This window comes from Acinetobacter sp. A1 (assembly GCF_012371315.1).
Classification (GTDB): Bacteria; Pseudomonadota; Gammaproteobacteria; order Pseudomonadales; family Moraxellaceae; genus Acinetobacter.
Genome location: NZ_JAAZQY010000001.1, coordinates 48,493 through 106,163 on the forward strand (window position 1 = coordinate 48,493; position 57,671 = coordinate 106,163).

The 57,671-nt window shown below is 42.2% G+C and carries 51 protein-coding genes and 1 tRNA gene (1 of these 52 running past the window's edge); 21 read left to right on the plus strand and 31 right to left on the minus strand.

Annotated features, from left to right (window positions below):
• Positions 1-283: 283 nt before the first annotated feature.
• Positions 284-360, plus strand: a tRNA-Arg gene (locus HHA41_RS00300).
• 91 nt (positions 361-451) lie between these two features.
• On the opposite strand, the gene HHA41_RS00305 is transcribed toward HHA41_RS00300, so the two are convergent.
• A complete protein-coding gene (locus HHA41_RS00305; protein WP_168418760.1) occupies positions 452-1,750 on the minus strand; it encodes an SRPBCC family protein in 1,299 nt (432 codons plus the stop codon).
• Positions 1,751-1,907: 157 nt separating this feature from the next.
• On the opposite strand from HHA41_RS00305, the gene HHA41_RS00310 reads away from it, so the two are divergent.
• A complete protein-coding gene (locus tag HHA41_RS00310) occupies positions 1,908-2,405 on the plus strand; it encodes a YcxB family protein (RefSeq protein WP_168418759.1) in 498 nt (165 codons plus the stop codon).
• A 39-nt stretch (positions 2,406-2,444) separates the two neighbouring features.
• The gene (locus HHA41_RS00315) at positions 2,445-3,083 is read left to right on the plus strand and encodes a fumarylacetoacetate hydrolase family protein (RefSeq protein ID WP_168459982.1); all 639 of its coding nucleotides are present in this window, start codon (positions 2,445-2,447) and stop codon (positions 3,081-3,083) included.
• 71 nt (positions 3,084-3,154) lie between these two features.
• Here HHA41_RS00315 and msrA read toward each other — a convergent pair whose 3' ends face one another.
• From msrA to lgt, 7 genes are all read right to left on the minus strand, one after another.
• The gene (gene msrA / locus HHA41_RS00320; RefSeq protein WP_168459983.1) at positions 3,155-3,676 is read right to left on the minus strand and encodes a peptide-methionine (S)-S-oxide reductase MsrA; all 522 of its coding nucleotides are present in this window, start codon (positions 3,674-3,676) and stop codon (positions 3,155-3,157) included.
• A 66-nt stretch (positions 3,677-3,742) separates the two neighbouring features.
• Positions 3,743-4,207, minus strand: coding sequence for an META domain-containing protein (locus tag HHA41_RS00325; RefSeq protein WP_168459984.1), 465 nt, complete (start codon positions 4,205-4,207; stop codon positions 3,743-3,745).
• A 154-nt stretch (positions 4,208-4,361) separates the two neighbouring features.
• Positions 4,362-5,417, minus strand: a complete 1,056-nt coding sequence (locus HHA41_RS00330) for a DUF4105 domain-containing protein (RefSeq protein ID WP_168459985.1) — start codon at positions 5,415-5,417, stop codon at positions 4,362-4,364.
• A gap of 69 nt (positions 5,418-5,486) precedes the next feature.
• Complete coding sequence (locus HHA41_RS00335) at positions 5,487-5,999, minus strand: dihydrofolate reductase (protein ID WP_168418754.1); 513 nt, start codon at positions 5,997-5,999, stop codon at positions 5,487-5,489.
• An 84-nt stretch (positions 6,000-6,083) separates the two neighbouring features.
• Complete coding sequence (gene thyA / locus HHA41_RS00340) at positions 6,084-6,926, minus strand: thymidylate synthase (RefSeq protein ID WP_168459986.1); 843 nt, start codon at positions 6,924-6,926, stop codon at positions 6,084-6,086.
• A gap of 100 nt (positions 6,927-7,026) precedes the next feature.
• Complete coding sequence (locus HHA41_RS00345) at positions 7,027-7,410, minus strand: AzlD domain-containing protein (RefSeq protein ID WP_168417882.1); 384 nt, start codon at positions 7,408-7,410, stop codon at positions 7,027-7,029.
• A gap of 108 nt (positions 7,411-7,518) precedes the next feature.
• Positions 7,519-8,328, minus strand: coding sequence for a prolipoprotein diacylglyceryl transferase (gene lgt / locus HHA41_RS00350; RefSeq protein ID WP_168459987.1), 810 nt, complete (start codon positions 8,326-8,328; stop codon positions 7,519-7,521).
• 94 nt (positions 8,329-8,422) lie between these two features.
• Here lgt and HHA41_RS00355 point away from each other — a divergent pair, with 94 nt between their 5' ends.
• Complete coding sequence (locus HHA41_RS00355) at positions 8,423-9,205, plus strand: NRDE family protein (protein WP_168460045.1); 783 nt, start codon at positions 8,423-8,425, stop codon at positions 9,203-9,205.
• A 41-nt stretch (positions 9,206-9,246) separates the two neighbouring features.
• Here the strand turns inward: HHA41_RS00355 and HHA41_RS00360 are convergent, their stop codons facing one another.
• From HHA41_RS00360 to rdgB, 5 genes are all read right to left on the minus strand, one after another.
• Entirely contained in the window at positions 9,247-11,574 is a 2,328-nt protein-coding gene (locus HHA41_RS00360; RefSeq protein ID WP_016658553.1) for a PhoX family phosphatase, read from the minus strand.
• A 171-nt stretch (positions 11,575-11,745) separates the two neighbouring features.
• Positions 11,746-12,531 carry a twin-arginine translocase subunit TatC gene (tatC, locus tag HHA41_RS00365; RefSeq protein WP_168459988.1) on the minus strand — a complete coding sequence of 262 codons (786 nt, stop codon included), beginning with the start codon at positions 12,529-12,531 and terminating at the stop codon, positions 11,746-11,748.
• Entirely contained in the window at positions 12,528-12,992 is a 465-nt protein-coding gene (tatB, locus tag HHA41_RS00370) for a Sec-independent protein translocase protein TatB (protein ID WP_168459989.1), read from the minus strand. The genes tatC and tatB overlap by 4 nt, the downstream gene beginning before the upstream one ends.
• Before the next feature lie 18 nt (positions 12,993-13,010).
• Positions 13,011-13,235 carry a Sec-independent protein translocase subunit TatA gene (gene tatA / locus HHA41_RS00375; protein WP_104852566.1) on the minus strand — a complete coding sequence of 75 codons (225 nt, stop codon included), beginning with the start codon at positions 13,233-13,235 and terminating at the stop codon, positions 13,011-13,013.
• Positions 13,236-13,411: 176 nt separating this feature from the next.
• Positions 13,412-14,047, minus strand: a complete 636-nt coding sequence (rdgB, locus tag HHA41_RS00380; RefSeq protein ID WP_168459990.1) for an RdgB/HAM1 family non-canonical purine NTP pyrophosphatase — start codon at positions 14,045-14,047, stop codon at positions 13,412-13,414.
• Positions 14,048-14,173: 126 nt separating this feature from the next.
• Between rdgB and HHA41_RS00385 the strand changes: the two genes are divergently transcribed.
• Positions 14,174-14,422 (plus strand): cytoplasmic protein, encoded by a 249-nt coding sequence (locus tag HHA41_RS00385; protein ID WP_168459991.1) that lies wholly within the window; start codon positions 14,174-14,176, stop codon positions 14,420-14,422.
• A gap of 49 nt (positions 14,423-14,471) precedes the next feature.
• Here the strand turns inward: HHA41_RS00385 and HHA41_RS00390 are convergent, their stop codons facing one another.
• The 8 genes from HHA41_RS00390 to HHA41_RS00425 all read right to left on the minus strand — a co-directional run bounded on the left by HHA41_RS00390 (position 14,472) and on the right by HHA41_RS00425 (position 25,567).
• A complete protein-coding gene (locus tag HHA41_RS00390; protein ID WP_104852563.1) occupies positions 14,472-15,059 on the minus strand; it encodes a tetratricopeptide repeat protein in 588 nt (195 codons plus the stop codon).
• On the minus strand, positions 15,056-15,649 hold the full coding sequence (gene metW / locus HHA41_RS00395) for a methionine biosynthesis protein MetW (protein ID WP_104852562.1): 594 nt from the start codon (positions 15,647-15,649) through the stop codon (positions 15,056-15,058). The genes HHA41_RS00390 and metW overlap by 4 nt, the downstream gene beginning before the upstream one ends.
• A complete protein-coding gene (locus HHA41_RS00400) occupies positions 15,649-16,809 on the minus strand; it encodes a homoserine O-acetyltransferase (RefSeq protein WP_168417888.1) in 1,161 nt (386 codons plus the stop codon). The genes metW and HHA41_RS00400 overlap by 1 nt, the downstream gene beginning before the upstream one ends.
• Positions 16,810-16,902: 93 nt before the next feature.
• On the minus strand, positions 16,903-18,600 hold the full coding sequence (gene leuA, locus HHA41_RS00405) for a 2-isopropylmalate synthase (protein WP_104852560.1): 1,698 nt from the start codon (positions 18,598-18,600) through the stop codon (positions 16,903-16,905).
• A 235-nt stretch (positions 18,601-18,835) separates the two neighbouring features.
• Positions 18,836-19,936: an alpha-hydroxy acid oxidase gene (locus HHA41_RS00410; protein WP_168459992.1), complete on the minus strand. Its 1,101-nt coding sequence runs from the start codon at positions 19,934-19,936 to the stop codon at positions 18,836-18,838.
• On the minus strand, positions 19,933-20,616 hold the full coding sequence (locus HHA41_RS00415) for a Fe2+-dependent dioxygenase (protein WP_168459993.1): 684 nt from the start codon (positions 20,614-20,616) through the stop codon (positions 19,933-19,935). Before HHA41_RS00415 ends, HHA41_RS00410 begins: the two co-directional genes overlap by 4 nt.
• Before the next feature lie 159 nt (positions 20,617-20,775).
• Positions 20,776-23,010, minus strand: a complete 2,235-nt coding sequence (locus HHA41_RS00420; RefSeq protein WP_168459994.1) for a catecholate siderophore receptor Fiu — start codon at positions 23,008-23,010, stop codon at positions 20,776-20,778.
• Between the two features lie 292 nt (positions 23,011-23,302).
• Entirely contained in the window at positions 23,303-25,567 is a 2,265-nt protein-coding gene (locus HHA41_RS00425; RefSeq protein ID WP_168459995.1) for a TonB-dependent receptor, read from the minus strand.
• Positions 25,568-25,832: 265 nt separating this feature from the next.
• Here HHA41_RS00425 and tig point away from each other — a divergent pair, with 265 nt between their 5' ends.
• From tig to HHA41_RS00445, 4 genes are all read left to right on the plus strand, one after another.
• On the plus strand, positions 25,833-27,164 hold the full coding sequence (gene tig / locus HHA41_RS00430; protein ID WP_168417894.1) for a trigger factor: 1,332 nt from the start codon (positions 25,833-25,835) through the stop codon (positions 27,162-27,164).
• A 189-nt stretch (positions 27,165-27,353) separates the two neighbouring features.
• On the plus strand, positions 27,354-27,959 hold the full coding sequence (gene clpP / locus HHA41_RS00435; protein WP_004974855.1) for an ATP-dependent Clp endopeptidase proteolytic subunit ClpP: 606 nt from the start codon (positions 27,354-27,356) through the stop codon (positions 27,957-27,959).
• A gap of 29 nt (positions 27,960-27,988) precedes the next feature.
• On the plus strand, positions 27,989-29,299 hold the full coding sequence (gene clpX, locus HHA41_RS00440; RefSeq protein ID WP_168459996.1) for an ATP-dependent protease ATP-binding subunit ClpX: 1,311 nt from the start codon (positions 27,989-27,991) through the stop codon (positions 29,297-29,299).
• A 193-nt stretch (positions 29,300-29,492) separates the two neighbouring features.
• A complete protein-coding gene (locus tag HHA41_RS00445) occupies positions 29,493-30,209 on the plus strand; it encodes a DUF2846 domain-containing protein (RefSeq protein ID WP_136144672.1) in 717 nt (238 codons plus the stop codon).
• A gap of 101 nt (positions 30,210-30,310) precedes the next feature.
• Here HHA41_RS00445 and HHA41_RS00450 read toward each other — a convergent pair whose 3' ends face one another.
• Positions 30,311-31,837, minus strand: coding sequence for a fumarate hydratase (locus tag HHA41_RS00450; protein WP_168417897.1), 1,527 nt, complete (start codon positions 31,835-31,837; stop codon positions 30,311-30,313).
• A 236-nt stretch (positions 31,838-32,073) separates the two neighbouring features.
• Between HHA41_RS00450 and HHA41_RS00455 the strand changes: the two genes are divergently transcribed.
• Positions 32,074-32,685 carry a class I SAM-dependent methyltransferase gene (locus HHA41_RS00455; protein ID WP_168417898.1) on the plus strand — a complete coding sequence of 204 codons (612 nt, stop codon included), beginning with the start codon at positions 32,074-32,076 and terminating at the stop codon, positions 32,683-32,685.
• A 121-nt stretch (positions 32,686-32,806) separates the two neighbouring features.
• Here the strand turns inward: HHA41_RS00455 and pta are convergent, their stop codons facing one another.
• The 4 genes from pta to HHA41_RS00475 form a co-directional block, all read right to left on the minus strand.
• A complete protein-coding gene (pta, locus tag HHA41_RS00460; protein WP_168459997.1) occupies positions 32,807-34,948 on the minus strand; it encodes a phosphate acetyltransferase in 2,142 nt (713 codons plus the stop codon).
• A gap of 56 nt (positions 34,949-35,004) precedes the next feature.
• Positions 35,005-36,219: an acetate kinase gene (locus HHA41_RS00465; RefSeq protein ID WP_168417900.1), complete on the minus strand. Its 1,215-nt coding sequence runs from the start codon at positions 36,217-36,219 to the stop codon at positions 35,005-35,007.
• A gap of 338 nt (positions 36,220-36,557) precedes the next feature.
• Positions 36,558-36,968, minus strand: a complete 411-nt coding sequence (locus tag HHA41_RS00470; protein WP_168417901.1) for a hypothetical protein — start codon at positions 36,966-36,968, stop codon at positions 36,558-36,560.
• 172 nt (positions 36,969-37,140) lie between these two features.
• Positions 37,141-38,406, minus strand: coding sequence for a glutamate-5-semialdehyde dehydrogenase (locus HHA41_RS00475; RefSeq protein ID WP_168459999.1), 1,266 nt, complete (start codon positions 38,404-38,406; stop codon positions 37,141-37,143).
• A 304-nt stretch (positions 38,407-38,710) separates the two neighbouring features.
• Here HHA41_RS00475 and HHA41_RS00480 point away from each other — a divergent pair, with 304 nt between their 5' ends.
• On the plus strand, positions 38,711-40,045 hold the full coding sequence (locus HHA41_RS00480; RefSeq protein WP_168460000.1) for an alpha/beta hydrolase: 1,335 nt from the start codon (positions 38,711-38,713) through the stop codon (positions 40,043-40,045).
• Between the two features lie 59 nt (positions 40,046-40,104).
• On the opposite strand, the gene HHA41_RS00485 is transcribed toward HHA41_RS00480, so the two are convergent.
• Together HHA41_RS00485 and nagZ are read right to left on the minus strand one after the other, a co-directional pair.
• Positions 40,105-41,019: a class I SAM-dependent methyltransferase gene (locus tag HHA41_RS00485; RefSeq protein ID WP_168460001.1), complete on the minus strand. Its 915-nt coding sequence runs from the start codon at positions 41,017-41,019 to the stop codon at positions 40,105-40,107.
• A gap of 227 nt (positions 41,020-41,246) precedes the next feature.
• Positions 41,247-42,326 (minus strand): beta-N-acetylhexosaminidase, encoded by a 1,080-nt coding sequence (gene nagZ / locus HHA41_RS00490; protein WP_168460003.1) that lies wholly within the window; start codon positions 42,324-42,326, stop codon positions 41,247-41,249.
• Between the two features lie 194 nt (positions 42,327-42,520).
• Between nagZ and HHA41_RS00495 the strand changes: the two genes are divergently transcribed.
• The 9 genes from HHA41_RS00495 (at position 42,521) to HHA41_RS00535 (ending at position 53,936) form a co-directional block, all read left to right on the plus strand.
• Positions 42,521-44,719, plus strand: coding sequence for a carboxy terminal-processing peptidase (locus tag HHA41_RS00495; RefSeq protein ID WP_168460004.1), 2,199 nt, complete (start codon positions 42,521-42,523; stop codon positions 44,717-44,719).
• Positions 44,720-45,056: 337 nt separating this feature from the next.
• On the plus strand, positions 45,057-47,123 hold the full coding sequence (locus HHA41_RS00500; RefSeq protein WP_168460005.1) for an EAL domain-containing protein: 2,067 nt from the start codon (positions 45,057-45,059) through the stop codon (positions 47,121-47,123).
• A 198-nt stretch (positions 47,124-47,321) separates the two neighbouring features.
• Entirely contained in the window at positions 47,322-47,711 is a 390-nt protein-coding gene (locus HHA41_RS00505; RefSeq protein ID WP_168460006.1) for a hypothetical protein, read from the plus strand.
• Between the two features lie 40 nt (positions 47,712-47,751).
• Entirely contained in the window at positions 47,752-48,495 is a 744-nt protein-coding gene (locus tag HHA41_RS00510) for a hypothetical protein (RefSeq protein WP_168417909.1), read from the plus strand.
• A gap of 199 nt (positions 48,496-48,694) precedes the next feature.
• Positions 48,695-50,287 (plus strand): peptide chain release factor 3, encoded by a 1,593-nt coding sequence (locus HHA41_RS00515; protein ID WP_168417910.1) that lies wholly within the window; start codon positions 48,695-48,697, stop codon positions 50,285-50,287.
• Positions 50,288-50,376: 89 nt separating this feature from the next.
• Positions 50,377-51,192 (plus strand): hypothetical protein, encoded by an 816-nt coding sequence (locus HHA41_RS00520; RefSeq protein ID WP_168417911.1) that lies wholly within the window; start codon positions 50,377-50,379, stop codon positions 51,190-51,192.
• A gap of 85 nt (positions 51,193-51,277) precedes the next feature.
• Positions 51,278-52,282, plus strand: a complete 1,005-nt coding sequence (locus HHA41_RS00525) for an RsiV family protein (RefSeq protein ID WP_168460007.1) — start codon at positions 51,278-51,280, stop codon at positions 52,280-52,282.
• Position 52,283: 1 nt separating this feature from the next.
• A complete protein-coding gene (locus HHA41_RS00530) occupies positions 52,284-53,120 on the plus strand; it encodes a TatD family hydrolase (RefSeq protein ID WP_168460008.1) in 837 nt (278 codons plus the stop codon).
• A 45-nt stretch (positions 53,121-53,165) separates the two neighbouring features.
• Positions 53,166-53,936 (plus strand): tRNA threonylcarbamoyladenosine dehydratase, encoded by a 771-nt coding sequence (locus HHA41_RS00535; protein ID WP_168460009.1) that lies wholly within the window; start codon positions 53,166-53,168, stop codon positions 53,934-53,936.
• A 76-nt stretch (positions 53,937-54,012) separates the two neighbouring features.
• Here the strand turns inward: HHA41_RS00535 and dusA are convergent, their stop codons facing one another.
• Positions 54,013-55,032, minus strand: coding sequence for a tRNA dihydrouridine(20/20a) synthase DusA (gene dusA, locus HHA41_RS00540; RefSeq protein WP_168460010.1), 1,020 nt, complete (start codon positions 55,030-55,032; stop codon positions 54,013-54,015).
• Between the two features lie 226 nt (positions 55,033-55,258).
• Here dusA and HHA41_RS00545 point away from each other — a divergent pair, with 226 nt between their 5' ends.
• The gene (locus tag HHA41_RS00545; protein ID WP_168460011.1) at positions 55,259-55,912 is read left to right on the plus strand and encodes a hypothetical protein; all 654 of its coding nucleotides are present in this window, start codon (positions 55,259-55,261) and stop codon (positions 55,910-55,912) included.
• Between the two features lie 24 nt (positions 55,913-55,936).
• Here the strand turns inward: HHA41_RS00545 and HHA41_RS00550 are convergent, their stop codons facing one another.
• Both HHA41_RS00550 and HHA41_RS00555 read right to left on the minus strand, forming a co-directional pair.
• Positions 55,937-57,127: an MFS transporter gene (locus HHA41_RS00550; protein WP_168419155.1), complete on the minus strand. Its 1,191-nt coding sequence runs from the start codon at positions 57,125-57,127 to the stop codon at positions 55,937-55,939.
• A gap of 113 nt (positions 57,128-57,240) precedes the next feature.
• Positions 57,241-57,671, minus strand: the 3' portion of a protein-coding gene (locus HHA41_RS00555) for a DMT family transporter (protein ID WP_168419153.1). 493 nt of this gene lie beyond the right edge of the window; the window shows 431 of its 924 coding nt (coding positions 494-924); the start codon falls outside the window, past its right edge — the gene reads right to left on this strand; the stop codon is at positions 57,241-57,243.

Below are 57,671 nucleotides of genomic sequence, written 5' to 3' on the forward strand. Positions count from 1 at the left end.
TAGCTCAGCTGGATAGAGCACTTGGCTACGAACTAAGGGGTCGGGAGTTCGAATCTCTCTGAGCGCACCAACTTGAACAATCAACCGCTTTATTGCGGTTTTTTTGTGCCTGAAATTTGGTGAATATTGGTATATGCATTTACCCGAAGCCAAGCCAGTACAATAGTTGTTTTACGGTAAAATTCTTTTGATTCGTCCAATATCTGTGCATTTGATTGCAAAATGATGAATTAATACTTAACAGCCAGAAAAAAACACGTATAATGCACCCCATCAAGTCGTCGCGCTCATAGCTCAGCTGGATAGAGCACTTGGCTACGAACTAAGGGGTCGGGAGTTCGAATCTCTCTGAGCGCACCAACTTGAAATAAAAAACCGCACTTTTGATGCGGTTTTTTTGTGTCTGAAATTTTTAAACTTTTCTATAAAAATGAATCTTTCTGTTTACTTATTATCTTAATTTTTGCTGTACTTTCAAAGCATATACGGTATTGCCACCTAATGCGGGTAAAACGTCATGATAGGGCATACTGCGCATGGCGCGTAATAAAAACGGTGCCTGATCATGAATCTTCATACTGCTGGTAATATGAAATAAGGTGCCATCTGACTGGGGGAGTAAGCGCATGCTACCTTTTACTAACTTTAAGTCACCGCCATTGGCACTGAAGTGGTTTTGCAGCGCATCAGGTTGGTAAAAACGCATTTTGAAATTAAACGGAATTTGAATGACCCCTAAACCTACCGAGACTTTATAGTTGGCATCTATGTTTTGGGGATTGACTGGATGTAGCTCGACTTTTTTGATCTGCCGAGGAAAAAGTTGCTGGGTCGCTTCAGCCATTAACCACGGTTGTAATTTTTCAACTGGATTTGGAAAATATTGATAGGTACTGCTGAATCTTAAATTCTCTGACGCTGCTCCATCTTTTACCTGATGATTCGGCAATAAAAAGCTGACAGGTTGACCTGATTTTTGACTGAGTTGAGCAATTTTCTGTAGCTGTTGAGCATTGAATTTCATCTGCGGAACTTGGGTTGCCAGTGCTGTAGCATGTTTATTTTTAAAACGTTGTTGCAGTGCTTCTAGCAGAAAGGCATTGGTGCTCGGAGGAATGCCAAGTTTGGCCTCAGGTAATGCATTCAGAATTTTGCTGAATAAAAAGCCTTTAGGTTGATTCAGGTCACCCCATTGCGTGACTGTCACCAGCGTTTTATGTGGGCCTAGTGCAAACCATTCCAACTTTCCAGCACCATAAGGAATTGGAGCATCAATAATCAAGCTGCTGATACTGTTGTTAGCTTGGTGATGCTGCATTACCACACTTTCTTTAAAATTCAGGACTGGAATTGGGGTAGGGATATGAATTTGATATTTAACCTGCTGGATCGAACCTTGTTGCTCCAGTACCTTGGCCGATTTTAATGTCGGAAATAGCCCCACATAATTGGGATAATGTTGCAATAATTTTTCGACTTGCGCTTCAGCCACAGGTAGCACGACAGCAGCACTGTAATATTGGGCCTTGCTGGCCGCATTATTGTTTAAAGTGGGGAGTTGGGTGTAACGTGTCGGATGGGCATAAATCAAAATCCGCTCGCCAGTCAGCTCTGCCAGTTGCTGAGCATTGCCTGAATAAGCACTGAGACTACTTGGGACTTCGGCATTCCAGGGAATAATCTTGGCCAGTGCTGTAGCAGATGTTCCTAAAAGTACACCAATGAGCATACATTGCTTTAATTTTTTCATTCAACATCCTGTTGCGTATTTTTTGTTTTAATTGCTGTTTATTTAAAACCAAATACACTCATTTCCAAAGCAAAGTTATGTAATTGATGCCACAGCTCATAAGGTGGGCGATATTTTGGTATAGTATTGGGCAAGATTTTATTTTTAATGTGATGCTATGACTGAGTCAGCACCAACTTTATCGACCCGTTATTTTCTGACTTTAGAAGAATCTCAAGATGGGTTTGCGCTTGCCACTTTTGGTAAAAAACAATTTACCCGATTTATTACCCCATTTATTAGTGTGGCGATTATCGCTTGGGGCTTTTATTTAGGTTTAGATGGTGTAGGTCGTTACTACATTGCACTTGGTGCTTTCTTTTTGCTGTTACAAATTTTAATGCGCTACTGGTTTTTACCGATGATGTTTAAGCGTCAGTTTGTGAAATACCAATTTGGTAAAAGCGAGCAAGGTATTGATTTATTTCAGGACTATGCCGAACTGTATGCCAATGGCCGTAAACAAGTATTTCATTATAACGAAGTGCAAAATTTTGCTGTGGGTAAACTGACCTATATGCTGGAATTGAAAAACCGTACTGTGGTGATTGTACCGAAACGTGCATTTAATCAGGCCGCAGAGCAAACCATGTTTGAAAATACTTTTAAAAAGTAAGTTTTAATTTTTCCTATTTGTAAATATCAGAGGATGACCATGAGTACACGTCCATCTAAAATTGTCTGTGTCGGTCGCAGTTATGCAGACCATGCCAAAGAATTAGGTAATGCTGTACCTGATCGTCCTGTGTTATTTATTAAGCCACCAAGCAGCTTACGCAGTTTAAATGATGGTATTTCTTGGAATAAAGTCTGGGGCAATTGCCATTATGAGTGTGAACTGAGTTTACGTATTGATCAGCCATTAAATGCAGACACAGATCCTGCCAAAGTATTGGATGCTGTAAGTGCAGTGACTTTGGGCTTGGATTTAACTTTGCGTGAATTGCAGGATGAACTTAAGAAAAAAGGACAGCCGTGGGAACGAGCCAAAGCGTTTGACGGTTCTTGTGTGTTGGCAGATTGGGTGGATGTATCGGAAATTCAGGACTGGAAAAACGTGCAATATTGTTTGGACATTAATGATGAATTACGTCAGCAAGGCGATACCAGTTTATTGATTTTTGATATTGCGGCATTGTTGGCAGATATTAGCCAAGTATTTAGTTTAGAACCTGGTGATGTGGTAATGACTGGTACACCTGCAGGGGTGGCAGCATTACAGTCGGGCGATCAGTTGAAGATGACCTTACAAGGACGTACTCAGGCATTTGTCTGGACGACTTTTGTAAAATAAATAGTGGTGTAAACGGTGATGTCATCAAAAGATGAGTATCACCGTTTTGTACTTGCTTTTAAATCCAATGGTTATACTTTCAGTAAATGCTGAAATTTACTGCGTAATTTATTCAGTTTCGGTGGAATGGAAAAATTGCAGTAGCCCTGATTTGGATTTTTGGCAAAGAAATTCTGATGATAGTCTTCTGCAGGGTAAAATTCAGGTGCTGCACTGAGTTCAGTCACAACATTCACACCTTCAGCTTGTAAGGCTGCAATCATCTCGGCGGCAGCTTGTTGCTGTGTAGCATCTAAATAATAAATCACAGAGCGGTATTGTGTGCCGACATCATTGCCCTGACGGTTTAATGTGGTTGGGTCGTGTGTGGCAAAAAACACCTCAAGTAATTGTGAATAGCTGATCTGCTGCTCATCAAAATCAATCAAAATGACTTCTGCATGTCCGCTGTCACCACGGCAAATATCATCATAGCTTGGGTTTAATGTCTGCCCACCAGCATAGCCATTGGTGACCTTCTCTACACCTTGCAGTTGTAAAAACACGGCTTCAACACACCAAAAACATCCGCCACCAAACAATGCTTGTTGCATGATTTTGTCCTTATATTTTATGAATGAGTCGTGTGAAGCCCGTTGATTTATCAACGGGCTTAAGCTTTAACGGGCAGCAGTTGCTGTGGCAAACTGAATCAGTAAATTTCCATGACGGTCTAGCAATTTCAGGGTTTTGCCATAAACCTGATAATGCGTCACTTTATTTAGAGCTTCATGAAATTTTTGATCCAGATTATTATTGTTTAGACAAGCCATTCGTGTAGTTGCCAACTGACCGAGTTGTATGGTGTCACGTCCTGCGACATAGCTACCACTTAAACGATTACAGCTGTCTGAACCCGTAACGCTTTGTGTTGCTGCATTAAATTGTAACTGCGGTAAATTCTGAGTTGCTGTGCTGCTGAGCATGGTGTTGCCCAATTGTGTTGCAGTCCAAGTGCGCTGAGCTAAGTTGGCCTGATTGATTGCCGTGATTTGGCTGGCGCTGGTTTGGGTTGGCATATTTTCACATCCAGAGAAGAGTATGACTGAAGCAAATATTGCGATACCAAAAGATTTTTTGAACATGGGATGCTCACTTATTTTTAGGAAATTGTTGCTATCTAAACAAATTATGCATGATTGCTCTAGTTGAATTTGTAGCTTTGCTGCAATTTTGTTGAGGATACTTTGCGTTTTTATGGTTGTGCTGATGTTAGCAGAACCAAATGACCAAAATAGGTCAAGGCAGCACTTTGTTTTGATAGGTTGGGTGCGAGTAAGGCGTGCTGATTTTTGCTGAGGAATCGAGCTGTACCCCTTGTCGAATGAGCGCGGAAAAGTCTTGGCTGTGGATATCTTTTAAGTTTTCCACACGTGGGTTAATGTGGGCACGTTGATACCAAGTTTGCATATCCCAACGATGATCCAGCGCATGCAAATCATATAAATAATTAGGTAAATAGCCTGAAGCAAACAGACGGTAATCGGCAGGGAAACGCTTTTGGGATACTGCCTGAATCATATCAAACAACAGTGTGGTGCAATTACTGGTCAAAGTATTGTACCAATGTGGCTTAGCTGCTAAAGCATCGGCTTTACGCAGATATTCCTGAAACAAAGCCTGAGCTTCTTGAGGATTCATCTGAATTGGGAAAAAGTAAACTTGCTCACCCCGAATATTACTGCGGGTATAGATAATATCTTTTTCATCGGCAGCGACCAGACTGAGTTCATACTGTCGGAAAAAGCCACCAATTGCAGAAAACTCTTCGTGTTTTTCTTTACGAATTTCAATGGAAAACGTTAGTGGCGCTTGATCTGAAAAGTCGAAGCTGACGAGGGTGTGTGCAATTTTAGGCCCCATCCAATATGAAGTGATGATATTCACCCCAGTAATCTGTTTGAGATTAAATTGGCGGGTTTCCCAGTGTTCGGTATAGCTGCCATCGGCATGCCAGTCAAAATTACGGACATTGTGCAGCGTGACCTGATCTTGTACTTGTTCATAACGCAGCATACGTGCGACTTCAGGGTTCCAGTCACGATCTTGTTTAGCATCCATCCCAAAATACCAGAACAGCCCCAAAGCAAAACCCAATAGATAAACCAGAATATCTTGATTGCGGCTCAGCAAATGTTGAGTGATATAAATGCCCAAAATGCTGAGCGTAAAGGCCAGCCAAGTTCCAATCAGCACACGGCTCATCAGCCAACCCAAAGGCTGATGAATCCATAAGGCCATACTCAGCCAAATAGAAGAAAGAATGACACCTAAACTGAAGATGAAATGCAGCATCCGCCATTCCTGAGACAAGTTAAATTCCGTTTAAGTCATCATAATCAAAGATTGCCAAGGCTGTCAGCATTATTTTTGGTAGCGGGCAAACTCAAAGGCAATGCCTGATTTTTCATCGACATGCTGTTCAGAGGCTACTTTTTTAAACTCGGCTGGAATGGCCGGATAATACGCATCACCCTGAACATCTAGTTCAATATGAGTCAGTTCTAGACGGTCAGCGATTGGCATGGTTTGGCTAAAAATTTCACCACCGCCAATAATAAATAGCGTATTTGGCTTTTCTGAGACTTGCACATCGGCAACGGCTTGCTGCAACGCATCTTCAATACTGTTTGCCACTTTTGTGCCTTCAAAAGCCCAGTTTGGGTCACGGGTGATCACCCAATTAACACGTTTAGGTAGAGTGCGTCCCATCGACTCCAAGGTTTTACGCCCCATAACTACCACACCACCTTGGGTGATTTCTTTGAAGTGTTTGAGGTCTGCCGAAATATGCCACGGCAATTGGTTGCCCTGACCAATGCAGCGCTGTTGATCCATCGCCACCACGTGTACAACTTCTAAATTTTGAAATGACATAAATTTGGCTCGTATTTTCTGGGTCTGCAATGCGTCTTTTCGGACGTGAAAGCAGGGCTTTTTTAATGTTGAATGAACAGTTGATTAGACGGCTACGGGTGCTTTAATTGCAGCGTGTGATTCATAGCCTACAATTTCAATATCTTCAAATTTAAAATCGAAAATATCTTTAACTTCAGGATTCAATTTTAACTGACATAAAGCCATTGGCTCACGACTGAGCTGTAACTGTGCCTGTTCAAAGTGGTTGGTATATAAATGGGTATCGCCACCTGTCCAGACAAAATCTCCCACTTCTAAATCACAGACTTGTGCAATCATGTGGGTCAGCAAAGCATAGCTGGCAATATTAAAGGGTACACCTAAAAATACATCGGCACTGCGTTGATACAACTGACATGAAAGTTTGCCGTTGTGTACAAAAAACTGGAACAGGGTATGACAAGGAGGTAACGCCACTTGTCCTGCTTCTTGCGGGTTCCAGCCCGACACAATCAAACGACGTGAATTTGGATTGGTTTTAATTTCATTGATTAACCATGCAATTTGGTCAAAACCATCTTGCTCATACAAACCATCAGCTTTTTGAGTGGCACCAAAGTTACGCCATTGATGTCCATACACAGGGCCAAGTTCACCTTCAGGACGACCAAAGCGTGCAGTTTGTTCTGCAGTAGACCATTCATCCCAAATGCTGACTTTATGTTCTTGTAGGTATTTGACGTTGGTATCACCTTTTAAAAACCATAACAATTCAATCACGATAGAACGGAAATGCACTTTTTTGGTGGTGAGCAGGGGAAAGCCTTGCGCTAGGTCAAATCGCATTTGATGCCCAAACACTGAACGCGTGCCAGTTCCAGTACGGTCGCCTTTATCGCCACCATGGTCAAGAATATGTTGGAGTAGGTCTAAATACTGGCGCATAGCGTTCTCTGGTCAAGCAAAAGTGAATATTTTGTGGGCTGGGCCATTCTAGGCTCAATAAATCAGAAAGAATAATAGCAGAGTTTTTAAAGTTGTGACTTTATTGTGTGTCGGAAGCTTGATGTTGATGCAGCAAAGACAACGGTGAAAACAGACAAATGGCCAAAGCGGTAAAGCCAATGCCTTGTGCACCTGAAATTAAGATTTCGCCATGTTGGATTTGCATAAAAATCAATGCGAGTAACAAAGCCAGTGGAATCCAAGTCAAAACACGTGCAATCCAGCCTGTTGGATGGTGCTGAGTAAAATGAATTTTACAGTAACGGCAAATCAGGAAAACAAGACCTGCTGCCAGAAACATTAAAATTGCATCGAATTGGAGTGGTTGTAGGGTGTATAGGCCTGCGGTAACTAGGGCAATGATAATCAGCAGGGCAATTTTCTTTAGCACTGTAACCTGAGGGTTAAACCAAAATTCCAGCATTTGAGTTCTTCAATTGTGTTCAATGAGCATTCAGAATTTGCACTGTAGCATAAAAAAAGGCGAAGATTGACTTCGCCTGAATAGATCAAATACGCAGTGCAGGGCTGCTTAGCTGTTCTTCTGCGGTCCCCAATCATAAATTTTCTTTTGATAGGCATACCACATCATCCACATGCCCACCAAAATCATTGGTAAGCTCAGGAATTGACCTTTACTCATCCATGCAATAAAGAGCTGACCGTGATCTGGCTCTCGGAAAAACTCGACTACAAAGCGTGCTAAGCCATAACCTATTAGGAATAGGGCAGAGACTGCCATACGTGGACGCGGTTTGGCGCTGAACCACCACAGCAGAATAAACAGCAGCAGCCCTTCAAATAGCGCCTGATACACCTGCGATGGATGCCGTACCAGCTGCAATGGATCGGTCGGGAAAATCATGCCCAGTGCAAAGTTCGGATCACTGACCGGACGGCCATATAACTCGCCACCAATAAAGTTGCCGATACGTCCAAACATGAGCCCGGTCGGGACACAGGGTGCAATAAAGTCCAGGGTTTGGAACCAGGTCATCTGGTATTTTTTACACCAGAACAGCATAGCCAGCATGACCCCAAGGAAGCCACCATGGAAACTCATGCCCCCGGTCCAGACCTGAAACAGCCACACCGGATTGGCCAGAAACTGCTCAAAGCCATAAAAGAACACATAACCGACGCGGCCGCCAATGACCACACCCAGCGCGCCGTAAAAGATCAGATCCGAAACCATGTCCGGTGTCCAGCCACGTTGTTTGGCGCGATAAGTGGCCAGACCCCAGGCAAATAAAAAGGCCAGTAAATACATTAGTCCATACCAGTGGACTTGTAAGGGACCCAGCGATATCGCCACCGGATCAATATTTGGATAGGTCAGCATTCCTGTTCCTTGTCATTCTGTTTTGCACAGATTTTAGCTGAATAAGATGAAAAATGTTGTACATTCAATGTGTAAAGATAGCGAGCAGGAAATTATGTGTATTGTGGCCTTTGCCTGGCAGGTTCTGGATGAGCTGCCTTTATGTTTAATTTCAAACCGTGATGAGTTTTATCAGCGTCCAACTGCGGCGTTGCATGCCTGGGAAAATAGCCCGATTTATGCCGGACAGGACTTGCAGTCGGGTGGCACCTGGATGGGCGTGACCGCCAGCGGCCGCTGGGCCATTGTTACCAATTTTCGTAATGGACAGGATCAGCACAATTATCCGACCTCACGCGGGCATCTGATTCAGGATTTTCTGGAATCTGAATTAAGTCCAATTCGCTTTGCGCAAGCCTTGGAGCCGCGCCAGTGCGATTATGCCGGCTTTAATTTATTTGTCGGCGACCGGGAACAGGCGGTGTATATGAGCAACCGAGGGGAGGCGCCGCAAGTGCTGGCCAAAGGGGTATATGTGGTGTCCAATGGCTTAATGGGCGAGCATTGGGAAAAAACCGGCCATTTGCGTAAACGCTTTACCCAAGAATTTTTACCGATGTTACAGCAAGCCCGGATGCCAGAAGCAGATCTGCAGCATGCTGCCTGGGATATTTTGGAAGATGAACGCAAGGTGATTGCAGATTTATTGCCAGAAACCGGCATTTCTGTCGAGCTGGAAGAGTTATTGTCGTCGACCTTTATTCAGAGTCCGGCGTATGGTACACGCTGTTCCAATATTTTAAGATTCAATGGTCAGCAATGGCACTGGTTAGAGAAAAGCCAGCAGGGTGAAACCGCCGGGCAGATCGTGGAGCTGAATATTCCACTACAGAAATAAAAAATACCGGCATCAAGCCGGTATTTTTGTGAAAGAGAGGATTATCCTGCAATCGCTTTACCATCAGTACGAGTGATGACCACTGTTGCAGAACGAGGGCGTGCAGTTTTGTTATTGATATCCGTTTGAGTTGCTGGCCAATGGCTTGTTGGTGCATCAAAACGTGGTGAATCTTCGCCTGGGTGCTGAACGTTAATGAAGATTGCTTTGTAGTCAGGTGTCATGGTCACGCCGGTGATTTCACATTCTTTTGGTCCAACCAGGAAGCGACGCAGGTTTTCATCCGTTACTTGAGCACCTGCAATAGTGGCTTGGCCGTTTACTGTAGTTACAGACTGACCATCACCGACCTGACCAGGTAATGCAGCAAGCATCATACAGTTAGTGACATCAGTATATGCACCATCATCGGTTTGAATCCAAAGCACACCACGTGGATCAAACCACATACCATCCGGGCTCGAGAAGTCATTGGCATCGGTCAAGCCTGAAAGGTTGATGTTCGCATCCATTTGAGCTTCTGCACCAAACAGATAAATATCCCACTCAAACGTTGTTGCAGCAGTGCTTTCTTCTTTAAAGCGAATAATGTGGCCGTTGACGTTCCCTTTACCCCCTTCAGGGTCTGAATAGTTACGTGGGTTAGCTGCATTTACTGGTTGTTCCGGATTATTACCACGGTTAGAGTTGTTGGTTAAAGTTACATAAACTTCACCATTTTCAGGATTCACAGCAACCCATTCTGGACGGTCCATTTTAGTTGCACCGACAGAGTCTGCAGCAAGGCGAGCAAAAGTCAGGACATCTGCTTGAGAGCTAAATGGATAAAGGGTATTGTCTTGTGTCAAACCATTTTTACCAAATGCCAGTTCAATCCATTCGCCCTGACCTGAAGCATCAAATTTGGCAACATAGAATTTCCCTGTATTCATATACTTGTCGCCAGCAGCATAACCGCCGTTGACATCTTTAGGGTCCCACACTGCATCTGATACGAATTTATAGATGTATTCACCACGAGAGTCATCGCCCATATAGAAGGCAAACTGCTGTCCTTCAATTGCACGGCTTGCACGGCAATCTTCATGCGCAAAACGACCTAAAGCAGTACGTTTTACCGGGTTTGCACTATTATCAAATGGGTCAATTTCAACAATCCAGCCAAAGGTATTTGGTGCATTACGATAGTCTTCAGTCGCAGATGCTTTGGTTACGTTAGCTGACCAGCGATCATACATATCTTGTGATTCAACACCAGCCTGAGCAGTTTCCCATGCATAACGTGAAGATTTATCTAAATAAACAATACGGCCTTGTTCGTCGAGTTCCGGCACTTTTTGTTTTTGTGCATCGAGAACATAAACAATGTTATTTTTCTCATCACGTTTAATTGAACCATCTGCATTTTTTTCAGTTTGATATGAAATATCTAAGCCTAAGCCATAACGTTTGAGTGCAGTTTTCTCTGCTTCGCTACGGTCTGCGTATTGGTCTGTGCCTGAACGTTGGAAATAACCAATAAAGTTTTCTTCGGCAGTTAAATAAGTGCCCCATGGTGTATAACCATTACCACAGTTATTTTGTGTACCACGTGTTTGGCGACCGGCAGGAGAGAACGCTGTACGCAGTAATGGAGAATTTGGATTGACCGCTGGACCTGCAAAATCCATTACTGTTGAAGCTGTAATACGACGGTTAAATGGTGATGATTTAACAATTTCTACCGCTTGAGTTTCGGTATTTTTCTTAATGTGTACCACAGAAACACCGTGAGCATTCACTTCGCGGATAACTTCATCTTCTGGACGACGGCCATTTACTTTGGTTGGACCTTCTGGGTGCAAGAAGGTTTGGTTAATATATTCATGGTTTAAAACCAGTAAGCCATGATCAGATGCGTTTGCATCATAGCGCCCCGTTTTGGTACTCAAGCCAAAATAACTCATACCATCGTGGCAGTCACCAGAACGGAACTGGAAACTTGGACCTAATGGAACATTTTTGTCTGCATTCCAATCGCTAAAAGCAGGGTGAATCGAGTCACCTAAAGCATATAATACAGTTGCCTGATAGCCTTCTGGAACGGTCACAATATCATTTAAGTTTTTATCAACAGCTGTGAAAGAAAGTGACTCCGGTTTGCTGTTTGGATCTTCCTGGTCAGCTGGTGGAGTAACACTGTTGTCATCATCGTCATCACTACATGCAGACAGTGAAGATGCTAAAGCTAAAGCAGCTGCACCACTTGCAGTTCTTTTAATTAAACTGCGGCGACTGATACGTTGTTCTAAAATGTCACGAAAGTGTGTATTGTCTGAAGTGTTGTTATCTAACTCTTGATCTTCATTGTAAGGCATATAGTCAGTCATTTTTTTCCTAGCAAATTCGCTTGGTGGTTTAAAAGTTATATGTAAATTAGTGGCTAAACATGACGTAAAGGTTAAGCTTATATGTCAAACTGGTTAAATTCACCAAACCGTAAATGGTTGCCATAAAAAAAGAAGCAACAAGTGCTTCTTTTTTAAATTCATGAGCTTATATTATTTCTGGTTGACTCGACGCTTCTCAATCAGCTTGCCTGCAAATAAGCCTAGTTCGAATAACATCCACATTGGAATGGCCAGCATAATCATCGACAGCGCATCCGGTGGGGTCACAAACATCGAAACAAAGAAACAGCCAACAATAATAAAGCGGCGTTTCTCGACCAGCTGCTGGGTACTGACCACACCAATTAAAATCAGCAATAGGGTAATAATCGGAATTTCAAAGGTAAATCCGAACACCAAAAACAGCTTCAAACAAAAAGTCAGATAGCTATTAATATCAGTCATCGGGGCAACTGTTTCCGGTGACACACTGATGAAAAAGTGCAGAATTGATGGCAGTGCAATAAAGTAAGCAAATGAAATCCCAATATAGAACAGGGCAATGCTGCTTATGAGCAACGGCAATGCCAGACTTTTTTCTTTTTCATATAATGCCGGTTTTACGAAAGCCCACAGCTGATAAATAATAAATGGCATCGCAATCATCAACGCCACAAAAAAATTCAGCTTAAACGGTGCCATAAAGGTGGCCGTGACATCGGTAGCAATCATGGTCGATGAGGTCGGCAACTGCGCACGCAGCGGTTCAGATAAAATCTGATAGGTGCGATTGGCAAAAGGCAATAAGCAGAAAAACAGCGCAATAACCAGGCCCACAATTTTAAATAGATGCTTACGCAGCACCATCAGGTGCTTGGTAATTGGCATTTCTTCTAATGCAGGTTGCTCAGACTTCACTGCCAAATGAGGAAGCTGAGTAGAATTGGGCTGACTCATACCGCGACCTTCATTTCAGTATATGTTGTTGTATTTTGAATGGGTGAGATAGATGCTGATGCTGTCCGCACTGGCGCTTTAGGGATGCGCACCATGCACTGTTTTTCTGTATTTTCAACAGGTTGATAAAACTGTTCTTGTAAGTTGTTTAAAGATGCCTGTTTTGAGTCTGTCGATGTTTTTGCATCATCAAAGATTTTTTCATTTTTCATTTCAGACATCTGAGCCTGCATTTTTGCCTCAAGCTCTTGAATACGTGCCATTTCTTGCTGCATTTGTTCACGTAATTCAGATAAACGCAATTCACGGTCGATGTCGTTTTGAACATTGCTGACCATACGTTTTATTTTGCCATACCACTTTCCAACAAAACGCGCAGCTTCTGGAAGTTTCTCAGGACCCAGCACCAATAATGCAATGATGCCGAAAATCAGCAGTTCCGTCATTCCAATATTGAGCATAATCTCAAACCCTCAGCCTTAGTGTTTTACTGTCGAATTGACATCACTGCTGTTGGCCTGATGTTCGATGGTACGAGGTTCTTTGAGTTGAGCTGTTTCAGCTTCATCGTCTTTAATTGATTTTTTAAAATCTTTGACTGCACCACCGACATCTTTACCTAAGTTTTTCAGTTTAGATGTACCAAATAATAAAATGACCACAATTGCAAAAATCAGCACGTGCCAAATAGATAATCCTGCCATGATTTAGACCTCTCATTAGTTGAGCCTATCTCAACAGGTCTGTATGACAATGCGGTGACGAATGTGTTGCGATTTAAAGACAGGGGATTAAAGAATATAAATTTGGAAAAAAGAAACAGCCTGTACATGACCGCAGGCTGTTGTATTTGAACAATTAAGATTTGACTTAGCAGTTGTTACGGTAATTCAGCTTGTAGGCTATCTTTAAACAGCTGCATGGCCTGACCACGATGACTGATTTTATTTTTTTCTGCTTTCGACATTTCAGCACTCGATACACCTAATTCAGGCAACCAAAACAGTGGGTCATAGCCAAAACCATTTTCGCCACGGGTTTCTGCTAAAATTTCTCCTTTCCAAATCCCCTGAAATATTTTAGGGAGTGGGTCATCGGCATGTTCAACCAAGGCTAAAACACAGACAAACATGCCTTCAATGGCTTCACCCTCTTGACGTAGTGGTTTGAGTTTATTGAGCAGTTTTTCATTGTTGGCTGCATCATTGCCATGTTCGCCTGCAAAACGTGCAGAGTAAATCCCCGGTGCGCCGCCTAAAATAGGCACACACAAACCAGAGTCATCGGCAATCGCGGGCTTTCCTGAAATTTTTGCGGCATGGCGCGCTTTTAAAATAGCATTTTCAACAAAGCTCAAACCATCTTCAACCGCATCTTCAATATTTAGTTGACCCTGCGGAATCACTTGCACAGGCAAGTCTAATTGCGCAAGCAGGGTTTCAAATTCTGCAATTTTTCCCTTATTGTTGCTTGCTAAAACCAAAGTACCTTGAGCGCGCCAATCAGTTGCAGCCATAATTCAGATCTTAATTCAAAATAATATTGGATATTTTAACGGATTTTGCAGACTTAAAAGTTTAATCTCGCATAGATTTGTTTTCATACATGCTAATAATATTTAGGTTGCAAAAAGTAGGGAATCATGATGAGCAAAATTTCAGAGATCTACCATTATTCGAGTCAGCACCGTGCATTACTGCAGCAAAGTGAGTGTTGTGGCTGTTTTTGCTGTCTGGAAACTTTTGCTTATAGCGAAATTGAAGATTGGTGTGATGATGAGCAAACTGCAATGTGTCCGCATTGTGGTATAGATGCGGTATTGGGTTCTGCTACAGTAGAAGAGTTCAGCCCTGAATTGCTACAGGCCATGCAGGCGGTTTATTTCGGATAAAACAAAAAGCACCCGAAGGTGCATGAAGTTAATTTAAGCGAGATTAAATTTATTGTGCTTGAATCCATTTGTCAGCGCGGTCACGTGCTTGACGAATTTGTTCTTGGGTCAAGTTCGCTGCCAATGCAGTTTTCTTACCTTCAGACAAAGAAATCACTTTGTTATCGAGCATGCCATCACGGGTAGATAATTCATACCACTGATATGCGCCCATATAGTTTTTCTTTTGTTCTTCCATCATGGCAAGGTTAAAGCTTGCGCGGTTGTCGCCGCGGCTGGCTGCTTTTTCAAAATATTGACGTGCCAAGACTTCGTCTTTTTTCGTGCCAATGCCATCTGCCAACATACGGCCTACATTCAATTGCGCTGCAGATAAACCTTGATCTGCCGCAGCTTTGTACCAAGCAAACGCTTGACGGCTGTCTTGCTGTACGTCTTTACCTTGTTGATATTTAGTCGCTAAGTAAAATTGTGCGCCTGCTTGACCTGCTTTGGCTGCTTTCGTTAAGCCGTTAATATCCATCACAGAATATTGTGCTGCTTGGCTTGCTACAGACGATGGTGGAACATAATCTGCATGGGCTTGAATGCTCAACAGTCCAACCAATAGCGTGGTGCTTAATAATAGTTTTTTCATAGAGCGCTCACTCGATAAATTGCGACTTCACCAAACAAATTAGGCAGATGCTTACTGAGTAAACTATCTTGTTGATTCCCATTCACGGCAAGTCGGTTAATGATGCGAATATTATTTTCGGCACAAAGTGCCTCAAAATCACGAAACGTACATAAATGAATATTTGGGGTGTTGTACCACATATAAGGTAATGCGTCTGAAACAGGCATTTTTCCTTTTAAGGCGAGAAAAGAGCGAGTCTTCCAATGCGCAAAGTTTGGAAAGGTAATAATTGCCTGTTTAGCCACACGCACCATATCTCTTAATAATACGTCAGGTGCATCTACTGCTTGCAAGGCTTGTGCCATGACCACATAGTCAAAAGACTGGTCGGCAAAGCGGCTAAGCCCCAAATTCAAGTCTTGTTGGATGATATTTAACCCGCGACTGATCGCAATTGCAATCTTTTCTTGATCAATTTCTAATCCGTATGCACGAATATTATGCTGTTTGCTCATGTGAGCCAACAGTTCGCCATCGCCACAACCTAAATCGAGTACTTTAGAATTCGGTTTAATCCACTTTTCGGCAAGTTGCTGATCAAGACGCATTACACGGCCTCCTGTGGGGTTGCTTGAAGATGTTCTGTTCCACCCAAGAATGCACGCATGGCTTTCACGTATAGTGGAATTGGGAACAAGAACGAATCGTGTCCTTGTTCGGCATCAATATCTAAATAGCTGACAGGCTTATGATTGCTAATTAAGGCATCCACAATTTCCTGCGAACGCTCAGGGCTAAAACGCCAGTCGGTGGTAAAAGACACCACTAAAAACTTGCATTTTGTGTTCGCCATGGCTTTTTGTAAGGATTGTTCGTATTCACGTGCAGGATCAAAATAATCCAGTGCCTTAGTCATAATTAAATAGGTATTGGCATCAAAATTACGGCTAAATTGTTCGCCCTGATAGCGTAAATAGCTTTCGACCTGAAACTCGACATCAAAGCCATACATAAACTTGCCAGATTTTAAGTCACGACCAAATTTCTGTTTCATGGCTTCTTCAGACAAATAAGTGATGTGTCCAACCATGCGCGCCAAAATCAATCCACGTTTTGGGTAGCTGTCGTGTTCTAAATAACGGCCGTGATGAAAATCTGGGTCAGATAAAATTGACTGACGCGCGACTTCGTTAAAGGCAATATTTTGTGCAGACAATTTAGGTGCACTGGCAATGATCACACATTTTTTAAGACGATCAGGATAATCAACCGACCATTGCAAAGCCTGCATGCCACCCAAAGAGCCGCCAATAATTGAATACCAGACTTCAATCCCTAAACGGTCAGATAGCATGGCTTGGGTTTTGACCCAATCGCGCACAGTGACCAATGGAAAATCTGGGCCATAAGGGCGGTTGTCATTTTCAGGGTTTGGCGATGTTGGGCCAGTCGAGCCGTTACATCCGCCAATATTATTTAAGGCCACCACAAAAAAGTGGTTGGTATCAATGGCTTTTCCCGGGCCAATACAGGCATCCCACCAGCCTGCTTTTTTATCGTCGGCATGATGATAACCTGCAGCATGATGATGTCCTGACAACGCATGACAGATCAGAATTGCATTGGATTTTTCGGCATTAAGCGTGCCGTAGGTTTCGACCATCAGTTCGAAGCGGGGTAGAACACGGCCACATTCGAGCTCTAGGGGTTCTTCAAATTGGAACTTTTCTGGAACAACAATGCCTACTGAGTCAGCTGGAAAAGACACGGGAATAATTCGCCTTAAATCCTGAGGATGAATAAACAAAAGGATACCACTTGGGGTATCCTTTTCAAAATGCTTTTATGCGTTTGCAGCGCTTTAAACTGCGGCAGCAACCACTTGATCCGTGCTTAATACGCCTTGTTCAATCAAGCGATTCGTGCAAGCAATGATCGCATCAATTGATGAGGTCACAATGTTGTCATGTACCCCTGCACCAAAGGCAGATTTACCTGTACCTTTCACTTGCAATTCAATTAAAGCCAACGCTTTTGCATGTGCGCCCGAGCTAATGCTGCGCTCTTCATAGTTCAAGACATCAATTGGCAATTGCAATGCATTCAAAATTGCTGAAATTGGACCATTGCCTTCGCCACGCAAGTGCTGCGTTTCGCCGTTTACCACAACATCTAGTTCAATGACTTGATTGCCATTTTCATCAGACAATTTGTAGTTTTGCGTTGCATATTGCGCATCTTTTACCGCAACGTAAGTTTCTTTAAACAAGTTCCAGATTTCGCTTGCGCTAATTTCTGTACCTTGTTCATCGGTACGTTGTTGCACAATTTGCGAGAATTCGATTTGTAAACGACGCGGCAAAGTCACGTTGTAGTTCGATTCTAACAAGTAAGCAATACCGCCTTTACCCGATTGTGAGTTGACACGAATCACTGCGTCATAGTCACGACCTAAATCTTTCGGGTCAATTGGTAAGTAAGGCATATCCCAAATTTCTTCGTTTTTCTGGAACTCAAAACCTTTCTTAATTGCGTCTTGGTGTGAACCAGAGAATGCAGTAAAGACTAAGTCACCTGCGTACGGATGACGAGGGTGTACTGGCAAGCCTGTGCATTCTTCAACTGTTGCAATAATTTCGTTGATGTTTGAGAAATCCAACTCTGGTGCAACACCTTGGGTGTACATGTTCAACGCAATCGCAGCAACGTCTACGTTACCTGTGCGCTCACCGTTACCAAATACACAACCTTCTACACGGTCTGCACCCGCCATGATTGCCAATTCAGAAGCAGCGATACCACAACCACGGTCATTGTGACAGTGTACTGAAATGATCACGCCATCACGACGCTCAATGTTACGGTGCATCCATTCAACTTGGTCTGCATACACGTTTGGTGTAGACACTTCCACTGTTGCAGGCAAGTTTAAAATCACTTTATTGGTTGGCGATGCTTCCCAAATTTCAGTTACCGCATCACAAACATCTTTTGCGACTTCTAATTCAGTTGCAGTAAAACATTCTGGGCTGTACTGGAATACCCACTCAGTTTCAGGTTGCTTCGCTGCGTATTCTTTTACTTTGGTTGCAGCGTTGATGGCCAATTGTTTGGCACCCGCAACATCTACATTCAAGACTTTTTGGCGGAAGGTAGGCGAGTTGGCATTATAAATATGCACAATTGCACGTTTTGCACCTTGTAAAGATTCAAAAGTACGTGCGATTAAATGGTCACGTGCTTGTACCAATACTTCAATATACACGTCATCTGGAATATGACCTTCTTCAATCAATTTACGCGTGAAATCGAAGTCAACTTGAGATGCCGATGGGAAACCAATTTCGATGTGTTTAAAACCAATTTTCACAAGCATTTGGAACATTTTGAATTTTTGTTCAATGTTCATTGGCTCAAAGATCGCTTGGTTACCGTCACGTAGGTCGGTACTCATCCAGATTGGCGCTTTGGTAATTTCGTTATTTGGCCATTGGCGGTCTGGTAAGTCGACACGCTGGTACATACGACGGTATTTTTTGCTTGGATCTGCCAACATCATGTGAAAACTCCTTGAATAGTAGCGGTTGCATCGGTCGTGGATAACGGCAACTTACTATAAATATAGATTGTGTCTATTCTATCAATTTACAAGTTGTTTTCAGGAGACTATCGCTAAAAGTCGAATCATGGCACTTGTAAACCAATATCTGTATGCTAATGGATTTGCAAGGGTAATAATTCCCTGTTTTTTACAAATATAGCCATAGCTGTGAAAATTTTTTCTGTTATTTGTTTTATTTCTGATAAATATAACTGTTGTTAATCTGTTCAATGCTGCTTGTTCCCATAAGTGCCATGCTCACTTCAAATTCTTCTTTTAAGAGCTTGATGCTATGTGCTGCCCCTAGTGCACCAGCAACTGCCAAGCCATAAATATATGGCCGTCCAATTAATACTGCATTTGCCCCTAAGGCCAATGCCTTAAAAATATCTGTGCCACGACGGATACCGCTGTCCAATAGAATGGGAAAATCGTGCGGTAAAATTTTTCGCATCGTGCTTAAAACTTGAATTGGACTGACCGTGGTATCTAAAACTCGACCACCATGATTAGATACAATAATCCCTTGTACGCCGTATTGATACGCCTGTTGTGCATCGGCAGGGTGTAAAATACCTTTGAGTAAAATAGGGAGTGGGCTGTGTTGGACTAGCCAAGCAATATCTTCCCATGTGGCGGCTTGCTGCATTAAGCCATCAAATAAAGCATGCTGATTGTCTTTAAGAGGTATTGTACTCACGGGATGATGATGCACTGCCCGAATATGTGCAGGTAACTGAAAATAAGCACGACGTTCACGATCTCGAATGCCCATGTGGGGTGTATCTACAGTCAGAACAATGGCTTGATAAGCATAGTGCTGGGCTTGTAATACCAAATCTAAAGAAGTTTCGCGACTGCCTTGCCAATATAGCTGAAACCATTTTGGCGCAGAAGATACCTGATCAAGCGTTGCCATTGAGGTGGTACTTAAATGACTGAGAATCATGGGCGCTTGCATAGCGGAAGCTGCTTGTGCTGTGGCAATTTCCCCCTGCGGATGAAACAGTTGTTGATAAGCCACGGGGGCTAAAAAAATCGGGTGTGGATAGTGTTTGCCTAAAAGTTGAATCTGCGTATTGGCATCTTTAAAAGAATTTAAGTGACGTGGCAATAATTGAATATTGGCAAAAGCAGCTCGGTTATTGTTTAGACTGTATTCATCGCCCGCAGCGCCTTCTAAATTGGCCCATGTGGCTGCATTTAAATGTAGTTGCGCCTGTTTTTGATAGTCTGCAATGGTTTGTAAATGTGGGGGAATATGGTTTAAGGCTGCCAATGGTGCGGTATTCATAATTGACTCCATTGACGAATCAAGTTGTGATAATGCGCAGTCAGGGACAATACTTCTGCCGTATCTCCAAGTTGTTGACGTAATTGCAGAATGGTCATGTCTAAATTGAACAACATACTGCGCTGCCAGTCATCTTTCACCATACTTTGACACCAAGTAAATGCCGCAATTCTTTGGCCTACTGTTACTGGTTCAACCCGATGTAAACTGGTCGCAGGATACACAATCGCATCGCCCGCACTGAGTTTAACTTCATGACTTCCATAGTTGTCTTCAATAATCAGTTCACCTCCCTGATATTCTTCAGGTTCACTTAAAAATAAAGTCATAGAAACATCAGTACGAATCGGACGTTGTGCCTGCGCACAATATTGCACCGCACTATCGACATGATTGCCATAAGTTCCTGTGTTTTGATAACAATTGAACATCGGCTGAAGCATATGCAGCGGCAAGGCAAATGACTGCAATAAAGCCTGTTGTTTGAGAGCGCTGAGTATTTCTTGCGCCAGTACTGCATAACTCGGATGTTTGGGATCAAACTGCAAATTTTGTTTAATTTTTTGTGCTTGCGCGCCTGCGCTGAATTGGCCATTTTGCCAAGCCGATGCACTGTCTAACTCAGCCCGAATTTGCTGGACTTGCACTTTACTGAGTACGTTAGGAATGTGAAGCATCATATTGATTCTTCCTGTGAAAGTTATAATTCAAAAAATTGAATACTCGACATTATGGTTCAGCAGTAAAAGTTCGAGCGATCTGTGCTATGAAAGCGACTCATCGCCCGAACCAATCTATATAGTCTCTTTTGAGCTACGCTATAGATTTATTGCAATTACTTAGAACTTGTAATTCAAGCTAAGCGTTGCCGAGCGTGGCTGTCCAAGAACCACACGACCACCACCATTGTTAAGGGTGCTGATATATTCTTTATCGGCAAGGTTGTAGAGGTTCAGATTTAGTGAAGCGTGTTTGTTAAAGTTGTAGCCTACCAAAGCATCAAAGACGACATAGCCTGGGATATTCGGCATGTTGGCAGGTGCGGTGCTGTCAGTGACTACACGTTTTTGTTCATCAACATAACGAGCGCCTAAACCAAATTTAAAGCCTGCCCAGTCGTAGGTTGACCATAAGCTTGCAGTCCATTCAGGTGACCAGCGTTCAGATAATGTTGTGCTACTCGATGAACGTTGATTCAGTTGTTTAACTTTCATGTGGGCAACGCCTGCAGAAATATTCCAGGCATCGGTAATTTGCCCCACAGCACTTAGCTCAACACCATCGACACGTTTTTTACCTTCCTGCACGGCTAGCTGGGAAATCGGATCAATGGTCGATTGATTTTCATTTTCTGCACGATACGCAGCAGCAGCCATAGCAAGTTTGCCTTGCAATAACTCCCATTTGCTGCCTACTTCATAATGATGGGTTTCTTGAGGCTGCGCATTAATGGCATCATTGCCTGATTCTGACAGCGTGAAGTTGGCACTGCCTGGCGGAGTCAGCGATTTTGCGTAAGATGCATAAAGACTGCTATTTAAAGTAGGTTTATACACACCGCCAAGTTTCCAGCTTAACAATGTGTCGTGCGTACTGAGGTCTTTGGCGACCAAGGCATTACCACCTCGCGGCAAAGTTAAGCCCTGATAATCGGTTTCATAATAATCGACCCGAACACCGCCGTTCAGCTGGAAACGCTCTCCAAATTTTAAAGTATCGAATAAATAAGCTGCGGCTGTCTGGGTTTCACCATTGGTATAACCGCCATTATAAATAAGCGCTGGCATGGCTTGATTGCGGTCAGGTCGATAAAGATTGGCCCAAGGCGTATTGACGGTCGCTTCACCTGGCAATTGTGTGGCCAACAGTTTGCTGGATTGCTGTTCTTTTAAAAACTCCATACCTGCAACAACATCATGTTCAACAGCGCCAGTTTGTAGATCGAAATTTAAAGTGGTTTGGTTAGCCAGAATCTTATTTTCCTGATCAACCCCTTGGCGGGAGCGATTCACTTCCCATTGTGCTGGGTCAGATGAACCATTGGTTCTTAAACCACTAGAACCAGTATTGATCCCTGTCAGCACCCGATTCATCTGCGTTTTGCCTACACGGGTGGTGTTGGTCAGTTTGAGCCGATCCGTTAAATCACTTTCAATTTTTGCCGTAAACATATCTGCATCGACATCTTCATAGTCATTGACATGACCATAAAAGTTTTCCCGATTGACTTTAGGTGCAGTCGCTAACAGCGAGTCTGAGTTATAAAAGCCCTTCATGCCGATTGTTGGAATACCACCATCTGGAATATTCCGCTGTCTGATGTGTTGAGAATACAAATATAAACGAGTGGCCGTGTTTAATCCGAAAGCAAGAGAAGGAGCGATGGCATAACTGTTATTTTCGATATAGTCACGTCCTTCCACACCACCTTCTTGCCCCATCACGTTCAGGCGAAACGCCGTATTGGGGTTGATGACTTGGTTAATGTCTGCAGAGAGTCGGGCATGTTCTGCGGTGTTATAGCTGGCAGAAATTTCCTGACTGTTTTCACTTTGCGGTAATTTACTCACCAAATTGATATAACCCGAAGCCGCACCACGACCTGCTTCTGAACCTGATGGGCCTTTGACCACTTCAATTTGATCAAGGTTAAAGACATCACGGCTGATAGCACCTAAATCGCGAATACCATCGACATAAGTAGAGGTTTGGGTAGAAAAACCTCGCATTTGAAAGGCATCGCCTGCGCTGGTATTACCATTTTCACCAAGTTGCAGGGTAATGCCTGGAGTGTTGCGTAAGGCTTCAACCAACGAGGTTGCACCTTGCTCCTGCAAGATTTCTTTTTTAATTACAGATATGGTTTGTGCAGTATCGAGTAAAGGCTGTGTGTATTTTGCAGAGCTTAAACTGTCTGCCTTGTATTTGCTTTCGGCTTCCGATTTAACCGTAATGGTGGGTAAGTGGGTGACGTCATCTTCAGGGCTTGCGGCATGTGCAAGTAGTGGAAGAGAGGCGGCTAAAGCCATCAGTTGCGCAGAGCGATTGTGTTTGCGGCTTTTGATCTGTGCCATTTATGGTATTTCCCTAAATGTAAACCAACAGGAGGCCACGCTTTATTCAGCGTTTTTAGTTCAAAATGAATAAAGTGTGAAGTTGTTGTTATGACGTCTATAACAATTGTTGCTAATTGTATTGAGAATCATTATCAACAACAATGTGTGGAATGGCACTTTCCTTTAATTCTTACTTGAAAATAATAATCATTATCATTCTTTTTATTTAATAAAACGATGTGAACGTGAAAGGCTTGGGGGGAGACTAGAAAACCCTGCCGAAGCAGGGTTTGAGAAAAATAAAGCGAGTTTAGAATTTAAAGGTTGTACTCAATTGAACACGGCGACCTTCTTGGGTGTTGGTATAACGATTGTGGTAATCATCGATACTACCACCTACATATTGATAATCAACAAAGTTTTTATCAAAAATATTGTAAAGAGCAACACCAATATCTACATTATTGTTTACTGTATAATTAGTACCGAGATGCCATTGTGTATAACCCTCGTAGTCACCTAAAGTATCTTTCACTTCACCTGCTGTACGGATTTGGCTGCTGCGATATTCACCACGTACCCATAATGACATGTTATCAGCAGGAGTGTAGTTGACTAACAAGTTGGCAATATGTTCAGCATTATCAGCATCTTCAGTTTTGTTACCTAAAGCATCAGTCAGTTCGCCTTTTGTCCAGGTATAGTTGCCAGAAACTTTCCATTGATCATTGACTTGGTAGCCAGCAGCCAACTCTATACCATGAGATTCAGCTTCTTCAGAATTGTATGGGCGTGCTAATGCGAGTGTACGATTCGTCGCAGTATTCCAATCAATGCCCCATTCAGCAAATTTAGCATTACAATCATTTACATCAGCAGTACAGTCAAATTCAATCGGACGACCATTGTAACTTATATCTGGGATATATTTGCCGTTAGCAATTTCATCAGTAACAGTGGAGCTTGATATATGAACCAATGAGTAACCAGCACCTACGGTAGTGATTTTATCTTTGGTTTTGTTTTGAAAGAGAGTTACGTTAGCATTAAAACCAGCTTGGTTGTCAAAATATAAACCAAGTTCATAGTTTTCACTTGTTTCTGGTTGTAACTGGATACTACCTAGTACGGGCGCACGACCCTGGCTCGCAACATTTGATAAACCTTGGGTTAATTGTTCTAAACGAGGAACTTTATAACCTTCAGAATATCCACCTTTAGCTGTCCATTGGTCGTTCGCATTCCAAACAAGATATGCACGCGGTGTAAAAAAATCACCAAAGTTACTATGGTCATCAAAACGCCCTCCTAAAGTTAAGCTTAGGTTGGGTAATATCGACCAAGTATCTTCAATAAATAAACCATATTGATCAAAAGATAATTCTGGATTGGACCGACGAATACCATCTTTTACGCTAGATTCCCACCATTGGGCTCCTATGGTTAAGTTGTGATTCTCAATTTTTTGAGTACTAAATTTTGTATCGAAATAGGTATCTTCACTGGTAAGTTTGCGTTTATGGAAGCGATTTTTTTCTGCAGCACTTAGCATACCAGCGGGGATTAATCGACCTACTGTTTCAGTTTCTACACGAGAAATACTACTTTCTAAAAGTCCCAAATCTGAATTCCACTCATGTGAAATATAGCCTTTAGAGCGTTCATATTCTTGACTATCTGCATAGCCTTGAGTCGCATCTGATGAAAGTGGAACACCGTTTTTATCAAGATATGTACCGAGTTGACCACGGCTGTTATCAAACCATTGTTGGGTGTTTTCAAAATCAACAGCGAAGGTATGATCGGTGTGAGGTGTGAAAGTGATTCGACCACCCAAAGTTTTAATATCTGATTTTGTAGGGCTATTACCTTGGTCTAGTGCGCCCGTTGGTGTCATAAGATGAGATTGTTGTCTTTCTGCTTTACGCCCACGAAGTTGTAAGCCGACTAAGTCTTTAATAATTGGACCGGAAGCAAATACTTCAGCTGAATATTGGTTTCCAAAGTCAGAGCTCTTTGGTAATAAAGTCCCATTTAAAGTAACAGAACCACTCCACTCATCATTTACTTTTTTTGTGATGATGTTAATAACACCACCCATTGCATCGGAACCATATAGAGTGGACATCGGTCCTCGAATTATTTCAATACGTTCAATAGCGGAAATAGGAGGAATAAAGTTGTTGTTTGATTCAGCAAAACCATTCGGTGTGATGCTGCCAACGGAATTTTGACGTTTTCCATCAATTAGTACTAACGTGTATTCAGCAGGCATTCCGCGCATACGTATATTTAGTGTGCCTGTTTTACCCGCAGAAGGGCTAATATCAACACCTTCAACACCTTTTAATGCATCAGCTAAAGAAGTAATACGTTTTGTTTTAAAGTCATCTTCTGAAAGTACTGTAATAGATGCAGGCGCATCCTTAATTTTTTGTTCAAAACCTGCCGCTGAAACCACAATTGTGGAAAGTTGGTGGGTTGAAGTCGCATCGGTAGAGGTATTTGCGAAAACAGCAGTAGATGTTGCCCCAAGTAATGCAAGACACAGCGGGTGTAGGTTGAACTTAGCCATAAAATTATATCTCTAATATGAATCAATGATCCTAATTCAGACCTATATAGTAATTAGAATCATTCATGAAGGAGTTGGCTAATAATAATGATAAGTATTCTTATTTACAACAAGAAATATACACAAAGTTGAAAATTTACAGAAAATAGCGTGCCGATTAAAAAAATTCAGTCGAGATCAGAACGTATTTTGTATATCCTTTAATGTTGTCATATAATGTGGCACTTTTTTATAAACTGTTATTACTAACTATATCGAGGAAGCCATGCAAGTAACTTCTGAAGCGGTTTCGGGCGTTGCCCGTCGTTTAAATGTATCTGTACCGACGAGCCGTATTAACGAGCAGTTTGAAGCTCGCTTGAAACGCACTGCCAAAACTGTGAAGATCAACGGCTTCCGACCAGGTAAAGTGCCTGTAAACGTTGTTCGTCGTGAATACGGTGCGGGTATTTATCAAGAAGTGGTGAACGACATTATTCGTGACACCGTTTTTGAAGCAATCCAACAAGAAAAAATCAACGCTGTTGGTATGCCAAACATCGAAAAAACTGAAATGAAAGACGACGCTTTAGTTTACGAAGCGACAGTTGAAGTTTATCCAGAAGTTGAAGTGAAATTTGAAGGTTTAGAAGTTGAACGTAAGTCTTCAGAAGTGAACGACAAAGACGTTGAGCAAATGCTTGAAAATCTTCAAAAGCAACGTGCTTCTTGGGCAGAAACCAAAGGCATGGCGAAAAAAGACATGCAAGTGACTTTTGACTTTGAAGGCACTGTAGATGGCGAGAAGTTTGAAGGCGGTGCTGCTGAAGACTTTAAACTAGTACTTGGTTCTGGTCGCATGATTCCTGGTTTTGAAGATGGCATCGTGGGCATGAAAAAAGGCGAAGAGAAAGTTATTGATGTAACTTTCCCTGAAGACTACCAAGCAGCAAACCTTGCAGGTAAAGCAGCTCAATTTAAAATCACTGTGAAACTTGTTGAAAAGCAAAAACTTCCAGAAATTGATGCTGAATTCCTACAAATCTTCGGTATTTCTGAAGAAGATGGCGTAGACAAATTAAAAGCTGACGTTCGTAAAAACATGGAACGTGAAGTGAAAAATGGTTTACGTAACCAAGTGAAAGGCGCAACTTTTGATGCTCTAGTTGCTGCAAACGAAGTTGAGCTTCCAGCAGCGATGGTTGCTCAAGAAGTTGACCGTCAACGTCAGCAAATGATTCAGCAATTCACTCAGCAGTTTGGTGCGCAAGGTGCAAAAGCATTTGACTCAAGCATGCTTCCAGATGAATTGTTCAAAGAACAAGCTGAAAAATCTGTAAAACTAGGCGTATTGGTTAGCAAAGTATTGGCAGATGCTAAACTTGAAGTTGACCAAGCACGTGTAGATGCTTACATCGAAGATATGGCTTCTTCTTATGAAGATCCAAACGAAGTAATTGAATACTTCAAAAATGACAAACAACAGCGTTCACAAATCGAAGCAGTTGTTTTAGAAGATCAGGTTGTAGATCACATCTTGGCTTCTGCAAAAGTGACTGATACATCTGTAAGCTATGAAGACTTATTGAAAGAGCAACAAGCTCGTCAACAAGGCTAATTGGCTTTAGGTAAAAAAGGCGCTTTGTGCGCCTTTTTTATTGCATCGCAGTTTTTGGTTTTTCACAGATCGACAACATTTAACTCAAAATATCTACGATTTAAGCTGTGAATATTTTGCAATTTAGACAATTATCCCTCATATTGTGAACATGAGTCGTGTCACAAGAATTTAGGAATAAATAACCATATGTATGTTCCAACAATTGAAAATGCTTTAGTACCCATGGTGGTTGAACAATCCTCTCGTGGTGAGCGTTCTTTTGATATTTATTCACGTCTTTTACGTGAACGTGTCATTTTTTTGACGGGTGAAGTCGAAGATAATATGGCCAACTTAATTGTGGCGCAGATGTTATTTTTAGAAGCAGAAAACCCAGATAAAGATATTCACCTATACATTAACTCACCAGGCGGTTCAGTGACTGCAGGTATGGCAATTTACGATACCATGCAATTTATTAAGCCTGATGTTGTGACTTACTGTATGGGACAAGCAGCATCTATGGGTGCTTTCCTGCTCAACGCAGGTGCAAAAGGTAAGCGTTACTGTCTTGAAAATGCGCGTGTCATGATTCACCAACCACTTGGTGGTTTCCGTGGTCAGGCATCTGATATTGAAATTCATGCACGTGAAATTCTATTCATTAAAGAGCGTTTAAACCGTTTAATGGCAGAACATAGTGGTCAGGACTATGAAACTGTCGCAAGAGATACCGACCGTGATAACTTCATGACTGCACAGGCAGCGAAGGAATACGGTCTTGTGGATGAAGTTTTAACAAAACGTCCATAAGTTTTAAAGATTGAGATATTGGAGTGACTATGTCCGAACATCCTCAGGGACAAAAACATTGTTCATTTTGCGGTAAAACGCAGTCTGAAGTCGGGAAGCTGATTGCAGGCGAGGACGCATACATCTGTAATGAATGTGTGGACGTATGCTTAGACTTGGTTCAGACCAGTCAACAAGTTGAGTCGGGTGATTGGGCAACACGTCCATTGCCAAAACCACATGAAATTCGTGCTGCGCTAGACCAGTATGTGATTGGTCAGGACACTGCGAAAAAAACCTTATCGGTTGCAGTGTATAACCATTACAAACGTCTGAAAGTGACCCAGCAAGGGCATAAGTCAGACGATACTGTCGAAATTTCAAAAAGTAACATCATGCTGGTTGGGCCAACAGGTTCGGGTAAAACCTTACTTGCACAGACTTTGGCGCGCCTATTGGATGTTCCTTTTGCAATGGCAGACGCGACCACATTAACCGAAGCGGGTTATGTGGGTGAAGATGTCGAAAACATTGTGCAAAAGCTGTTGCAAAAAGCCGATTACGATGTAGAAAAAGCACAAAAAGGCATTATCTATATCGATGAGATCGACAAAATCACGCGTAAGTCTGAAAATCCATCTATTACCCGTGATGTATCAGGCGAGGGTGTTCAGCAAGCCTTGCTTAAAATGATTGAAGGCACGGTCGCATCTATTCCACCTCAAGGTGGTCGTAAGCATCCGCAGCAAGAATTCATTCAAATTGATACCTCAAATATCCTGTTTATTTGTGGTGGTGCATTCTCTGGTTTAGAGAAAATTGTACAGCAACGTCAGGAAAAAGGCGGGATTGGTTTTACTGCAGACGTGAAGAAAAAAGATGAGGGCAAGAAATTGTCTGACTTATTCCGTCAGGTAGAAGCAACTGACTTGGTGAAGTTTGGTTTAATTCCAGAATTTATTGGTCGTTTGCCAGTGATTGCAACACTAGATGAACTGGATGAAGATGCATTATTGCAAATTCTGACTGAACCAAAAAATGCCTTAACCCGTCAGTATCAATACTTATTCGAGATGGAAAATGTCGATTTAGTCTTTGAAGAGGCGGCTTTACGTGCAGTGGCGAAAAAAGCCCTTGAACGTAATACAGGCGCACGTGGTTTACGTTCTATTTTAGAAAATGCTTTGCTTGAAACCATGTATGACCTACCAAGCCGTACCGATATAGGCACGGTGGTGGTGACTGAGGCTGTGATTGATGAAGGTGCGAAGCCTGAATTTCAGGTCGAGCGTCAAGCCAAAGCTGAAGAGCCAGTTGAAGAAAAAGTCGACTTAAAAGTATTAGACAGCAAAACAGCTTAATTCGCTGTTCGTCTGAAACGTGCCGAAACGCTAAGTTTCGGCACGTTTTTTATTGTCAAAAAAAACAAGGCGGTGTTAATCTTAGTTCAAGGCGCGGACGCCTATTATTCAAAACAACAATTGCAAAATGAATTTGCAGCTTGATTTGCAAAAACTTAATTTACAAAAATAAGAAACGCAGTGAGGGATAGACATGCGTGGTGTCGCAATCTTGGTCGTGACCAGTTTAATGTTAGTGGGATGTCATGGCAAAAAAAACGTGGTGCAACAAACGCAACCACCGAGTACCTTAAAAGTTTTAGATTTAGAACAAAAGCCTGGTTTTGTAGAGCAGCACCGCTTAGGCATGATGACCATTGGTGGTTGGGTTAATCAAAAGCTCGGGCAGCGTTTTCAGCCCATTCAGGCACAGCATCAAGATGCGGCCATTGTGTATTTGTATCGCCCTGACTCTAAGTGGAATAGGCAGGAAATTGTCGCAGCCAGTATGTTTATCAATAAGCATCGGATTCCAAGTTTATTGCACAATCATTATTACTGGATTGAACTTGCACCAGGTGAGTATCGTTTAAGTGTAAGTCGGCCTTTGGGGGCATTACATTTTCAAAAACCGAAGTATTTAGATTTTCAGGTACAAGCAGGGCAGTCGTATTTTATTAAATATGATGAAGAAAACTTGAGCACACGTAAGGAAGTTTCAGGGCCTTTAATTTTAATGCCTACAAGTACCGCACAACAGGAAATCGCATTTACTCAACTCAAAACAGAAAGCTATAACTTTGTTGCGGAAGATCAGCACACAGGCAAGTTACGCAAAAAGCCACAAAAAATTAAGCATGAGAAATATGACCCTGCGGAAGATGTGCATTTAACTCAGCCATTTAAGTTGTGGGATCCTCGAACCTGGTAAGGTTTTTCATCTTTATCTTGCGCATTGCTTTTATTCATTTCTAGCACGCATAAAAAAGCACCCAAAGTTGGGTGCTTTTTCTTTATCACAGTGTTGGAAAATTATTCTGCTGCAGCGTCTACAACAGGAATTTTACCAATTTTAGCTTGCCAGATTTTTGGTGCAATGGCGTGGATTGATGTACCGTTTACATCCACCGCAACTGAAACAGGCATATCTTCAACTTTGAACTTGTAGATTGCTTCCATACCTAAGTCTTCGAAAGCAACCACTTCTGCTTCACGTACAGCTTTAGATACAAGATAAGCCGCACCACCTACAGCCATAAGGTAAGTTGCTTTATGGTCTTTGATAGCTTCAATTGCTGCAGGACCACGATCCGCCTTACCAATCATACCGAACAAACCAGTGTGTTCTAATACTTGGCGTGTGAACTTGTCCATACGTGTTGCTGTTGTTGGACCTGCAGGGCCAACCACTTCGTCACCCACAGGGTCAACTGGGCCAACGTAGTAAATGAACTTGCCTTTTAAGTCGACTGGCAATTCTTCACCATTGTTGATCATGTCTACCATGCGTTTGTGCGCAGCATCACGACCTGTGTAAATCGTACCGTTTAATAATAAAGTATCGCCCGGCTGCCAAGTGTTCATTTCTTCTTGAGTGATGTTGTCCAAATCTACACGTTTAGATTTAGAAGAGTCCCAAGTTACTTCTGGGTAGTCATCCAGTTTAGGTGCTTGAATGTGTGCAACACCTGAACCATCTAACTGGAAGTGTGCGTGACGTGTTGCCGCACAGTTTGGAATCATACCCACTGGTTTGCCCGCAGCGTGGCAAGGATAGTCTTTGATTTTAATATCAAGAACGGTAGTTAAGCCGCCTAAACCTTGTGCGCCAATACCCAATGCGTTTACTTTCTCGAAGATCTCGATACGGAGTTCTTCCATTTTGTTTTGTGGGCCACGACGCAATAATTCGTCCATGTTGATTTCTTCCATGAGTGCTTCTTTTGCAAGCATCATGGCTTTTTCAGCAGTACCACCAATACCAATACCCAACATACCTGGTGGACACCAGCCTGCACCCATGGTCGGAACAGTTTTAAGTACCCAGTCTACAATTGAGTCAGATGGATTTAGCATGGCCAATTTAGATTTGTTTTCTGAACCGCCACCTTTAGCAGCAACCGTAATATCAACTTTGTTACCCGGAACGAGTTTGTAGTGAATTACTGCAGGGGTGTTGTCTTTGGTGTTTTTACGACCAAATGCAGGATCAGCCAATACAGATGCACGAAGCACGTTTGAGTTTTCTAGGTAACCCTGACGTACACCTTCGTTAATCGCATCATCTAAGCTCATGGTTAAATCAAATTTAACGTCTAAGCCCACTTCAAGGAATACGTTTACGATACCAGTATCTTGACAGATTGGACGATGGCCTTCTGCACACATACGTGAGTTAATTAAGATCTGTGCAATCGCATCTTTCGCAGCTTTGTTTTCTTCACGATCATAAGCACGGCTCATCGCTTGGATGAAGTCTTGTGGATGATAGTAGGAAATAAACTGAAGCGCGTCTTTGATCGAAGTGATCAAGTCATCTTGCTTGATAATAGTTGTCATATCAAAAATCTCTTGAGCGGGCGGATAGCTAGCGGACTAAATTATAAGACAAAATGTGGCCGTTGTGGGCACTTTGATCAAGCTTTGGGCGAAAGTTTAATATCGCACATGGGCTGTGGGAGATTGATGAAAGATCAAGCAAAAATAAACATTGCGATATGCACTGATTTTGCTTCTTTAAGGCTAAATTTTCCGCTATGTTCAGAACTCTATTTGCTCAATATTGAAGTTATGTGATGACAGATTCCTCTGCTTTGGCGGCTCAGATTATCCCAATGTATAAAAGGCATGCCCGAGCGTGGACGGCTTTACGTGGTCAGGTGCTATATGAGAAAAACTGGCTGGATCGTTTGCTGCGTTATTTACCTGCGCAGGCCAAAATTTTAGATTTAGGTTGTGGTTCAGGCCGTCCAATTGCAGCGTATCTATTACAACATGGGCATCAGCTTACAGGTGTGGATAGTTCAGACACCATGCTGGAAATGGCACGAGAACATTTTCCATCACAATGTTGGATTGAAGCCGATATGCGTTCTGTAGAATTGAATCAGCGCTTTGATGCTATTTTGGCGTGGGATAGTTTTTTTCATTTAACGCCACAAGACCAGCGTGGCATGTTTACACAATTTGCAAAGTGGTCTAAACCCAATGCCGTATTGATGTTTACAAGTGGGCCAGCAGCAGGCGAGGCAATCGGGGAAATGTTTGGTGAGGCTCTCTATCATGCCAGTTTATCGCAAGAAGAATACCGTCAATTGTTAGCACAACATGGGTTTAAGGTATTGGACATGCAGGCTGAAGATCAGGATTGTGCAGGGCATACGGTGTGGTTGGCGCAGAAGTTTTGATATTAGTCATGCTAAATAATCATGTGGAACAATGATTGAGAATTGAGCGTGGAAAGTGAAAAACCATAAAAAAACCACCCAATTTTTCAATTAGGTGGTTTGTAAAACTTCAATTTACGAATTACTGTGCAGCTTGTTGCTCTGCTTGAATTGCAGTCAATGCAATGGTAAACACAATGTCATCTACCAATGCACCACGAGACAAGTCGTTTACTGGTTTGTTCAAACCTTGTAGCATTGGACCAACACTTACCACATTCGCAGAACGTTGTACGGCTTTATAAGTCGTGTTACCAGTGTTCAGGTCAGGGAAAATGAACACATTGGCACGACCTGCAACTTCAGAGTTAGGTGCTTTAGAGCGACCAACACTTTCAACAGATGCTGCATCGTACTGTAATGGGCCATCAATCAGTAAATCAGGACGACGCTGTTTTGCAATTTCAGTCGCTTTCGCTACTTTTTCTACATCAGCACCTGCACCTGAAGTACCGGTTGAATAAGAAATCATCGCAATGCGTGGGTCAATACCAAACGCTTTTGCAGAGTCTGCAGACTGGATTGCAATTTCAGCCAATTGTTCCGCATCTGGGTCTGGGTTAATTGCACAGTCACCGTACACGTAGACTTCATCTGGTAACAACATGAAGAATACTGAAGATACCAATGAGTAATCTGGAGCAGTTTTAATCAGCTGGAATGCAGGGCGAACAGTGTTGGCAGTGGTGTGTACTGCACCTGAAACCAAACCATCGACCTGATCAAGTGCCAACATCATGGTACCAAGTACTACAGTATCTTGTAGCTGATCACGTGCTTGGTCTTCAGTGAGTTTGCCTTTACGCATTTCCACCATTTTTTCGATATAGTTTTCACGGATCAAGTCAGGATCAATGATTTCTAAATCATGTGGAAGTTCAATACCACGTGCTTTGGCAACATCTACAACAGCTTCAGGTTTTGCCAATAGAATACAGTGGGCAATACCACGTGATTGACAAATTGCTGCAGCTTGAACGGTACGTGGTTCATCACCTTCAGGCAATACAATACGTTTTTTCGCTGCAATTGATTTTTGCACCAATTCGTGACGGAATGCAGAAGGCGATAAACGTGGTTTGTGTGAATCGCTAATTAATTGCGTTAACCAGTCAGCGTTGATGTGGCTCGCAACAAAACGAGTAACTTGTTCAGCACGCTCAGTGTCATCTACAGGAATTTCATTGCTGAGATTTAACAATTGTTGTGCAGTGTCAAAGGTGCTCAATTTGGTGTGTAAAATAGGCAAGCCATTTTTGATCGCCGTTTGACAGAATTCTAAAGCTTGCGCACTTGGTGCTTGATGCTCAGTTAAAACTAAACCTGCAAGTGGAATACCATTGCTGCTAGCTAAGCTACTTGCAAGCAATACATCTACACGGTCAGAACCACTGATGATTAGTTCGCCTGCAACAAACTTGTGCATTTCATGTTCGATGTTTGATGCAATCAGGCTGCTGTGTAGAACACGGCGCTGCGCAGCTTCACCTTGGCTAATCCATTCAGCAGAAATGTGCGCAGCCAAGTCAGACATACGTGGCACACTTAAAGTATTGCTGAATGGTACTAAACCAATTACAGGCATACAGTCTTTACCAATCATTGGGTGCGTAGTTTGAATCGCACTAACGAATTGGTTGGTGTCGCTAATCAAACGTAAGTTTGGATCAAGTGTAACTGGAATTTGTGCAGAATCTTCTGGCAAACCTTTGGTACGCATGAATAATACGCCCGCAGTACGTTCGCAGCTTGCGCCACCAAAGAAACGTAATTGGTTGTCTACTTTGGCAGCTGTTTTTGCAGCGTTGTTAATGTCGGCATTGCTAACAATAATGACTTTTGCATCAAGTGCTTTGGCCAAAGTAGCATTCAGTTCAGTTGCAAAAGGATCGCGTCCGTTTGGCAACACGCCTTCAACAATAATCACATCATGGTGCTTAGAAATTTCACGATGTAAACGTACTGCATCTTCGAGCAATTCGTCGTTTTCATCATTCTTTAAGCGTTCAGTCAGCGTGCTATAAGCAATCGGCTCAACAGTTTCATGCTTGAATAAATGACGATACAACGCTGTAGTGCGGTCTGCTTCTGGCTGTAATTCTTGCGAGAAAGGCTTTAAAAAGCCTGCTTTTACGCCTTGGCATTCCAAAGCGTAAATTAAACCTAGACATGCTGATGTTAAGCCAACACCAATTTCAGTAGGAACCAAAAGTATTGTTTTCATAGTTTTTTCTAAATCATTTAGGAATTTATTGAAGGCACACCAGATACTACGATTGCTTAAGCAATCGCAGCATCACATTCAGACTTTTTTCCAGCTGACTTTAGCTCCTCAGCAACGTGCGCAGTTTCTTTAGCGATACGACCTTCTTCGTCAGTTGGTACAACCCAAATTTGTGGGCCAGTACCAGCATCGATACGACCTTCAGTACCACGTTTTAAGTTGTCGTTACGCTCTTTACTGAAGTTGAAACCGAAGTGTGGTAAGTAAGATACTGTTTTTTCACGGATGTAAGCAGAGTTTTCACCAATACCACCAGTGAAGAACAAGCCGTCTAAGCGTGGTAGACCACAGCTAAGCGCAGCTAAAGATTTAGCTAAACGGTAGCAGAATACTTCAATAGCAAGCGTTGCATCTTCATTACCTTGTTCAGATGCTTCAATTAAAGTACGCATGTCGTTCGATAAACCTGACAAGCCGAGTAAACCACTTTGGCTGTTTAGCATCTTGTCAATTTTGTAGATGTCCCAACCCAAGTTGCTTGCAAGGAAGCTGTGTAAGCTTGGATCTACATCACCACTACGGGTACCCATTACCAAACCTTCAAGTGGGGTTAGGCCCATAGAAGTATCTACACTTTGACCATTCCAAATCGCACAAGTTGAGCTACCGTTACCTAAGTGAGCTGTTAACCAGCCACCTTGTTTAAAGCTACCTGCCAATTCTGAACCACGCTCTGAAACATACGCATGGCTTGTACCGTGGAAGCCATAACGACGTACGTTGTGGTCGGTATATAAGAATTTAGGTACTGCATAACGGTAAGCGTGAGCAGGCATAGTTTGGTGGAATGCAGTATCAAATACAGCAACTTGCGGAAGCTCTGGGAACAAACGCATCGTTGCTTCAATACCCACCAAGTGTGCTGGGTTATGTAACGGAGCAAGCGGAGTTGCTTCACGAATACGTTGAACAATTTCTTCTGTTAATAATTCTGCTTTGGTCAAAGTACCGCCGTGTACAACGCGGTGACCAATAGCTTGAGGCTTATATTGAGACAAGCGGCCTAAAATTGTTTCCAATGCTTTTTCGTGGTCAGCATGTGGAATAGAAAGTTCGAGAGGTTCACCACCGACGGTAACACCTTTAATGCGTGCATCAGCAGAACCTAGATTTTCTGCCAAACCAAAAATACGATCTTCGCGGCGCTCAGACACGAGTGCATATTTAATAGAAGAAGATCCGCAGTTAATCACTAATACTGATGTAGTCACGTTTATGTACCCGAATTCTAATTGAAGTTATCCCTAGTGAATCAAGCTGCGCGACAAGGATGGCAAATGGCAATGTGTTGCGCTGCAATCTTGATCAGTATGTATGTTTTATCATGGGTTTTTTGTTGCTCCTAGATAGACTTTAGGAGATTAGACTTAAGCATTATCGACCATGAAATCATAAATAATTAAAATTTATCAGTCCGAAACTTTCATTTATTCATGAAATAACGGTCAATTTTTCTGCTTAATTCCTGTTGTATTCTCTTAACATAGCACACTTCATTGCCTAGACGAGTGGCAAACTGTTTTAAATTATTTCTTAATTTGAATTCGGTTTATTTGGATTTAGCTGCGTACTTAATTTCCGACCAGCGGACAATCACATAAGCAATCAATGCCACCATAAAAAACACCAGCATCATCCACGCCAAACCTTGCAAGGTTTCAATAATGGTGCGGTAAATTTCTAGTACCCAGCGCTCCTGAGTCAGTTCTATTACAATTTTTTTATCATTCTCGGCATAGGTCAGCGGCGTGATGTATTTTTCCATATCGTAAATACGAATGCCTGATGATGTACCCACCACCATGCCTGCAAACTTGGTGTATTTTGCCCATGCTTCATGGATAGGGTCGTGAATGATACGTGCCAAAATAGCATTAATGGAGCCAGAGAATAGACGCATCACCACAAATGACACTAAAAGTGCCAAGGCAAAAGTACTAATTATTAAGTAATAAAACATAAGCAAGGTCACTCTTTTTACTGATTTTTTCTAATCATCAATTTTTAAATTTTAGGCGAGTGTAATTTGAAAGTGTGTAGTGGAACTGTGTCTAAAGCGAGTCGTCGGGTAATGTTCAGCTTCATGTGAAACTGAACATTACATTTGAATGTTGCAAAATTACAGATGGATTTTATTGGCGAATTTGACCATCACCAAAGACCACCCATTTTTGTGAGGTTAGGCCTTCTAAGCCCACAGGGCCACGAGTATGGATTTTGTCGGTTGAAATACCAATTTCAGCACCAAGGCCATATTCAAAACCATCGGCAAAACGAGTAGATGCATTGATCATGACTGAGCTTGAATCGACCGCAGCAAGGAACTGACGCGCCAAGCTAAAGTTTTCCGTAATAATCGCATCGGTATGATGTGAACCATATTTATTAATATGTTCAATCGCCTCATCTATGCCTGAAACCACTTTAACCGCCAAAATTGGACCTAGATATTCGGTGTACCAGTCTTCTTCTGTGGCAGTTTTGACAGTCGTGCCTAAAATCTTTTGGGTTGCAGGGCAGCCGCGTAATTCGACTTGTTTCTCTGCATACAGTTCTGCAATGCGAGGTAAAAATTGCTCAGCAACTCGCTCATCGACCAACAAAGTTTCCATAGCATTACACACGCCATAACGGTGCGTTTTGGCATTTAGTGCAATTGGCAGCGCTTTTTGCAAGTCAGCCTGTGCTTCTACAAATACATGGCAGTTACCATCTAAATGTTTAATCACTGGAATACGTGCTTCATTGCTGATGCGTTCAATCAGACTTTTACCACCACGTGGCACAATTACATCCACATATTCAGACATGGTAATCAGTTGCCCGACTGCAGCACGGTCTGAAGTGTTAATCACTTGTACCGAAGTTTCTGGCAAACCTGAAGCTTTTAAACCGTGTTGAATCGCAGTTGCAATGGCTTGATTGGATTCCAATGCTTCAGAACCACCACGTAAAATAATGGCATTACCTGATTTTAAAGCCAAAGATGCAGCTTCAAGGGTCACGTTCGGACGTGATTCGTAAATCATGCCTACCACACCCAGTGGCACACGCATTTTGCCCAGTTGAATACCAGATGGACGATAGGCCATATCGGTAATTTCACCAATAGGGTCCATTAAGCCAATCACATCTTTCAGGCCTTGTAACATGCCTTTAAAACGTGCGGGGTTGAGTTCTAAGCGATCTAGCAGCGCGCTATCTAAGTTATTGTTACGACCTTTGGTCATATCAATTTGGTTGGCAGCTAAAATAGCAGACTCGCTATTTTCCAATGCCGTATAAATAGCCGATAACGCATTGTTTTTAGATTGGGTAGAAGCGCTTGCTAAGACACGAGAGGCTTGGCGTGCTTGTTGTCCTACCGTTTGCATATATTGTTCAATAGACTCTTGCATAGCGGTTTGATCACTTAGAAATTTCTATCTGATATTAACAGTCTGTGCCTGTACAATGAAGCATCTAGGCGGAAAATTGACTAAATTGTTCAATCTTTAAATATTTTGTAATCTATTCATCTTTAAAAGTAGATGAGCGGTCATGGAAATTGTTGCGTATAAAATCAGCACCTGTATAGAATGATGCGATAAGACAATGATGTCATTCACAACAATAAGCAGGATGCCACTTCGGTAAAGCTGGCAATCGTTCTATTACGAACACTTGCACAATAAAAATAAAATGCGCATGGAGGTAGGGAATATGAATTCCATGATCCAAATGGACACGGACGTACAGGACTCAGGGTCTCATGTCTGTTTTTTTGATATTTACGATAAACACAGTTTTAAACAACCCGCTCGCACCACTTGGATCAATGGCTGGAAAGTGGAATATATGGCGATTGCACAGCCTGAAACTGCCCATTTAACCCCTATTGTGATTGTTGGCGGGGCATTCCAGAATTTTAATTCTTATAAATACTGCGTAGAGCAATTATTTCGTGCTGGCCCGATTATTTTAATTGATATGCCTTCTATGGGGGCTAATCAGCAAATGACCAATGTTGAAACAGGTGAGTCTGCAGGAACGTTGGAACTGCATGACTTGGGGCACATGCTGGGTGACTGGTTGGATATAGTCGGTTTAGACAAAGTCTCGGTGATGGGCATGTCACTCGGTTCAGTGGTGGCGTCCTGTTTGGCAGATCAGCGCCCTGAATTGATTGACCGCATGATTTTAATGGGGGTGATGCAAAAGACCCGTAAAAGTTGGCGTATGTTGCTTGAAGAATCGCTGCATTTAATGAAAGAACAGCGCATGGATGAGTTTGGTCAGGCGGTGATTTTGTACTTGGTGAATCATGCCAAAATGGAACAAACCCGTATGTCGCCTACCGCAAAGCGTCTGTTTTACCGACAAATGGCAGATTTTACTGCCACTGAGCAAGATCGCTACGATGTGAACTGCAACCGTTTATTGCGCTTGACTGATGTGCCTATCCCTCAATGTAAAGTGCTGGTGGCATGTGGGCAATATGACAGTTTTACCTTGCCACATGAAAATGCCAACTTTGCCTTACAGTGCCCAAATATGGAATTTGCCATGATTGCCAATGCAGATCATGTGCCGCAATTACAACGTCGCAAAGAAACCATGAATTTATTTGCGACTTTTTTAAGGGATGAGCCTATACAGGAATTAGAGGGTATTATTCCCATGACACGTGCGCAGCTTCTGACTATGGAGCGTCGTGGTGAGGCTCGCATTGCTATACAGAACCCGCATAGTCATTTGCAGCATCGTCATTCTGATTTGAATGTTGCCACGCACATTGTCGATTTAAACTTCTTTGGTGTGTTACTTGATTTTGAAAATCCAACGTTGGCTGCACAGGCAGCACAATTTGAACGGGATATGGCCTTGCAGCTACAAGATGAAGAAGGCAGCTTTAGTATAGAATGCTTGATTTTTGAAAGTGAAGGGTCGCAACTGCGTGCATTGTTTAAGCATGGTAGTTTTGATGTAGCAGAGCGTTTGTTGCGTTATGTAGCGCGTCAAAAAGCACTTGCCCAAAATTTAGAATATGCCTGCTAGGGATGTTGTGAGTTCATAGAGCTGAAATTACTTGAATAAGAAAGAATGAAAATAGCGTGCTAAGCCACGCTATTTTTTTTGTAGGCATGAATCATCCAGACTAGATCGCCCAAATGTTCTTCATTTGAGTTATCTAGCGGGGCGCTGGAAAAATATAACTGTGGCTGTTGTACCTTGACTTGCTCAAAACCTGCACTTTGAAAAAACTGTGACAATTGCTGTGGAGATTGAAAATGGAAAGTGAAGGCACTGCGTGACATAAATTTCAGTAAGCGACTCGAACTCCAAATAAAACTGGCCAATTTGTTCTTAACGGGTTCAGGGTAAATGTCAGTTAAATAATGCAGTTCTGGAAAGTCTTGGGTGTAGTTACACATGCCTTGTAATAGCTGTTGCAGCATGTCTAAGTTAAAGTAGTTAATCAAGCCTTCACTAATAATGACCAACGGCTGCGAGTGGTCAAAATTTTCAAAAATATCTTGGAAAGATTCACTGAAAATGTCACCTGTGAGCACTTCAGGCACATCGGGATTAATTTGTTGCAAAGCTTGAGTCTTAATTTTTGCCATATCTGGCAAATCTAATTCACGGTAATTCAATTCAGGAAATTTTTGTCGGAAGTTCCAACTGCGTGGCGACAGTCCAGACGCAATTTCGAGTACTTGTAGTTGCGGATATTGCTGAATCAGTTGGCTCAAATGTGCATCAATCATTTGGTGACGTTGTTTGAGTGTGCTGCGCATACTTCCGCCCACATGACGTTCTGCCCAGTTTTCTAGAGGATGCACCAATTTGGCTAAAAACTTGCCTTTTCGGGTTGCAAATACGGGGTGTGATATGCCCATTTGATACCAGATATAACCCGTGTAATGTGCAGTAAAAGAAATATGGCGATGCTTAGATAGCGGTGGTGCTACAAGGGAAGTATCTGAACTCTGCGAGTGATCTTCTTGAGAAATTACAGTTCTTGTCATACGAATTTGGACCTTAATTTTTTATATGGTGGTCATGTGGTTTCACAGCTATTTAGAAATAAATTCAGGTCAAAATCCTGAATGTAAGCTATGCTGAAAATATGAGAAATTTTATCATAATCAAAAAGAGACACGCTGTCGTGTCTCTTTATCGTAAAAGTAATACTCAGATTCTCAAATGAAGTGCAGGTTGAGTTTGGTTTAACTGCACTATTTGTACTGCTTATCTAAATTGTATAAGCGGTTGGGTCTCGACTGGCTTGCGCTGCCAATAAGGCTGTACTTTGTTCTTTAAAGGTTAAGATGCGATCACGCACTGTACGCCATTCATCACCCAAGTCGAGGGTTTCACGCAACTCAACTGTGTTTAGGGCAGGAATTTTGCCACGCATACGTTCCAATCGAGCTTGATTAGGCAAAGGAAAATCCGTAATCGCATTTAAAGCCAGTTGTTGCGCTGCACGGTTGTTGCAGACCAAGCCCATATCACAGCCTGCAGCTAAGGCTGCACGCAAACGGGCATCGGCATCGCCTGCAACACAGGCTGCTTGCATGCTTAAATCATCTGAAAAGAGTACGCCATCGTAACCCATATCTTGACGCAAGACTTGTTGTAACCAAAATTCAGAAAAACCAGCAGGGTTTGGGTCGACTTGATCATAAATCACATGTGCAGGCATTAAGGCATCTAGCTGATTTTGCAACTGGATAAAGGTTTGCAGGTCATGCTGCTGAATTTCTGCAAAGGTACGTGAATCGATGGCGGCTGCCACGTGAGAATCCGCTTTAACCGAACCATGTCCAGGAAAGTGCTTGCCTGTGGTAGCCATACCTGCACGGTGCATTCCGCGTAAAAAGGCATCTGCCAAAGCAATAATGTCGGCAGGTTGTTGAGCAAAAGCACGATCGCCAATCACATCGCTGATGTCATTTAAATCCAAGACGGGTGCAAAACTAAAATCAATACCTACAGCCAGCACCTCGGTGGCCATTAACCAGCCACACTCTTCGGCAAGTTTCAGCGCACGTTCTGGTTCAGTCTGGTACAGTTCACCAAATCTACCCATAGCAGGCAATAAGGTAAAACCTTGTTTCAAGCGTTGAACTCGGCCACCTTCCTGATCCACTGCAATTAAAATATCTGGACGGACTTGGCGCATGTGATCGGTTAAGGCACGAACTTGAGCAGGTGACTGGATATTTCGGGCAAATAAAATTACGCCACCGACTTGCGGAGCGCGTAATAGTTCAATATCTTCTTGGGTAAGCTCTGTACCTGCAATGTCGAGCATCAATGCGCCAATCATAGTGGGTGTCCGTATTCGATTTTTATCAATAAAAAAACAATACCCGAATTCTGCAATGATTTGCTACATTTTGACAGTACAGATTATGATAAAACTACACGACAGAACCTAATTAAGTTATATAAGATTTTGAATCTGCTCGATTCGCATTGAAAAGCAGAGATTGGTCAAAAACCAAGGACGTAAATATTTTTATGAAACTTCAAACCATCGCTTGTGCGGTTGCTATTGCAACTGGCGGTTTTTTCTTTTCTCACGCCATTAATGAAGCGATTGCAGCCAATAACACCGCTGCAGTGGCCAACAGTATTGTGCCGACGCAGGAACAAGCTTTGGTTTCGCGTCAATTGGCGACCTTGGTCGATCGTCAGCATTATTTAAATCAGCGTTTGGATGCGTCTACATCTCAGCGTATTTTTGATTTTTATATCGACAGTCTAGACCCAGACCACACCTTGTTTTTGGCAAAGGAAGTTGAACAGTACCGTAAACAGTATGCGGCAACTTTTGGTGCATCCTTAAAAGCGGGTAATTTGGCTGGGCCGTATCAAATTCATACGCAGTACCGTGAGCGTTTAAAACAGTTTTATAATTTCATGTTGGCAGAGCTGAAAAAACCACAAAATTTAAAACAGCCAAATGTCAGTATTGAAACAGATCGAGAAAAAGCACCGTTCTTTAAAACAGAAGCAGAAATGCGTGCGCACTGGCAAAAAATGCTGGTATCTCAGCTGATTAACCTCACCATCAGCAAAGAAGAAGAACTGGCAAAACAAAAAGCCATTAAAGACAATCCTGAGTTGACCAATGGGCAAGATTTGGCTAGTCCTGAAGATTTGACTCCAGTGCAAACGCTAACCAAACGTTATACACGTCAGTTAGAGCGCATGAATCGTTTAAAGAGTGATGATGTACTGGACAAAACTTTAAATGCGATGATGCTGACTTACGATCCGCACAGTAACTACTTCCCACCAGTCGATGCAATGGAGCTAAACCGTCAAACGACTTTACAGTTGGAAGGGATTGGGGTGTCGATTCGTCCTGAACGGGGCAATGAAGATTACACCAAAATTGAAACCATTGTTGAGGGTGGCCCTGCCAGTAAAACAGGACAGGTGAAATCGGGTGACCGCATTATTGGTGTGGCGCAAGATGGCGAAAAAATGGTGGATGTGGTCGGTTGGCCAAGTAATGAAATTGTCGGTTTGATTCGTGGTAAACGTGGCACTAAAGTGACCGTGCGTTTACTTGGGGCTGGTGCTGCCATGAATCAGGCACGTAATGTGACCATTGTGCGTGATGTCATTCAGGAAGAGGATGCAGGAGTTCGTTCGCGTACTATTGACATCCAACGTGATGGTCAAACTTATACTTACGGTGTGATTGAAATTCCATCTTTCTATTTGAACTATCGTGCACGCCGTGCGGGTAATGAATATCGCTCAGTTTCTGAAGATACCAACAATGCACTGAAAACGCTGGCTGCAAAAAATGTGGCAGGCATTATTGTAGATTTGCGCAATAACCCAGGCGGCTCACTTGAAGAAGTGGCACGTATGCTCGGGCAAGTGATTAAGTCAGGCCCTGTGGTGCAAATTCGTGATGGCAATGGCAATGTCAGCGTGTTTGAAGATGACGATGGCGGTGCACAGACTTATGCAGGCCCATTGGCGGTGATGATTAACTTAGCTTCAGCCTCTGCTAGTGAAATTTATTCTGCCGCTATTCAGGATTACCAGCGCGGGATTGTGATTGGCAGCACCACCACGGGTAAAGGCACGGCACAAGTGCAACTAGACACTTTAGCTTATGGGCAAGCGACTTTAACACAGCGTAAATTCTACCGAATTACAGGTGGCAGTACCCAAAATAAAGGGGTGATTCCAGACATTAAACTGGTGGATATTTACAATGAAGAGTTTGGTGAGCGTAAAGCTAAAAATGCATTGAAATGGGATACCATTCCAACTGCGCCATTTAAGCGTGAAGGCTCAGTACAGCCTTATATCACCAAATTAAGTCAATTGTCACAGCAACGTGTCACGCTAGATCCACAATTTAAATATTTGGAACAGCGTAAGCAAATTGCGAAGCAAGCTGAAGAACGTAAAAGTATTGTCTTAGATATTGAACAGCGCAGAGCCGAGTTAATGGCACTAGAGCAGCAAACTTTGACTGCTGAAAACAAGCGTCGTCAGGAAACAGGACTCAAACCATTTGCAAACTGGGAAAGCTATCAGGCTTCTATTGATGCCTTGGCAGAAGCACGTGCAAAAATGAAAGCAGCACAGCGTCCAGCGTTGCCTGAAGAAGAAGCATTTGTTGTTGAGGCGGCACATGTTTTACAAGACTATGCCATGTTGCAAACCGGCGCCCAAAAAGCAGATTAAACTCGTATTAATCTAAGCGTGTTTTAAAGAAAACCAGCCCATGATTGATGATGTGCTGGTTTTTTTATGCATGTTGCAAAAGCAATGGCTGTCTGGTTTTAAGTACGTTTTAAACTGATATCAGCGCTTAAATTTAATGAGGCAAAGCTAAGTTTTATATTTATTGTAACTTTGGCTATTGACCAGAAACAAGTTGTATTAGACTCTAGCGATAATGTTTTGTTTTTATGTAATTCAAGAAGTAAATAAAGTAGTTTTAATGTTTTTTTTGTTAAGCAGAGAGCATGGGATTGAGTCAGGTAAAAACAATAAATGATGATCGAAACGGAAGCCTATAATGGTTCATGTGCACTATGATCTGAGCCTTGTAATAGGTTCAATAGCAATCTCAATTTTAGCCTGCTATTTTGCAGTGTCTATTGAGCAGTTGTTATTTCAGAATGTGCAACAAAAAAATAAAACGATTGCTTTATTTATTAGTGGTGTGCTTTTAGGTGCAGCCGTGTGGTGTATGCACTTTGTGGGTATGCTGGCCTGCCATTTTCCTGCGCCGTATCAATTTAATCTGAGTTTTACCGCACTTTCCTTTTTCATTGCTTTTCTTGCCTCTACTTTTGCAGTCTGGCTCACCACCAAATCGACTTTACCTTTACCACGCTTAATTCTGAGTGGCCTGTTGATGGGCTTAGGAATTGCGGGTATGCATTACACGGGAATGATGGGTGTGGTCGTAGAAGGCTATCGTAGTCATTATGACCCGACGATTGTGCTGCTTTCAATTTTGGTCGCCATCATTGGTGCTATTGTCACCTTCTGGTTAATGTTCAGAGCAAAATGCAGGATTAGACGTCAGGCACATTATAAAATTTTAATTGCGGTATTAATGAGTCTGAGCATTGTGGCCATGCACTATATTGGCATGGAAGCATTGCATTTTCACTCTACAGAAAACTTACCCAAGTTAAGACCTGATCAATTGGAGCAAAATCAAGCACTTTTGCTGGTTTTGACCATTACAGGGCTAATTTTTGCAGCAGCCTTGGGTGTGGCGATGCTAGAACAGCGTTTAGAAGAGCAAAGCCGTAAATTATCTATCGCAAATCGTGAACTAGCCAATCAGGCGGTTAAAGATAACCTAACTAAACTGCCAAATCGTTTGTATTTGGCTGAATATGCACAATTACTTTTTTCTGAGCATCGTCAAAAAGGTAGCAAAGTTGCATTTTTATACATTGATTTAGACCGTTTTAAAGCTGTGAATGATGTATTTGGGCATCATGTAGGTGATCAGTTATTAATTCAATTGTCCAAGCGTGTGCAAACTCGTTTGAGTGACAAAACACAATTGCTCAGAATTGGCGGTGATGAATTTTTATTGGTGATTGAGCATACCGATATTGCAGAAGCGACCTTAATTTCAGAACAGGTTTTGGAACTGATCCAACAAAGTTTCTTAATCGCGGGCAAGGAAATTAATATTTCAGGCAGTATTGGGATTGCGATGTTCCCAGAACATGGCAGCAACTTGCAAGATATTTTAATGAATGCCGATGCAGCCATGCTGACATCGAAATATCAGGGACGAAATACCAGTTCGGTATTTAGTTATGATTTGGAGTTACTAGAAGCCAAAAGCCAAAGTAAATTAATCAATGATTTATATAAAGCCGTAGAACAACAACAATTTACCTTGTTTTATCAACCTAAATTTACGGCAGTGGAACACAAAAATTGTGGGGTTGAGGCATTAATTCGCTGGTATCATCCTGTGCATGGTTTATTGACGCCCAATATGTTTATTAAAGGGGCTGAAAAAACAGGTCTAATTATTCAAATAGGTTATTGGACGCTTGAAGAAGCATTTAAACAAATTCAGGCTTGGGAAAAGGCGGGAATATCTTTATTTCCAGTGGCTGTGAACTTGTCGGCAGTGCAGTTTGAGCATAAGCATCTGTTTTCAAACTTAGAAAATTTATTTAAGCGCTATAATATTCAACCGCAGCATCTTATGATTGAAGTGACTGAAACGACTGCGATGCATCATATTGAGTCGAGTATTCGTAGTTTTGAACGCTTACGTCAAATGGGTATTCAATTGGCGATTGATGATTTTGGTACAGGCCATTCCAGCTTTTTGTATTTGAAAAAACTGCCTGTGGATGAACTTAAAATTGATCGTGCATTCATTCACGATTTAACCTTAAACAGCAAAGAAGAAGTTATTTTAGAAAGTATTATTCAATTGGCCATTAAATTAGGCCTAACAGTGACAGCAGAAGGGGTTGAAAATCAGCAACAGGCTGAAATTTTAACCCGTTTGGGGTGTCAGCAATTACAAGGCTATTGGCTCGGTATGCCCATGGATGTCGAGCGTTTAGAGAGCGTATTTACTTATCCTGCTTAAAGATTGAAAACTTTTTTAATTTTAAAAATTAACAGCTTACGCTTTATACATTTTATTTTTCAAAAGCTACGACACAACCTGTCCAACTTGGGTGAGATACTCACAGTGTGGTTGAGCATGGCAGAGCAAAAGGCTTGCTAAGAACAAGCATATGATCAGCCCATTTATATAATGAATATTACTTTGGGAATAATAACAATGCCATTTTTAATTAAGCATATTGATCAAATTGCACGAGAAAAACAACGCGATGTTTTGTATGTAGATTTTGATCGAGAATTATATCCTGATTACGATTATAAAAATTGGCAGATACGCCAAGATTTAATCAATTGGCTTGATGAGCAGGATATTTCTTATCAGTTCTGGGCGGGAATGGCGAGTGAATATAGTTTTGAGTCATATCACGGACAGCTGTATTTAGATGTGATTTATGATGAAAACGACCCTGTCTATCAGCGATTAAGTCGGCATTTGGAAGACGAGCAGGGAAAACCTAAGATTAAAGGTGTGCTTTTCTTTTATTGTCCTTTGGACATGGCCATGCAGAATAAACATCACGATGAGCCAGGTTTTTGGGAAAACTGAAGCAATCTTTTTTATAGTTCCTAATAATTCAGGTGATGCGATGCAATCTAAGCACATACGTACAGCATTATTGAATCTGCTCAAACAAAATGAGCTGTCAGCACATGACCAACAGCAGTTACTTGAATATGAAGACACTTGGCAGGGTCGCGCTGTACATGAACCGAGTATAAAAATGCTGTTGGCGCAACATCCTGCTATTGGTTTGGATACACAACGTGCGCTTTTGGCAGAAAATAATGTGGTCAGACGTTTTCTGGCTAAAAACGTTTCTATTTGTGAGGAAATTCAACTTCAGCTAGTGCATGATCAGGCTATTGTTTTGGTGGGTAATCAAAACTTAACAGCTAAAGTGCAAATGGCTTTACTTCAGCAATTTCCAGTTCATTTGGAGCGCTCGAATCGCTATTTATGGAATATCCTCTTAGATCATCCTAATGTTTCAGCGCAAGCTCAACACAAAATCATGCAGGAAATGAGAGAGGAGCATATCCGAAGAAAAGCCAATCCTGAGACAGAAGTTTCAGCACAATACGGCTTTACAGTCCCTGATTTCATTGATCGAACAGCGTATATGACCACAGCGCAGCAGTTTTCTTTGTATCGCAGCGGGCATAGAAAGCAGCTTTGTAAGTTGGCACGATGTTCAAATTTAATGGAAAAGTTGCAATACAAGTTACTTGAGGTCAATGACGCGCTGATTGTTTCATTCCTTGCCGATAATCGATTTATCTGTGATGACATCAAAACGCAGATATTTGAGTCACGAAGTGCTTATATCTAAGATTTCACAATAAGACACCGACTAAAAGAATGATCTGTTTCTTTTCTCATTTGAGAAAGACAAGGTAGAAATAAGAGTACAGTGTTTTGCTGCCCAGTAACTTGTGAAGACAAAAAGCATAAATCTGCTACAATATCGCCAATTTTTCATATTGATCATTTTGGTCTTATACACTGCGATTCTGCAGTAGGTGTCTTGCATGAGTTTTAAAGATGAGTTAGCGGCGCAGGTCGCACAGCGACGTACTTTCGCGATTATTTCCCACCCCGATGCTGGTAAAACCACCATGACAGAAAAACTGCTGTTATGGGGACAGGCCATTCAGGTTGCAGGGATGGTGAAAAGCCGTAAGTCTGACCGTGGTGCTACATCTGACTGGATGGAAATGGAAAAAGAGCGTGGAATTTCCATTACCACCTCGGTGATGCAATTCCCATATAAAGACAAAATGATTAACCTGCTCGACACCCCAGGGCACGAAGATTTCTCTGAAGATACTTACCGTACTTTAACGGCTGTGGATTCAGCCTTGATGGTAATTGATGGTGCAAAAGGGGTCGAAGACCGAACCATAAAATTGATGGATGTGTGTCGTATGCGTGACACCCCCATTATTTCATTTGTGAACAAAATGGACCGTGAAATTCGTGAGCCATTGGAATTGTTAGATGAAATTGAAAACGTCTTAAAAATTAAATGTGTTCCAATTACTTGGCCTTTGGGTACGGGGCGTGATTTTGCCGGTGTATTTAACCTGATTGAAGAAAAATTTTATGTTTACAAATCAGGCTTTGGTTCAACCATTACTGAAATTGAAATTCGCGATGGTTATAACCATGCAGATTTACGTGAAAAAGTAGGTGAGTTGGCTTGGGCGGCATTTGAAGAGTCACTGGAACTGGTGCAAATGGCGAATGAGCCATTAGACCGTGAAGAATTCTTGGCGGGCCGTCAAACTCCAGTGTTATTTGGTACCGCATTGGGCAATTTTGGAGTAGATCACGTCCTGAATGCGTTTAGTGAATATGCACCACCACCGAAGGCACATCCGACACAAGACCGTATTGTTGAAGCCAATGAAGAAGGCTTTAGTGGCTTTGTATTTAAGATTCAGGCCAATATGGACCCTAAACACCGTGACCGTATTGCATTCATGCGAATTTGTTCGGGTAAGTATGAAAAAGGCTTGAAAATGAAACATGTACGCATAGATAAAGATGTGCGTATTAGTGATGCCTTAACCTTCTTAGCAGGTGACCGCCAGCATTTAGAAGAAGCATGGCCAGGTGATATTATTGGTTTGCATAACCACGGTACCATTCAAATTGGTGATACATTCACTTCAGGTGAAAAGCTACAATTTACAGGTATTCCACACTTCGCGCCTGAAATGTTCCGTCGTGTACGTTTGAAAGATCCTTTAAAATCTAAACAGCTACAAAAAGGCTTGAAAGAGCTTTCAGAAGAAGGTGCAACACAGGTCTTTATGCCACAAAACAGCAATGACTTGATTGTTGGCGCTGTGGGTGTCTTGCAGTTTGAAGTGGTGGCGTATCGCCTGAAAGAAGAATATAAAGTCGATTGTATGTATGAGCCAGTCAGCATCAATACCGTGCGTTGGGTGTCTTGTGCAGATGAGAAAAAATTTAACGAGTTTAAGAAAAAAGCCCACGACCAATTGTCGGTCGATGGTGGTGGTCACTTAACTTATCTCGCACCTAGCCGCGTGAATTTACAGTTAATGCAAGAGCGTTATCCTGATATTGAGTTTAGAAATACGCGTGAGCACTAAGTTCAAGCTTTCAAAAATAAAACAGCTTCATCACGAAGCTGTTTTATTATGGCTGGTGATTATTTTTAGATAAATACATTGGGGATGTCATGCTGCAAAAAACAGTCTATCTGGGAGTAATGTTGAGTGGGGCGATCTTACTCAGTGCCTGTGACTCATCTCAACAAAATAAAAATGCAGATGAGCAAACCTCTATTTTTCAGAAAGATCAGGCTGAAGTTTTACCTTATTTAAATATCAAACAACAAGCCGCAGCTATTGCTTTGCCTTTTTGTGAAAACAGAAATTGCATAGAGCTGGAAATTCAAACTTTAAATACCCAAGATGCATGGCTAAATGACTGGATTGCCAAAAATCAGGCCATGGTGATTCAAGATCAAATTGGCTTAAAGCAAAATATGAGTTTGCAGCAAGCGGTAGATGCTTATGTGAAAAAATCTGATGCATGGCAGGCAGCACTGGCACAAAATAAAGCCTATGAATTGGCGATGTACACTCGAATTGCCTATCAGCGTAATCAGTATGTATTGTTACAGGTTGGGGTAGATACCCAGCAAGAAGGTACGCACATTAAAGAGCGTTATTATTTCTTTGTGGCAGACCGCAAACAGCAAAAAGCTTTGTCTGTTTTAGATGTAATTGATCCTAAGCAACAAACTAAGATGCATACCTTTGTGCAGCAGGCCTATCAAGACTGGTTGAAAGAGCAGAGCAGTGAAATACAAAACAATGCGTCAGAAAAACTATATTGGGGGCAGGCAGACTGGTTTTTTGATGATCAAGGCTTAGGTTTGCATTACCGTACCCATGAAATTGTGCAAGATGGACCACAGTTTGATATTTACCTAAGCAAAGCACAAACACAACAAGTTTTAAAAGCAGAAATCTACCCATCTATGTTTTAGTAGGTTTTAGTAGAGATTGATTATAAGCAGCAACACGTACCTATGATTGGGTCACGTATATGCTCATCAAAAAAAGGTTGTATTCATGTTGAAACATAAAACGATATTAACGGTCAGTATTTTAATTGCAACTTTAGGGGTCACAGCGTGTCAGCCTAAAAAAACTGAGCCAGAAACGGCTGAGCCAAGTCAAACAGAAGTTGAACAGCAAAGTTTAAAACTCGTGGGTGATACTGAAAAACTGAACTTGGCATTGCCACAATGTGAGGGCAAGAATTGCCCTGAAATGACTATTGAGCGTTTAAACAGTAATCAGGCATTTATTGATCATTTTATTGATCAGCAAATTATTAAAGAACTCTCGCAAATATTGACGATTGCACCAAAACAGGCTGCTTCAGAAGCATCAGCCGCACAGGCAGCAGAAGTGACTGCAGCAAGTACTGCTGAAGCACCTGCTAGTAACCCAACAGCCGCCGCAATTGCTCAAGTAGAAACTTTGGCACAAAAACTGGAAAAGCAAACAGTGCCGTATGTGCAAAGTTTTTTAATGCTTGATCAGGAGCTGAAAGCCCTCAGCTCGAATCATAAAATCAGTTTGATGATTAAGCCTAAAATTCTGAATGCAGATCAACCCTTAGCAACGGTAGTGTTAAATAGCAGTAGCTATTTAGGCGGAGCGCATGGTGCATCGGCGCAGCAGTATTATAATTTTGATTTAGAAAAGAAAAAATTAGTCACATTGAATGACATTTTGTTAGATCAGCAGCGCCCACAATTAGAAGGTAAAGCCTATGAGGCATTTAAAAACTGGGTGATCGAATCTGAATTGTCTACCAACGTGAAGGAATATGAGCAGGCGTGGAAATTTAAACTGTCTGATAATTATTACCTAGGCCAACAAGGACTGATTTTGCAATATGCAGAATATGAAATTGGGCCTTATGTGGTAGGGTTGCCACGTTTGACCATTCCTTATGCAGATTTACAGGGTATTTTAAAAACTGCTTACTTGCCACAAGCTGAAACTAAGCCTGCAGCGGCAAGTGAAACAGCAAGCAGTGATGCCCAAGCAAAGCCGAAGTCTTAATATGAACCTCCCGCTATTTGATACGCATACCCATTTTGATGTTGCTGATTTTGATGCTGATCGGGAGCAATTGGCGTATGCGGCCAAGGCAGCGGGGGTAGAGCATTTAGTACTGATCGGTTTTGTGCAATCACGCTTTCAGGATTTGATTGCAACCCAACAGTATTTGAATCAACTTGATCAGGCGCCACGTAGTCATTTGGCGCCTGGACTGCATCCCTTTTATATCGAACAGCATCAGCGTCAGCATTTACACGATTTGGAGCAAATTTTACAACAGCAGCATTGCGTTGCTGTGGGCGAAATTGGTTTAGATACTTTTTTAGCTGAACATAAACAAGCTGAGGCATTTCAAAAACAGCAAGATTTTTTTACAGCCCAATTGGAAATTGCCTGTCATTGGCAAAAGCCTGTATTGCTACATATCCGTAAAGCGCATGCCGATGTATTAAAAATTTTAAAACAACAGCAGTTTCAACTTGGCGGCATCGCCCATGCTTTTAGTGGTGGGGTAGAAGAGGCCAAAGCACTGATCAAGCTAGGTTTTAAAATTGGTGTGACAGGGCAGATCACCAACCCTAATGCAAAAAAACTGCGTCGTGTTGTACAAGAAATTGGTGTTGAAAATTTGGTTTTGGAAACCGACTGTCCCGACATGACGCCATTATGTTGCCAAACCGATACTCAAACCCGTACCCGCAATACGCCTGCCAACTTGATCTATGTGCTTGAAGGTTTGGCGGCTTGTTTGAATATCTCGCCGCAAACGCTGGCTGAACAGCTTTGGCAAAATACATTTCGGGTTTTAGATGTGCGCGAAACAACACCCAAGCCCTGAAACACAGTAAAATGCCTCTACCTTGAAACTATATTTGATGAGCGCATGACTGACCTTCTTCAAGATGACGAATATGAACGCCGTTTTGCAGGCGTTGCCAAAATTTATGGTGACAGTGCATTTCAACATTATGCGCATAGTCATGTGATGGTCATTGGTATTGGCGGGGTTGGTTCTTGGGCGGTCGAGGCCTTAGCACGTACAGGCATAGGTGAGCTGACTTTGGTCGATATGGATGTGGTTGCAGCATCGAACATTAACCGTCAGTTACCTGCCATGAGTGCGACCTTAGGACATGAAAAAATTAATGTGATGGCTGAGCGCTGTCGTTCGATTAATCCACGCATCAAAATTAATTTGGTGGATGATTACTTAAGCCCCGATAACGTCAAAGCGTTATTGGCAACAGCCCCTGACTTGGTGTTGGATTGCATTGATGATGTTAAAGCTAAACTGGCGTTGATGTTGTATTGCCGTTTTAACAAGATTCCGCTCATTGTATCGGGTGGTGCAGGCGGGAAGCTTGATCCACTTAAAATTCGGGTGGCAGATTTATCTAAAACCGAACAAGACCCAATGCTGGCTAAATTGCGAGCTCAATTACGGAGCAAAGGCATTTGTAAAAAGCCAAAAGAAAAGTTTGGTATTACCTGCGTGTATTCTATAGACAATCCATTTTCTAGCGCAGATGTTTGCCCAAGTGCAGGCTTACGTTGCGGTGGTTATGGTTCGGCTGTGGTGGTTACGTCCAGTTTTGCAATGGTGGCTGTGGCTGAAGTGCTGAAAAAACTGGATGCACTGCACAGCAAGAAATAGGCAGAACACCTGCCATGCTGAGTATATCTAGCATGGTCTTTTACGACGATATTCTGCTAAAAGTATGAATTGAAATTTATTCTGCCTGAAGCGACTGCTGCTCTTTTAAATAGGCTTCTGTACGTTGCATGGCCGCCTGAATATTGGCTAGCGCATTTTCCACATCGGCAAAGGTTTTGGCGTTGCCACCACTTAAGGCCTGACGCCATTTCCGCGCACCAGGTAGGTTTTGGAATAAACCCAAAATATGGCGGGTAATCACAGACAGGGGCGCACCCTGTTGTAAGCGTTGCTCAATATAGGGCAACATTTGCTGCATAATTTCAAAACGATCGGGCTGTTCTAGATTCCATAATTGGCCAAGTTCTGCCAATAAATATGGATTGTGATATGCCTCACGCCCAATCATCACCCCATCGACATGCTGTAAATGCGCCTGAGTTTCTGCAAAGGTTTTAATTCCGCCATTAATTTCAATGAATAATTCAGGGCGGTCTTGTTTTAAGCGGTAGACATCTTCATAGCGCAGGGGCGGAACTTCACGGTTTTCTTTAGGCGATAGACCTTGCAGCAAGGCAATTCGTGCATGCACAATAAAATGAGTACAGCCTGTTTGTGCAACAGTATCGACAAAATGCAGCATTTCTTCATAGGAGTGCATATCATCAATGCCAATACGGTGTTTGACTGTCACAGGAATGTCCACCACTTGACGCATCGCGGCAATACATTCAGCCACTAAATCAGGCTCTGCCATTAAGCAGGCACCAATTTTATTGTTTTGTACCCGATCACTTGGGCAGCCGACATTTAGGTTAATTTCATCATAGCCCCAGTCTTGCGCCATTTTGCTGCAGCTTGCTAAATCCTGAGAATTTGAGCCACCTAGTTGTAACACAATTGGATGTTCTTCTTTGCTGTAATCGAGGTGACGTTTGGCATCTCCAAATAAGATGGCGCCTGTTGTGACCATTTCGGTGTACAGCACAATGTTTGGATTAAACAAGCGTGCAAAAAAACGATAATCACGAGTAGTCCAATCCATCATCGGGGCAACGGAAATACGAGGCTGTAAATTTTGGATGGCACGCGTCATAACACACCTGACTGGAAGAGCAAAGATAAGCCGCGCATTATACGGGGTTTGAGAAAAAATCGACAGCGCTAGCAGAGCATCCTAATAAGGAGGTATTTTTCGACTGTAGCACCCAATAAAAGGATACAAGAAAGCGAAGCGACTGAACGATTGGGTATTTGTATCCTTTAACTTTTTTTAGTATGTTGAAAAGATAACGATAAAGCGGCACAAGAGGGATAATAATATGTTGGTTTTAGAAGAAATTTATCGAACCAAGAAAAACGAGTTTTCTGCTGCCTTTAATTTACGCATGCAGCGCAGTTTGAGCTGGTGGAAAAAAGCCATTGCTTTACATGATGATCTTGATTTGCAGTTTATGAGTACTTGGGTGGCACTGAATGCCTTATACGCGCAAGGAAAAACGGCAGAGCAAGAACAACAGACCTTACAGCAGTTTGCATTTAGAGTTTATCAAAAAGATGTAGATCAGCGGATTTCTAGAATTTTGTGGGAAAAGCATCCACAAAGTTTGGAGGTTTTACTGACTAATCCGTATTTGTGTCAAAGCTTTTGGGATTGGCGCAATCAAAAAATCAGCGAAGGTACATGGCGTACAGATTTTGAATCGGAAAAACAGCACATCATGCAGGCTTTGCATACCCACGATTCAGCCAGTATTTTAAGCTTTCTGTTCAAGCGCTTATCGACTTTGCATCAACAACTCGTGCAAGGCGGTGCAACGTATAATAGTGCAATTAACCGCAAACAGCTCAGTCATGCCAGTCTTTTACTTTCGGCATTGCTGCCGTGTTTTATCCAAATTTTATTGGAAAATGTTGAAAGCTTAGAATGGAATGAGTGGAGTCAGCCTTTTTATCCTGTGATGCAAATGTCCTAAACTAGATGGTTGTCGTCAGTCACTTTAAGCTTCTGCAAGATGCTTGCGCTGATGCGTGTGATCAAGCAGGGCAAAGCACATTGCGGCTGCAACAAAACACAGTCCAACCATGCAGCTCCATAGCCATCCACCTTGCTGCCATGCGTAAATCCCTAAAGCGGAACCGCAGGCACCACCTGTAAAATAACTGGTCATATAGACTGAATTGATGCGTGATTTGGCATCTGGGCGTAAGCGGAAAATAATATTTTGATTGCTGCTATGCACAGTCGCTAAGCCAAGGTTAATCAAGCCAAAACCCAAAATATAACTCCACAGTTGGAATTGACCAAAGTAGAGAAACATCCAACTGATGCCGAGCAAGGTTAAGCCGCCCCAAGTCAGCGCTGTGACATAGCCACGATCTGCAATTTTACCCACTTGTTTGGTCGAAAGTGCGCCAAATACTCCAACCAAAGCCACAATACCGACCATGACATCGGCTAAGCCAAAACTAGATTTGAGTAATACGGCAATGGTGGAAAATAAAACACTCATCGCAGCAAAAGCAAAAGCCCCGAGTAATGCGCGATAGACTAAGCGGCGCTCTTCCAAAATCAGTCTGCCCATAGACTGAAATACTGCAAAGTAGCTGAGTTTGCTGGTAGAAATAAAAGGCAAACGTGCTTTGAGTACCGCAGCAATACACAACATGAATATCCCGCTGAGCAGATAAATCACTTTCCAGTGAAATAAATTAGATAGCAAGCCTGCTAAACTGGTCGAAAGTAAAATACCGACCAATAAACCACTCATCAGCAAACCAACAACTTCGCCCATTTTTTCAGGTTTTACGGTCATGGTCGCAAAAGGAATTAATACTTGTGCCGCCACAGAAAATAGCCCTGTGATGATGGTACCAATCCAAAGCATGCTTAAATTGCTAGAAAAGGCACACAAAAACAAACCTACCGATGCCAAGAACATGAGCAAGGGGATGAACTTGGTTTTATTGACAATATCGCCCATCGGTACAATAAACAATAAGCCGAGTGCGTAAGAGACTTGTGCAAATGTCACAGTCAGTGCAACTTGTGACTGTGGAATTTGAAAAGATTGATGAATGGAGTAAATCAAAGGTTGGCAATAATAATTTGCACCTGCACATAAACCGCAGGCAATCGCCATTAACCATAAAAGGGTTTTGTCTTGGCTAATGTCAGGTGCAGTATTCATAGTCTTCCTAGCTTATAAGGCAGTGTGATGCTGTGAGTAAATAGGACGCTGTTTGAGTTTGAGCGATGAAAAATCGGTGAGTATCCTAAACTTTGTGGTGATGTTTTAAGTCTTTAATGTGAAAACTTGTTTTTGGACAATGTAATCATCATCACCCCTATAATATTCAGCAGACAGCCCAACCATTGTATGCCATTCAGGTGCTCACCTAAAAATGCTGTAGCCAATAAAATCGTTAAAATGGGGCCAATTGAGGCAATCATAGCTGATTGTGCTGCACCTAAACGGGCGATGCTGTGCGCCATTAACAAGGTAGGCAGTACTGTCACAAAAATGCCCAAGGCAACGCCGTAGCCCAGTACCTGTAATGGCAGCTGCTGAATCAAAGCTAGAGGATGCGGTGTGGCCAAGCAGTAATGAACCAAGGTACCTAAGCAGGCAATGCTTAAAGCCAAGCCTGTAAAATTCCATGAGCCAAAATGTTGAATCAATCGTCGAGTCAGCAGCAAATAACCCGCAAAACATACCGCACTGGCAAAGACTA

What these genes read in the sequence shown, in the direction of transcription:
- HHA41_RS00310 (WP_168418759.1), top strand. Translation starts at nt 1,908, where the DNA reads ATGACTGAGTCAGCACCAACTTTATCGACCCGTTATTTTCTGACTTTA.
- HHA41_RS00495 (WP_168460004.1), top strand. Translation starts at nt 42,521, where the DNA reads ATGAAACTTCAAACCATCGCTTGTGCGGTTGCTATTGCAACTGGCGGT.
- HHA41_RS00455 (WP_168417898.1), top strand. Translation starts at nt 32,074, where the DNA reads ATGACAGATTCCTCTGCTTTGGCGGCTCAGATTATCCCAATGTATAAA.
- tatC (WP_168459988.1), bottom strand. Translation starts at nt 12,531, where the DNA reads ATGAGTCAGCCCAATTCTACTCAGCTTCCTCATTTGGCAGTGAAGTCT.
- lgt (WP_168459987.1), bottom strand. Translation starts at nt 8,328, where the DNA reads ATGCTGACCTATCCAAATATTGATCCGGTGGCGATATCGCTGGGTCCC.
- nagZ (WP_168460003.1), bottom strand. Translation starts at nt 42,326, where the DNA reads ATGATTGGCGCATTGATGCTCGACATTGCAGGTACAGAGCTTACCCAA.
- HHA41_RS00360 (WP_016658553.1), bottom strand. Translation starts at nt 11,574, where the DNA reads ATGACTGACTATATGCCTTACAATGAAGATCAAGAGTTAGATAACAAC.
- HHA41_RS00485 (WP_168460001.1), bottom strand. Translation starts at nt 41,019, where the DNA reads ATGACAAGAACTGTAATTTCTCAAGAAGATCACTCGCAGAGTTCAGAT.
- HHA41_RS00410 (WP_168459992.1), bottom strand. Translation starts at nt 19,936, where the DNA reads ATGAATACCGCACCATTGGCAGCCTTAAACCATATTCCCCCACATTTA.
- HHA41_RS00535 (WP_168460009.1), top strand. Translation starts at nt 53,166, where the DNA reads ATGACTGACCTTCTTCAAGATGACGAATATGAACGCCGTTTTGCAGGC.
- HHA41_RS00545 (WP_168460011.1), top strand. Translation starts at nt 55,259, where the DNA reads ATGTTGGTTTTAGAAGAAATTTATCGAACCAAGAAAAACGAGTTTTCT.
- HHA41_RS00450 (WP_168417897.1), bottom strand. Translation starts at nt 31,837, where the DNA reads ATGACAACTATTATCAAGCAAGATGACTTGATCACTTCGATCAAAGAC.
- HHA41_RS00515 (WP_168417910.1), top strand. Translation starts at nt 48,695, where the DNA reads ATGAGTTTTAAAGATGAGTTAGCGGCGCAGGTCGCACAGCGACGTACT.
- clpP (WP_004974855.1), top strand. Translation starts at nt 27,354, where the DNA reads ATGTATGTTCCAACAATTGAAAATGCTTTAGTACCCATGGTGGTTGAA.
- HHA41_RS00425 (WP_168459995.1), bottom strand. Translation starts at nt 25,567, where the DNA reads ATGGCTAAGTTCAACCTACACCCGCTGTGTCTTGCATTACTTGGGGCA.
- HHA41_RS00510 (WP_168417909.1), top strand. Translation starts at nt 47,752, where the DNA reads ATGCAATCTAAGCACATACGTACAGCATTATTGAATCTGCTCAAACAA.
- HHA41_RS00330 (WP_168459985.1), bottom strand. Translation starts at nt 5,417, where the DNA reads ATGCTGCATTTCATCTTCAGTTTAGGTGTCATTCTTTCTTCTATTTGG.
- rdgB (WP_168459990.1), bottom strand. Translation starts at nt 14,047, where the DNA reads ATGGCTGCAACTGATTGGCGCGCTCAAGGTACTTTGGTTTTAGCAAGC.
- HHA41_RS00500 (WP_168460005.1), top strand. Translation starts at nt 45,057, where the DNA reads ATGGTTCATGTGCACTATGATCTGAGCCTTGTAATAGGTTCAATAGCA.
- HHA41_RS00345 (WP_168417882.1), bottom strand. Translation starts at nt 7,410, where the DNA reads ATGCTGGAATTTTGGTTTAACCCTCAGGTTACAGTGCTAAAGAAAATT.
- HHA41_RS00335 (WP_168418754.1), bottom strand. Translation starts at nt 5,999, where the DNA reads ATGTCATTTCAAAATTTAGAAGTTGTACACGTGGTGGCGATGGATCAA.
- HHA41_RS00530 (WP_168460008.1), top strand. Translation starts at nt 52,284, where the DNA reads ATGAACCTCCCGCTATTTGATACGCATACCCATTTTGATGTTGCTGAT.
- msrA (WP_168459983.1), bottom strand. Translation starts at nt 3,676, where the DNA reads ATGCAACAAGCATTGTTTGGTGGCGGATGTTTTTGGTGTGTTGAAGCC.
- tatB (WP_168459989.1), bottom strand. Translation starts at nt 12,992, where the DNA reads ATGCTCAATATTGGAATGACGGAACTGCTGATTTTCGGCATCATTGCA.
- thyA (WP_168459986.1), bottom strand. Translation starts at nt 6,926, where the DNA reads ATGCGCCAGTATTTAGACCTACTCCAACATATTCTTGACCATGGTGGC.
- HHA41_RS00550 (WP_168419155.1), bottom strand. Translation starts at nt 57,127, where the DNA reads ATGAATACTGCACCTGACATTAGCCAAGACAAAACCCTTTTATGGTTA.
- HHA41_RS00525 (WP_168460007.1), top strand. Translation starts at nt 51,278, where the DNA reads ATGTTGAAACATAAAACGATATTAACGGTCAGTATTTTAATTGCAACT.
- HHA41_RS00315 (WP_168459982.1), top strand. Translation starts at nt 2,445, where the DNA reads ATGAGTACACGTCCATCTAAAATTGTCTGTGTCGGTCGCAGTTATGCA.
- tatA (WP_104852566.1), bottom strand. Translation starts at nt 13,235, where the DNA reads ATGGCAGGATTATCTATTTGGCACGTGCTGATTTTTGCAATTGTGGTC.
- HHA41_RS00385 (WP_168459991.1), top strand. Translation starts at nt 14,174, where the DNA reads ATGATGAGCAAAATTTCAGAGATCTACCATTATTCGAGTCAGCACCGT.
- metW (WP_104852562.1), bottom strand. Translation starts at nt 15,649, where the DNA reads ATGCGTCTTGATCAGCAACTTGCCGAAAAGTGGATTAAACCGAATTCT.
- HHA41_RS00445 (WP_136144672.1), top strand. Translation starts at nt 29,493, where the DNA reads ATGCGTGGTGTCGCAATCTTGGTCGTGACCAGTTTAATGTTAGTGGGA.
- leuA (WP_104852560.1), bottom strand. Translation starts at nt 18,600, where the DNA reads ATGATGTTGGCAGATCCAAGCAAAAAATACCGTCGTATGTACCAGCGT.
- HHA41_RS00475 (WP_168459999.1), bottom strand. Translation starts at nt 38,406, where the DNA reads ATGCAAGAGTCTATTGAACAATATATGCAAACGGTAGGACAACAAGCA.
- HHA41_RS00390 (WP_104852563.1), bottom strand. Translation starts at nt 15,059, where the DNA reads ATGAAAAAACTATTATTAAGCACCACGCTATTGGTTGGACTGTTGAGC.
- HHA41_RS00480 (WP_168460000.1), top strand. Translation starts at nt 38,711, where the DNA reads ATGAATTCCATGATCCAAATGGACACGGACGTACAGGACTCAGGGTCT.
- HHA41_RS00520 (WP_168417911.1), top strand. Translation starts at nt 50,377, where the DNA reads ATGCTGCAAAAAACAGTCTATCTGGGAGTAATGTTGAGTGGGGCGATC.
- pta (WP_168459997.1), bottom strand. Translation starts at nt 34,948, where the DNA reads ATGAAAACAATACTTTTGGTTCCTACTGAAATTGGTGTTGGCTTAACA.
- HHA41_RS00505 (WP_168460006.1), top strand. Translation starts at nt 47,322, where the DNA reads ATGCCATTTTTAATTAAGCATATTGATCAAATTGCACGAGAAAAACAA.
- HHA41_RS00305 (WP_168418760.1), bottom strand. Translation starts at nt 1,750, where the DNA reads ATGAAAAAATTAAAGCAATGTATGCTCATTGGTGTACTTTTAGGAACA.
- HHA41_RS00470 (WP_168417901.1), bottom strand. Translation starts at nt 36,968, where the DNA reads ATGTTTTATTACTTAATAATTAGTACTTTTGCCTTGGCACTTTTAGTG.
- HHA41_RS00415 (WP_168459993.1), bottom strand. Translation starts at nt 20,616, where the DNA reads ATGATGCTTCACATTCCTAACGTACTCAGTAAAGTGCAAGTCCAGCAA.
- clpX (WP_168459996.1), top strand. Translation starts at nt 27,989, where the DNA reads ATGTCCGAACATCCTCAGGGACAAAAACATTGTTCATTTTGCGGTAAA.
- HHA41_RS00420 (WP_168459994.1), bottom strand. Translation starts at nt 23,010, where the DNA reads ATGGCACAGATCAAAAGCCGCAAACACAATCGCTCTGCGCAACTGATG.
- HHA41_RS00325 (WP_168459984.1), bottom strand. Translation starts at nt 4,207, where the DNA reads ATGTTCAAAAAATCTTTTGGTATCGCAATATTTGCTTCAGTCATACTC.
- tig (WP_168417894.1), top strand. Translation starts at nt 25,833, where the DNA reads ATGCAAGTAACTTCTGAAGCGGTTTCGGGCGTTGCCCGTCGTTTAAAT.
- HHA41_RS00355 (WP_168460045.1), top strand. Translation starts at nt 8,423, where the DNA reads ATGTGTATTGTGGCCTTTGCCTGGCAGGTTCTGGATGAGCTGCCTTTA.
- dusA (WP_168460010.1), bottom strand. Translation starts at nt 55,032, where the DNA reads ATGACGCGTGCCATCCAAAATTTACAGCCTCGTATTTCCGTTGCCCCG.